Source organism: Streptomyces sp. bgisy159, assembly GCF_057707805.1.
The window spans coordinates 1-57,671 of the sequence record NZ_JBYIQX010000003.1 but is presented as its reverse complement, the minus strand read 5'-3'; the positions used below and the strand labels follow the sequence as shown (position 1 = coordinate 57,671).

The window sequence follows — 57,671 nt, the reverse complement described above, 5'->3', positions numbered from 1 at the left end:
GCCCACGCAGCCGCCCCAGCAGCGCCTGATGAGCAGGCCCCGGCAGCAGAGAGCAGCGTTTGGCGTTCATGAGTCCCACGTCCGAGAGTCCCACGCCCGAGCGTTCCACAGCCGAAAGTGCCACGGCCGAAAGTGCCAACCCCGAGCGTCCCACGCCCGAAAATCCCGCTCCCGGGCGTCTGACGTCCGAGCGTCTGACGTCCGAGAGTCCCATGCACGGGCGGTCCGCGACCGGCCGCCCCACCACCGCCGTCGTCCTCGGCGGTTCCCTCGCCGGCCTGCTCGTCGCCCGCGCCCTCGCGGACGTCGTCGGCCGGGTGACCGTGGTGGAGCGCGACACGCTGCCCGACGGGGCCGAGCCGCGCCGGGGACTGCCCCAGGCCCGCCACGCCCACCAGCTGTGGTCCGGCGGGGCACTGGCCCTCGCCGAGCTGGTGCCGGGGATCACCGACCGGCTGCGCGAGGCCGGGGTGCGGCGCCTGGCCGTCACCACCGACATGGTCGCGCTGTCGCCTTACGGCTGGTACCGGCGGTGGGCCGAGTCCCACCACGTGCTGCTGGCCGGCCGCGATCTGCTCGACGCGACGGTCCGGGCCGCCGTGCTCGCCGACGGCCGCGTCGAGGTCCTGGAGCGCACGGAGGCACGCGCGCTCACGGGTACGGCCGCTGCGGTGACCGGCGTGCGGATCGGGCCGGCGGGCGGGGACGGCGCCGGCGGCCGGGAGCGGGTGCTGGACGCCGACCTCGTCGTCGACGCCACCGGACGCGGCTCACGCGCCGCGCGGTGGCTGACCGGGCTGGGGCTGCCCGAACCGCGCCGCCGCGAGGTGGACTCCGGCATCGCCTACGCGAGCCGGCTGTTCCGGGCGCCGGAGGCGGCGCGCGAGGCGTTCCCCGTGGTCAACGTCCAGCCCGACCCGAGGACCGGTGAGCCGGGGCGCGGCGGGGTGCTGCTGCCGGTGGAGGACGGGCGGTGGCTGGTCACGCTGTTCGGGACCCGGGGCGGCGAACCCAGCGCCGACACCGGGGACTTCGCGCGGTTCGCCCGTGCGGAGCTGCGCCATCCCGTGATCGCCGACCTGATCGGGCGGGCCGAGCCGCTGACCGAGGTGGCGTTCACCCGGACGACCGCCAACCGGCGGCTGTTCTACGAGCGGATGCGGACCTGGCCGGAGAACTTCGCCGTGGTCGGGGACGCGGCGTGCGCCCTCAACCCGGTCTACGGGCACGGGATGTCGGTCGCCGCGCAGGGCGCGCTGGCACTGCGCGAGGTGGTGCGGCGCCACGGGCTGGGGTCACCCGGCCTGGCCCGGCGCGTCCAGAAGGCGGTGGCCCGGCCGGCCTCCGCCGCCTGGGACCTCGCCATCGGCATGGACGTGTTCTACCCCGGCGCCACGGAGAACGGCCCCACCCTCCGGGAACGGGCACTCGCCGCCTACGTGGGGCGCCTGCTGTACACGGCGACCGGCAACGGCCGTATCGCCCGCCGGGTGACGGACGTGACGTCCCTGGAACGGCCGGCACCGACCCTGGCGGCCCCGGGCATGCTGCTGGCCGCGGCCGTCGGCCCCCTGAAGCCCCCACTCACCGAACCGCCGCTGACGGCGGAGGAGCTGAAGCGGGCGGGACTCCAATAGCGTGACCCGCCCGCGGCCCGACCGCCCCCGGCCCGACCGCCCGCGGGCCGGCGGAACCCGCCCGGGGTGCGGGAGTCCCGCGACCGGTCACCCTCGACCGCTCACCCACACCGGCGGCCGCATCCGTACGCCCGGTCAGCCGAAGGCCGGCTGGGCGACGCCCCGCCCCGCACCCGGGACCACCAGCAGCGACCCGGCCACGGGGTGCGGGGCGTCCAGGCCCACCCGGGCCGTGGTCACGTACAGGTCCGTGAGGCCGGGACCGCCGAAGGCGCAGGCGGTCACGCGCGGGGTGGGCAGCTCGATCACCCGGTCCAGCGCGCCGCCCGGCGTGTAGCGGCGTACCGCCCCGCCGTCCCACAGCGCCACCCACACGCAGCCGTCCGCGTCGACCGTGAGTCCGTCGGGGAAGCCCTCGCCCGTCTCGACCTCCACGAAGGGCCGGCGGTTCGCCACGCGGCCCCCGTCGTGGTCGAAGACGTCCACCCGGCGGGTCGGGGAGTCGATGTAGTACATGAGGCGGCCGTCGGGGCTCCAGCCGATGCCGTTGCTGACGGCGACGTCGTCGAGGACCGTCTCGACGGTGCCGTCGGCGGTGAGCCGGGACAGCGTCCCCCCGCCCGGCGCCTCGTCGTACCGCATGGTGCCGGCCCACAGCGCACCGTCCGGGGCGACCGCCGCGTCGTTGGCGCGACGGCCGGGCACCGGCTCGTGGTGCAGCCAGCGCAGGGAGTCGTCGGGGCCGAGCAGCGCCACTCCGTCGCGCAGGTTGAGGACCAGGCCGCCGTCCGCGCCGGGCTTGACGGCGCCGACGTGCTGGTCCGTCGTGCGGACGGTGCGCCGCCCCGTCACGGGGTCGTACGTGTGGACGCGCGCGCCCAGGATGTCCAGCCACAGCAGGCGCCCGCGGACCGGGTCCCAGGTCGGCCCCTCCCCCAGCTCCGCCTCGGCGCGTACCGCGACCTCGTACACCGGCCCGCTCACACCGGGCTCCGGTGGCCGAGGTGCTCGGACAGCTCGGCGGCGCCCTTGGCGGCCAGCTGCTCCAGCTCGCCGCGCCGTTCCTCGCTCCAGCGGATCATCGGCACCGAGATGGACAGCGCGGCGACCACCTGACCGGTGCGGTCGCGCACCGGCGCGGCCACACAGCTGACGTCCGGGTTGGACTCGCGGTTCTCCACCGCGAGCCCGCGCCTGCGGATCTCGGCAAGGGTCTCGCGCAGCGCGCCGACGTCGGTGATGCTGTTGGGGGTCATGGCGACCAGCTCGGCGCCGTCCGGGATGCGTGCCGCGAGTTCCGCCTCGGGAAGGGAGGCCAGCAGCATCTTGCCGACGGACGTGCAGTGCGCGGGCAGGCGACGGCCCGCCGCCGACACCATGCGCACCGCGTGCGTGGAGTCGACCTTGGCGATGTAGATGACGTCGGTGCCTTCGAGGATGGCCACGTGGACCGTCTCGTCGCAGGTCTCGGCGACGGACCGGGCGACCTGCTGGCCCTCGGCGGCGAGGTCCAGCTGTTCGGCGTAGCGACTGCCCAGCTGGTAGGGACGGACACCGAGCCGGTAGCGCCCCGGCTGGCCGGGGACGGGCACCAGGTAGGACCGGGCGGCGAGCGTGGTGACCAGTTCGTGCACGGTGGTGCGGGGCAGCTGGAGCCGACGCACTATGTCGGGGGCGGAGAGCGTCCCGTCCCCGTCGAGGAACAGCTCCAGGATGTCCAGAGCCCGGGTAACGGCAGGTACGAGGCGTCCCACGGCCGGCCCCCTCCCTTGAAGATCGCGTATCGGTCGCAGATCGCGTGCAGGTCAGAGATCGTTCGAAATCTCAACTGGCGATCGGAATGACGAACACAGGCTAGTCATAGAGCGTCGGAGCGGGCAATGGCCGGGGAACCGTAGGCTCGGCGGTGTGTTCACCGAGGCCGACTTCCAGCTCGTCCTGCTGCGCCGCATGGCCGACCACAACCCGGAGCTGGTGGCGGACGCCCGCCGCCGCCTGGGGGTGTCGATCGCCGAGATGCGGGACGCCAACAAGCGGTGGCAGGCCATGGTCCGCTCCCCGCGCGCCCGCGCCGCCGCCTCCCGCTACCGCTCCGTGCTCGGCGCCCCCGAGTCCACGGCGCCCCGCCGGATCGGCGACCTCGACTGCGAGGCCTGGCAGTGGCCCGTGCCGCTCTGGCCGGACCTGCGGTTCGAGGTGCTCCGCGGGCCCGGCGGAGCCGTCTGGAACGAGTGGCTGGTCCGCGCCCCGGGCGCACCCGGCCCCGTGCTGCGCACCCTCGCCGACCTGACCCCCTGGTCGTGCACGGTCGACGAGGCCGCCCGCGCCTTCGCACCGGCCCGCCCCCTGGAGGGCACCGCCCCCACCCGGTGGGGGCTGGCGTTCGCCGCGCCGGACGCGGACGGTGTGCCGCGGGAGGTGGTCGCCGAGTTCACCTGGGGGCTGCTGCAGCGCACGGCGGTCAGCGGCGCCGCGGGCCCGCCGTAGCCTCGGCCGCGGCGAGGATCGCCGCGACGACCGCCGGCACCGACCCCGGGTGCAGCCCGAGGAACAGGTTGGGCTCGATCAGTTCCAGTTCCATCAGCCGGGGCTGCCCGTCCGGGCCGTCGACCAGGTCGACGCGTGCGTACAGCAGCTCCGGGCCACCGGGCACGGCCGCCAGCGCCCTCTCGGCAACGGCGAGTTCGGCCGGGGTCGGCTGCCAGACCCGCAGATCGGGGTGCGGCACCTTGTCGGCGTCGTACGGCGTGTCCGGCGCGAGGACGGCGCCCTTGCGGCTGGCGTGCAGCAGGCTCCCGCCGAAGAACTGCAGCGCCCGCTCACCGCTGACGTCGATGTCCCGGACGTAGGGCTGCACCATCGCCGTGAACCCCTCGGCGTGCAGGCGCGCCAGGTGCCGGACGGCGCTGTCGTGCCGCTCGGGCGGGTACCGGGCGGCGAACCGGGCTCCGGCACCCGACGTCGGCTTGATCACGAACTCGTGGTCGGCGGGGAGGTCTGCGGGGTCGCCGGGCGCGAGGTAGCGGGTGGGCACGGTCGGCACGCCGGCGTCGGCCAGCTCCCCGAGGTAGCGCTTGTCGGCGTTCCAGCGCACCGCCCCGACCGGGTTGGCGAGCCGGGTGAGCTTCCCGGCCCGCTCCAGCCACCGCCCGAACTCGGCCGCCCGCCAGCTGTAGTCCCAGGTGGACCGGAGCACGGCGAGGTCGTAGGCGGCCCAGTCGGTACCGGCGTCGTCCCAGGCCACGGTGTCCACCGCGGCCCCGGCCGCCGTGAGTTCCCGCGTCAGCAGCGGCAGGTCGGTGTCGCGGTGGGGCCGCGGCCCGGGGTCATAGGTGACGAGCGCTATCCGGGGCACGACGGGGGCCTCCTCGAAGGTGTGGGCAGACTCCCGGCAGGTTAAGGCCCTTCCCGCGTAGACCGGTCGGAAGGGCCCCGGCCGCCGCACCGGCCCGGTGGCCGGGGTAGGAAGGGTGGTGTCCGTCGTCGTCCCGCCCCAAGGAGTGTCCGGCGTGTCCTCTCTCTTCCCGGCCCTGACCGACCGACCCGGCGACCGCGTCGCCCTGCGGTTCGGTGAGCGGTCCTTGACGTACGCGGAACTGGCGGCGGCGGCCGGAGCCGTCGGGCAGCAGGTGCGCGGGGCCGGACGGGTGGCCGTGTGGGCGACTCCGTCGCCGGAGACCGCCGTCGCGGTGGTGGGTGTGCTCCTCGCCGGGGCCGCCGCCGTGCCGCTCAATCCGCGGTCGGGCGAGCGGGAGCTGGGACACATCCTCGCCGACAGCGCCCCCGGGGCGGTCCTCGCGGCGCCCGGGGAACGGCTGCCGGACGCGCTCACCGGCGTACCGCGGATCGACGTGGCGGTGGACGGACGCGGCCCGGCACCCGGGCCCGGCACGGCGGGCGACGACGACCCCGCACTCGTCGTCTACACCTCGGGCACCACCGGGCCCCCCAAGGGCGCGGTCATCCCGCGCCGGGCGGTCGCCCACACCCTGGACGCGCTCGCCGACGCCTGGCGGTGGACGGACGCCGACGTGCTGGTGCACGGGCTGCCGCTGTTCCACGTGCACGGGCTGGTGCTCGGGATCCTGGGCCCGCTGCGGCGCGGCGGGTCGGTGCGGCACCTGGGGCGGTTCACCACCGGGGGCGTGGCGCGGGAGCTTACCGGCGGGGCGACCATGCTGTTCGGCGTGCCGACGATGTACCACCGGATCGCGCTGGCGCTGTCCGACGACCCCGAGCTGGTCGAGGGGCTCACCGGGGCCCGGCTGCTGGTGTCCGGTTCGGCGGCGCTGCCGGTGCCCGACCACGAGCGGATCGCCGCGGTGACGGGGCGGCGGGTCATCGAGCGGTACGGCATGACCGAGACGCTGATGAACACCAGCGTGCGGGCCGACGGCGAGGCCCGTCCGGGCACCGTGGGCCTGCCGCTGCCGGGGGTCGGGCTGCGGCTCGTCGACGACGACGGCAGGCCCCTGGCCGCCCACGACGGGGAGACGGTCGGGGAGATCCAGGTGCAGGGGCCGAACCTGTTCACCGGGTATCTGAACCGCCCGGACGCCACGGCCGCCGCGTTCACCGCGGACGGCTGGTTCCGCACCGGGGACATGGCGGTGCGCGATCCCGACGGGTACGTGCGGATCGTGGGCCGCCGGGCCACCGACCTGATCAAGAGCGGCGGTCACAAGATCGGCGCCGGGGAGATCGAGAACGCCCTGCTCGACCATCCGGGAGTGGCCGAGGCCGCCGTCACCGGCGAGCCGGACGACGACCTGGGCGAGCGGATCGTCGCCTGGATCGTGCCGGCCGACCCCCAGTCCCCGCCCGGCGCCGAGGAGCTGGCCGGGCACGTGGCCGCCCGGCTGGCCCCGCACAAGAGGCCCCGCGCGGTCCGCTACCTCGACGCGCTGCCCCGCAACGACATGGGCAAGATCATGAAGCGGGCGCTGACCCATGGCTGACCGGCTCTCCGCGCGCGCCGCCCTCGCCCTGGTCACCGGCGACTTCGCCGAACTCCCCCACCCGCGGCGGCGGTCCGCCCCGGACGGACCGCTCGGCTGGCACGGCTACGACGACGCCCGCGCCCGCGCCGCCGACCGCACCGGCGAGTCGGAGTCCGTGGTGTGCGGGACGGGGACCGTCGGCGGTACCCGGGCCGTGCTGATCGCGTTCGAGTTCGGCTTCCTCGGCGGCTCGCTCGGCGAGGGCACCGGCGACCGGCTGGAGTCGGCCCACCGGCACGCCCGCGCCCACCGGCTGCCGGTGGTGTCGCTGGTCGCGACGGGCGGCAGCCGGATGCAGGAGGGCATGCTCGCGCTGAGCCAGCTCCAGCGGGTGGCGCGGGAGTCGGCGCTCACCCGGGAGGCGGGGCTGGCGCAGCTCGCCGTGGTGCGCGACCCGACGACCGGCGGCGGCTGGGCCACCCTGGGCGCGGGCGCCGACGTCACGCTGGCCCTGCCCGGCGCCCAGGTCGGCTTCGCGGGCTCGCGGGTGCGCCCGGCGGACGCCGATCCGGCCGCCTACACCGCCGAGGCGCAGGTCGCGGCGGGGTCGGCGGACGCGGTCGTACGGCCCGCCGAGCTGCCGGAGACGCTGGGGCTGTGGCTGCGGCTGCTGACAGGTGGGTCAGGGGAGCCGGCCGAGGTGCCGGAGCCGCTCGGCGGGAGCGGGGACCCGCCCGCCACGGGCTGGGAGGCGGTACGGCGCGCCCGCTCGCCCGAGCGGCCGCGCGCACGGGCCTACCTGGACGCGTACTTCAGCCGGCGCACCGCTGTCGTGGGCGACCGCTGCGGGGGCGCCGACCCGGACGGGGTGCTGTGCGGCTTCGGCACCGCCCGCCGCGACGGCCGTACGGTCGCCTTCGCCGCGCAGACCGGGACCGCCACCCGCCCGGCCGGCTACCGCACGGCGACCCGGCTGATCCGGCTCGCGGACCGGCTCGGTATCCCGGTGCTGACGCTGGTGGACACCCCGGGCGCGGCCAACGACGCCGAGGCGGAGCGGCAGGGTGTGGGGCCGGCGATCGCGGAGCTTTTCGGTACGGTCGCCACGGCCCGGATCCCGGTGACCACGCTGGTCGTCGGGGAGGGCGGTTCCGGGGGCGCGCTCGCGCTGGCCGCGCCCGGCCGGACCTGGGCGACGCCGGACAGCTACTTCTCCGTCATCGCGCCGGAGTCGGCCGCCGCGATCCTCAAGCGGCCGGCTGCGCAGGTGCCGGCGACCGCCGATGAACTCCTTTTGCGGCCACAGGACTTGGCCGAGCTGGGGGTGATCCGAACAGGGGATCAGATGTTCCCCGGAACAGGTGATCGTCGCTCTTGAGAGCGAACAACTCCCGTGTGACAAGTGATACTTACGGTGTGCGAGCGACGGGCTGCAGACCGTGGCCGACGCACAGGTCCCACACCGCAGTCAACGCGAGGAGCAGCAAGATCATGAACGTTCTCACCGACGCCCTGGCCTGCCTCGTCCACTTCATCGGCTGGCTGGTCTGACGTCGACGAACGCGCGGCGCCGTCTCCCCGTCCCCGGGAGGCGGCGCCGTCCGCGTTCCCCCGCACCTCCAACCGCCCTGCCGCCGACAGTGGTTGACGAGGCCGACGAGACAGCATCCGGCACCGTCCGTAACAATGGGCGGACACAGAGACGCGGGAGAACGGGGGCGGCGTGGAAGGGCTGACGGAGTTCGAGACGGAGGACGGTGCGGTGGTCGCCGTGGAGACCCGCGACGACCGCCCCGGTTCCCGGCTCGCCTCCCGGGGCGACGGCGTGGTCCGGGCCGCCCGCACCTTCGAGCAGGCCCTGGACGGGGTGCGCGCGGCGGCCGAGTCGGCGCTGCGGGTGTTCCGCGACGGCTCGCTGCGGCCGGACGGCGTGGAGATCGAGTTCGGGGTGAAGCTGTCGGCGGAGACCGGCGCGGTCATCGCCAAGGGCTCCGCTGAGGGCCATCTGGTGGTCAAGCTGACCTGGTCGCCGGGCAGCGATCAGGGCGAGGACGAGGAGGCCCTGTGGGCGGGCGCCGCTCAGGCCGCCGGGAGCGGTCGGGCAGGTCAGGAGCCGTCCGCGTCCTCATGAAGAGCACCGAATGAAGAGCACCGTATGAAGAGCGCCGAGTGGCACGCCCGGATCGAGTGCGTCGGCACGGTGGCCGGCGCCGGCTTCCTGGTCACCCCGCGCACGGTGCTGACCTGCGCGCACGTGGTGGCCGACGGCCCGGCGGAACTGACCGTGACCTTCACCGAGCGCCCCGACGTCCCCCCGCCGCAGGCCCGCGTGGTCGCGCACGGCGGCTGGACGGCACATGCCTCCAGCGACCTGGGCGACCTCGCCGTCCTGGAACTGGAGGACGAGGTTCCGATCGAACCGGCCGCGCTGGCCCCGGTGGACGCCGCGGACGCCGCGCACGGGATGCCGCCGCGCAAGTTGCTGGTGTACGGCTTCCCGGTCGGCTTCGACGAGGGCACCCTCGCCGAGTGCCGGATCACCGGGCCGCAGCTGATCAGCCGGGAGTGGATCCAGCTGGAGGCGTGGCAGCCCGACGGGCACCAGCTCGCCAAGGGGTTCAGCGGCGCCGCGGTCACCCTGGCGGACACCGGAGAGGTGGTCGGCATGGTCACCGCGGCCACCGGGGCCGCGCGCACCGGACGGATGATGCCCACCGAGGTGATGGCCCGCCACTGGCCCGGCCTCGAGGGCCTGGTGCCCGCCCCCGGCCACCGCACCGCCGACCGCGCCCGGCTGCGGGAACTGGTGGAACGGGCGGTGCGGGTGGGCCTGGCCTGCGAGCCGCTACGGCTGTACCGGGCCGCGATGGGGCCCTGGGACCCGGAGCCGCCGCCGGAGGGGTTCGACTCGCTGCGCTCGGCCGCGCTGTTCGTGCTGTCCGAACTGGACGGGCCGGACGCGGCCGGGACCGTGGCTCGGTTCACCGAACGGCTGGCCGGCCTGCTGGACGACATGGTGCGGGCCCCGGCGGAGCCGCCCGCCGTGCCCGACTGGTCGCCGATCCTCGTCGACCTGCAGCACAGCGGCGGGGGCGAGGACCTGGTGCGGGTGGAGGTGTCCGCGTACAGCGGGGGCCGCCGGCACCCGGTCGACTCGGGCACCGTGCCCCGGGCCCGGCTGGAGGAGTACGTCCAGGACCGCGTCGAGGCCGCTTTCCCGTATCTGACGCCCGGCTCCGACGAGTTGCTCGCCTTCGCGCTGCCCGGCGACTGGCTCGACCTGCCGGTGGACCGCTGGGCGCTCGGCTCCGACGACCCGACGCCGCTCGGCTGCCGCTACCCGCTGGTGGTCACCGCGCAGTCCCGGCGCAAGGCCAGCACCCGGCATCTGCTGACCCGCGTCTGGAACAGCCTGGACGCGCTCCCGGGCACCCGGATGCACCGGGTGGAGTGCGGCTCCACCGAGGCGGCCGGCCGGCTGCGGGTACGGCTGCTGCGGTCCGACGCCTGTCTGGTGGGGTTCGCCGCCTCGCCCGCCGCCGCGCACACCCGGGACCGCTTCACCACCTCGCTCACCACGCCGGCCCCGCTGGTCGCCTGGTCCCGGGACGGCTGCGCCGACGGGGAGCGGCAGACGCCGTGCGCGGGCGGCGACGGCTGCGCGGGCCAACGGTTCCTGGACGAGCTGGACACCTGTGTCTCGGGCCGCCTGCCCGCCGAACTACCCCGAAGAATCTGGGAGTTACGGCTGGAGGCGGAGGCGGAGGACGGGCACTGGGCGCGCGGCGTCCAGCTCCTGTGGGACGACCCGCGCGTCTTCGCCGACCCGCACGGCGGGGCCGCGGCGCCCGCCCGGTCACCGGTGGCGTGAGCGGGTACGACATGCGAGACCTGACGGGAACGGAGACCGGAGAAACCCCCATGCAGCACTGGTCCGTCTACACCGGCGACAGCGAGCCCCACGACGGCATCGACCGGCTGCCCGCGCCGCCGCCCTGGCGGGCGTTCGACGGGGAGCCCGTCCTGCCGCCGCCCCGGGACGCCGACGACGGGGCCGCGGTCTCCCCCGACCGGGTCCACCGCGCCCGCACCTACGTCGCCACCCCGGACAGCGTGCAGCTCGTCAACGCCGCGCTGGTCCTGCGCCGGCCCCTGCTGGTCACCGGCCCGCCCGGCACCGGCAAGTCGTCCCTGGCCTACGCGGTGGCGCGCGAGCTGCGGCTCGGCCCGGTGCTGCGCTGGAACATCACCAGCCGCACCACCCTCGCCGACGGGCTCTACCAGTACGACCCGCTGTCCCGGCTGTACGCGGCCCGGCAGGAGGCGCTGCGGGCGGCGACCGGGCCGGCACCGGGCAGCGAGGTCGAGGACCACCTGCGCCTCGGCCCCCTCGGCACCGCGCTGCTGCCCTACCGGCGGCCCCGGGTGCTGCTGGTCGACGAGATCGACAAGAGCGACCTCGATCTGCCGAACGACCTGCTGAACGTCCTGGAGGAGGGCCAGTACGAGATCCCCGAGCTGCTGCGCGCCGCCCGCCGCTCCCCGGCCGGCGCCACCGCCGAGGTCCTCGCCGACGGCAGCGACACCCCGGTGACCGTGACCCGGGGCCGGGTACGCTGCCGCGCCTTCCCGTTCGTAGTGCTGACCAGCAACGGCGAGCGCGAGTTCCCGCCGGCGTTCCTGCGCCGCTGCGTCCGGCTCCAGCTGCTGCGGCCCGACCGCGACCGGCTCACCGAGATCGTCCGCGCCCACCTGGGCACCCCGGCCGCCGAGGCCGAGCCCCTCATCGACCGCTTCCTGGACCGCGCCAAGGACGGCGAACTCGCCACCGACCAGCTCCTCAACGCCATCTACCTCACCGGCGTCGCCGGCCTGGACGCGGACTCCCGCGACGCCATGGCCCGACAGCTCATGCCCTACCTGAGCGCCACGGCCGACCACGATGGCCTCTGACGACAGCGAGAGCTCCGAGCGGCTCTCCGGGCCCGAGGGGGCCGAGTCCGGGGAGACCTGGGGCGCGGTGGGGACCGGGAGGGCCGACCGCACCGCACCCCGGCACCCCCCGGACACAGGGGAAGCCGAGACGCCCGACAAGGCCGAACCCCGGCACACCCCGGAAGCAGAGGGAACCGAGAAGCCCCACGGGGGCGAGTCCCAGGCGTGGGCTTCGGGGGCGGTGGGGGGCGCAGGCACCGGGACGGCCGGGCCGTCCGGAGGCCCCGGTGGGGTGTCCCCCGTGGCGCGGCTGGCCGCCGTACTGGGGGCGGCCGCGCGGGACCGCGCGGGCGAGGGGGGCGGCCCGGCCGACGGGCCCACCCCGCGGGAGCTGGCCGAAGTGCTGTGGCTGGGGATGCGCCTGGCGGAAGGGGATCAGCCGGCCGGCCTGGACGATGAGCCGTCCGGGGCGGCGCCCGGGCCCCCGCCCGGGCACGGCCGTGAACAGGCGCCGTCGCCGGTGCGGCAGGCACCCGAGCCCGATCCGCTGCCGCGGCCCGCTCCCCCGCCCCGGGTTCCGCTGCGGCTGCCGGCCGCGGAGCGCGCGGCGGCCCCGCCCGGCACCGCGCGCGGGCCCGTGCTCGCGCCCGCACCGCCGATGCTGGCCCGCCCCCTGGCCCTGCAGCGCGCCCTGCGCCCACTGAAGCGCAGGGTGCCCGCGCCGCGCGCCCGGGTACTGGACGAGCGGGCCACCGCCGACCGCATCGCCCGCCTCGGCGCCCACCCGGACATCTGGCTGCCCGTGCTGCGCCCGGCGCACGACCGCTGGCTGCGCCTGGCCCTGGTGCACGACACCGGCCCGACGATGCCGGTCTGGCGGCCCCTCGTGCGGGAACTGCACACCGTGCTGTCCCAGTCCGGCGTCTTCCGCACGGTCACCCTGCACCCGGCCGGCCCCGACGGCCGCGCCGGGCAGGTGCCCGTCCCGGCCGACGGACGCACGGCCGCGCTGGTCGTCAGCGACTGCATGGGCCCGCAGTGGCGGCCGGGCGCGGCGGGCAGCCGCTGGTACGCGACCCTGCGGCACTGGGCGGCGCGGATGCCGCTGGCGGTCGTACAGCCGCTCCCGGAGCATCTGTGGGAGACGACGGCACTCCCCGCCCGGCCCGGGCTGCTGTCGCCGCCGGCCGCCGCGGCCCCCGCCGCCGCGCTCGCCTTCACCCCCTACGACCGGGACGGCACGCCCCCGCCCCCGGCCGCCGTCCCCCTGCCGGTGCTGGAGCCCGGCGCGCCGTGGCTGGCCAACTGGGCGGCGCTGCTGGCCGATCCGGGCGGCGGCCGGCTGCCGGGAGCGGCGGCCTGGCTGCCGCCGCTCCCTCAGGCCCCGCAGGAGTGGTCGCCCGACCTCACGGCCGCCTCCGCCGAGGAACTGGTGCTGCGGTTCCGCGCGACCGCGTCCCCGGAGGCGTTCCGGCTGGCCGGTCATCTGGCGCTGGCGGTGCCGTCGGTGCCGGTGATGCGGCTGGTGCAGCGGGCGGTGGACCGTGATCCGCGCCCGCAGCACCTGGCCGAGGTCATCCTCAGCGGCATGCTCACCGCCGTCGGCGGGCCGCCGGGGTCGTACGCGTTCCGGCCGGGCGTACGGGAGTTGCTGCTGCGCACCCTGCCGCGCACGGCCCGCGGCCGCACCCGGGAGTTCCTGGCCCGGGTGGGCGGGCTCATCGACGAACGGGCCGGAGCCGCGGCGGGTGAGTTCCGCGCCCGCCCCGGCGAGGCGGACGCGTTCGCGACGGTGCGGGAGGAGACGGTACGGCGGCTGGGCGGGGAGCCGGAGGCCCGGGTACCGGGGCCGGACGGCCCCACGGCGCGCCAACTGGTCGGTGGGCGCTACCGGTTGGTGACCCGGCGCGGGGCGAGCCGCCGGGTGTGGCAGGCGGTCGACACCCGCACCCGCGAGCCGGTCGTCGTCCATCTGTACCCGCGGCAGGAGGAGTCACCGCGGCGGTTCCTGCGGGAGGCCGAGGCCCTGCGGCGGGTCGACAGCCCGCACGTTCCCCGGGTGCTCGACCACGGCCTGCACGGCGAGACCCCCTATCTCGTCGTCGGTTTCACCGAGGGCGTGACCGTGAACGAGCTGATGAGCGGCAGCGGACCGGACGTGTCCACGGCCGTCTTCGTCCGGTTGCTGCGCGACGGCACGGCGGGACTGACGGCGCTGCACGCCCACGGCCTGGTGCGGGGGCAGCGCGGTGCCGGGTGCCTGCTGCTGCGCCCCGACGGCACGGTGACGCTCAGCCGGGTGGCGCTGGGCGAGGAGTCGCTGAACAGGACCGCCACGACGGATCTGCGCGGCTTCCACCGGACGCTGCGCGAGCTGGCACGGCACATCTCCGCCTCGCCGGAGTTCCGGGACGCGCTGGAGGCGATCCGCGAGGGGCGCCCACCGGACTTCCTGCTGGCGGAGCTGGAGGAACGGGCAGAACTGGAGGCATTGGCTCGCGACTTCGAACCGTTGGCCCTGCGCATGCTCGGCCCGCTGGCCCTCAGCCGGAACAACGAACCCCTGACGGTGCCGTCCCCCGAGGCCCAGGCCCTGTTGTGCATGCTCGTACGCCGGCGCGGCCACCGGGTGCCGTACGGCGATCTGGCCGGAGGCCTGTGGGAACGGCCGCCCGGGGAGCGGGAGTCGGCCCGTCGCATCGACGTCCTGGCGCGGGAGCTGGCCCGGATCCTGGGCCCCGGCACGCTGGCCGCGCTGCCGGACGGCTGGGCCCTGCACGCACCGGGGATCCAGGTCGACGCCTTCTTCCTCCAGGAGTTCGTCGGCCGGCTGCCCGAGCAGGCGCCCGAGAGCCGCCGTGATCTGGCGTATGCCACCCTCAACCTCTTCTGCGGCACGCCCCTCGACGGCGTCCCGGGCCCTGCCGCCGAGGCCGCCCGGGCCCACTTCGCCGCCCTCCGCGAGAGCCTGCGGACGACCGTCGCGGACACCGCGCCGCCGACCGCGCTCAGCGTCGAGACCGACACCGACCTCGCCGGCCGCCCCGAGACCCGGATCACCCTCGAACACGCACTCCACGAGATCCTTGCGCGGGGCTCCCTCACCGGTCAGCAGCACGAGATCCAGGTCCGCCCCAACGGCTATCTCGTCCGCATCGCCGCCGGCACCGACCTGCTCCCGGTCCTCGTCGCGGCCCTGCGCTGGCTCCCGGGGCACTGGGCCGCGCTGTCGGCGGCACCGCGCCTGCGGGTGGCGTTCGCGTCCGAACGGCACGCCGGGGAGGCCACCGCCCCGGTGACGGTCGTCGTCGCACCGGCCCTCTACGACGCCTTCTCCCGCAGCTCGGCGGCCACCGGCCCGCACCGCTTCCACCCACTGCACGGGGACGACCCGGACTCCCCCGCGGCCTGGTACTGGCCGGGCCCCGAGAACGACGGGCTGCTCAACGGACCCACCGTCGTCCAGGACCTCCGTCGACTCGGCATCCCGGCCCCGGGGCGGACGGCGATCGTGCACACCCGCGCCGAGGGCCCGCTCACGCTGTTCAACCCGACCGAGCCGCCCGTCGGCCCGGTGACGTACTGGGAGGTCGACCTCACCCTCCACCGGACCACCCGCCGCATCCTGCTGCCCAGCTCCGGGAAGGAGAACTTCACGGCGACCGTGGAGCTGCAGTGGCGTGTCACCGACCCGGTCGCGTTCGTGCGCGGGGGGCCGGCCGACGTCGCACGCCGGCTGGTCGAACACCTCACCCGCGGCGCCTCCAGGATCACCCGCCGGCACTCCCGGCGCCGCGCGACCGGCGCCGAGCGCGCGATCGCCGCGGGACTGGGCCGGTGGCCGGTGCCGGGGCTGGCCGTGACCTGCTCGGTCGCGCTCGCCCCGGAGAGCGCCGCGCCGCCGGAGACCCGCCCGTCGGGAACGGCGCCGCCCGGGCCCGGCGAGCTGCTGGGGCGGGCCGAGACCGTGCTGTTCGGCTTCGACGGCCCGCTGGTCCGGCTGTTCACGGCGGCGGCCGCGCGGGAGGCCGCGCTGGAGCTGCTGGCGCTGGCGGCCGAGGACCGGGACCCGCGGGACGCGCTGACGGGCCGCCCCCTGGTGGCCGGGGCGGCGCGGGAGTCACTGGTGCACCCCCTCGACGTGCTGCGGGTCTTCGCCCGCGAGCCGGTCGGACCGGTGCTGCGGCGCCGCCTCGACCAGCTGGAGCTGCGGGCCGTCCCGGACGCTCCCGCCACGCACAACGCCGTCGCGCTGATCCGCGCCCTGCACGGATCGGGGCGCCGGGTGAGCGTGGCCGCGGACGTGTGCGAACAGGCCGTCCACCGCTATCTGGAGTCCGCCCGGCTGCCGCTGTCCGGGGTGCAGGGCCGGGCCGACGACCTCGACCTGCTGATGCCGAACCCCGACTGCCTGCGGCGAGCCCTGCGGCCTGGTGGCACCCCGGCGAGCGGCGGCCTGCTGATCGGTACGACGGTCGCGGAGCTGGGCGCGGCCCAGCGGCTCGGGCTGGGCTTCGTGGGACTGGCCCGGAACCCGACCGTGGAGCAGGGGCTGCGGGCGGCGGGCTGCGAGGTGACGGTCCGTTCGCTGGCGCCGCTGCTGGAGGCGGCTCGGAGCCACTGACCGGGCGCAACGACCCTTATCTACGACTCATATGGGAAATAAGGGACAAAACCCCCATTCAGCGGCCCCCCGCCCGGCCCATCCGGAGAGGCGCCCGCCTCCCGCCCCTCGCACGATGCGAAGGAGGCCGACCGCCCGGCGGCCCCACGGTCTGCTTCTCGGGAGGACCCGCCCATGACCGCCAGCCTGGAGCAGCTGCGCCGCTGCCACTTCGCCGTCGACCTGGGCGCGGCGAGGACGCGGGTGTACGTGAAGGGCGCCGGGCTGGTCGTCGACCAGCCGTCCGCCGCCGCCGTCAACACCCGCACCGGCGCGCTGATCGCGGTCGGTGAGTTCGCCGAGAAGATGACGGGGCGCACCCCGCACTACATCCGCGTCGTGCGCCCGGTCTCCGGCGGCACCGTCGTCGACATCGAGATGGCCCAGCGCATGCTGCGCCACCTCCTCGGCGACAAGATGCGCCGCCAGCTGCGCCGCAAGCCACGGCTGCGGGCGGCGGCCTGCACCCCGCACGACGCCGACCCGCTGGCGCAGCGCGCCGCGATCGAGACCCTGGTCGGGCTCGGCGCCCGGCGCGTCGAGCTCGTCGACACGCTGATCGCCGCCGCCGTCGGCTGCGGACTGCCCGTGGAGCGCCCCGAGGCGACGATGATCATGGTGTGCGGGGCGGCCGCCACCCAGGTCGCCGTGCTCTCCCTCGGCTCGATCGTCACCGCCGAGCGCATCCCGGTGGGCGGCGAGGCGGTGGACCACGCGATCGTGCAGCACCTGCGCCACGAGCACGAGCTGATGCTGCCGAGCCAGTCCGTGCGGCCGCTGCAGCTCGCCCTGTCCGGCAACGGCCTCACCCCGCACGGCCCGGCCTCCACCGAGATCCACGGCCGGGACGTCGCCACCGGTCTGGCCCGCTCGGTGCGGATCGACACCGCCGCCGTGCGGGACGCCATCCAGACCCCGCTGACGGCCGTGCTCGACGGCATCGGCAAGGTCCTGCGAGACTGCCCGCCGGACCTGGTCGCCGACCTCGCCGACCGGGGGATCATGATGGTCGGCGGTTCGGCCCTGCTCCCCGGGTTCGACCAGATGCTGCGCCAGGCCACCGGCATGCCCGTGCACATCGCCGAACGCCCCGACATCTGCGCCGCCCAGGGCCTCGGCGCCATGCTGGAGGGCCGCATCCAACCGCTGGAACTGGACCCGCTGGGCGCCTGAGCCGACCGTACGACAGCTACCCACGTACCCGCGCGCCGGGCGCCCGGATCACCGGGCGCCCGGATCACCGGGCGCCCGGATCACCGGGCGCCCGGATCACCGGGCGCCCGGTCACCGCATGCCCGGACAACCGCTCCTCGGCCCCGCCACGCCAAGCCCGCGCCCCCGCTCATGCCACTGTCATGCCCCGGGCATACGCATCCTCCGTCCGGGTGTATCCCGGCGTGCCCGGGGCAGGGGCATCGAGAGGAGCGATGTCGGCAGCAGTGTCGTCCACGGCAGAGGCGGTGACATGACCCGGGTGATGGAAGGACAGCTCACGAGAGACGAGGACCCCCTGGTCATCGACGGGCGGGTGAAAGCCGGTCGAGCGGTTCTCACGGCGCGGGGCGAGCTGGTGCACGGCTGTACGAGAGTGCTCACCCAGCGGCTGGCCGCCCTGCCGGCGAGCACGAGCCACGTCGAACTGGACATGGCGGGCGTGGTGTTCATGGACACCGCGGGGCTCCAGTTCCTGGAGGCGCTGGTCGCCTACGGGCTCCGCTGCGAGGTGCCGGTCGCGGCCACCCACTGGACCGGCCAGCCGCGCCGCATCCTGGAACTCGCCGGCCTGGACACCGACGACCCGCTGCACAGCGCCCACACCCGCGCCGATTCCCGGGGGCCGGGCCCGGTCCCGTCGGCGGTGTCGCTGGAACGCGCGGAGCAACTGCTCGGCCTGCGCGAGGAGGTCGAACAACTGCGCCACGCGCTCGACTCCCGCCCGGTGATCGACCAGGCGCGCGGCGTCCTGATGGCCGTCCACTCCTGCACGCCCGAGCAGGCCTGGCACATCCTGCGCGAGGCCTCCCAGCTGTCCAACACCAAGCTGCGGACCGTCGCCGCCGCCGTCACCGACAGCGCGACCGGCCCCGCACCGCCCCACGAGGTGCGCTCCGCCCTGCGCGCGGCCATCGACCGGCACCGCTGAACGCCGCCCGGCCCCGCCGGTGCACGGCCGAGGGCAGCGGCGCCCGGAACGCCGGGTACCGGGGCGGACCGGACGCCGTACGCCGCCCCGTGCTTCCGCATGTCGCCCGCGTGCGGTCACAGGCGGTCGGAATGCGGCCGGTTGACGTCTTCCGGTGTTCGGCGGCGGGTCCCGCCGGGCATCGTGACAACAAGGCGGTACGGCAACGGGGCCGACCGCACGACCGTTCGGGCCGGGTGGGGCCGATGAGACGTCAACTCTCGTAGAACCGGCCGGTGTCCGGCTTTCGGCACGGCGTGCGCGGCCCCTACGATTCACCTGCCCCGGGCGACGACCCGCGGCGCCCGCGCGGGCTCGCGTGCGCACGGGCGTCTCCGGCCGTGCCGGACACCGCGCGGACCGCAACGGAGGGGGACCAGGCCATGGCGACACCAGGACGCGCCCGCTTACGGCGGCCGCTGCGGGCGGTGCCCCCGCTGGTGCTGGCCGGCGCGGCCGCACTGGCCGCCGGCACGCTGTGCGGTCTGGCGCTGGGCGCCGCGGGACTCGCGGACACGTCGGCCCTGGTGGACTCCCGCACCTACGTGTTCGGCGCCGGGCTGCTGCTCGCCGTCGGCCTGTACGGCAGCACGTACGGGATCGACGTCAAGGCCCTGCGCAGCGACCTGACCGGCGTGGTGGCCGCCGTCACCGTCGGCGTGGTGCTGAAGGCCGCGCTGATCACCGGGGCGATGCTGCTGGTCGTCCGCGGGCCGCAGGCCCTGGTGCTGGGCATCGCCGTGGCGCAGATCGACCCCTTGTCCGTGGCCGCCCTCGGCCGCAACGGCCGGATGTCCGCCCGGGCCCAGTCGCTGCTGACGGCGTGGGCCTCCTTCGACGACCCGATGACCGTCCTGCTCACCCTGTATCTGGCGGGCGCCGCCTACAGCGCCTCCGGCGGCGAGGGCACACCCGAGGTCGCGGCCGGGGGCACGGGCGGCTACCTGACCGGGCTCGGCTTCAACGCGGCCCTGCTCGCCGGTGTGCTGCTGCTGTGGTTCGTGGGCCGGCGGATCACCTCCCGGCTGCCCGACACCCCGGCGGGACGGCGGACGACGGGCACGGCCGCGGTGCTGCTGACCGTGGGGATGCTGGTGCTGGCGGCGGCACAGCAGCTGATGCTCGCGGTGGCGCTGGCCGGGCTGGTGCTGCGCTCGGTGTTCCTCGGCAAGGCGCTCGAACGCGCGGTCGGCGTCGCCTACCTCGCCGCGTTCTCCGCGCTCGGCCTGCTGCTGGCGCACGGGGTGGCGTGGTGGCCGGGGTTCGTGCTGGGCGTCGCGGCGTTCGGCGCGCAGGCCGTGGTGGCCCTCGGGGTGATGCCGCTGTTCGTACGGGGCCTCGGGCGCACCGACCGGATCGAACTGAGCCTGGGTCAGCAGAACGGCATCACGGCCGTGCTGATCGCCCTCACCCTGGAGCGTGATTTTCCCGGTACCGCCGCCACGGTGGGCCCGGCCGTCATCACCGTGAACGTGCTGTACGGCGTCTCGCAGGCGCTGCGCGCCCGTCAGGCGCGCCGCCGGCGCCCCGCTGACGGCAGGGAACTCACCGCGGGCACCGGACGTCTCCCGGAGTGCGAGCCGGGGGCCGGCAGCGAGCAGGTCGTGGACCGGCAGTCGGTCGCGTAGCCGCGGCCGGGCGGCATGCGGCGGGGACGGGAGAAGGGGGCGGCACGGCCGGTGCGGTGAGTCCGGCGAGGCGCGTCCGGCGGCACCGGGCACACCGGCGAGGTGCCCCCGAGGCCCCGGCAGGCGAACGGCGTACGAGGCGAGACACCGGTTCACGGTGGCCGAACGGGGAGAGGCGTATGAGGCAGCGGAGGGGACACGGTCGGCAGCGACCCGGGCACGGCGCCCGTTCGCCGGGGACCCGGCGCGGAACACGCGCCGGGTCCCCGGCCGCGCGCGGGCCGCGCCGGTCCGCCGCCGCGCTGACGACGGCCTGCGGGGCGGCGCTGCTGCTGGCCGCGGCCGCCCCGGTGGCGGCCGCGCCGGGCGCCGCCGACGAGCGGGACGTCCAGCTGGTGTACTGCCTGGGCCCCGCCCACCGCGCGGACCTGGTGGCCGCGGGGGTCCGGCTGGGTCTGCTGCGGCCGGGCAGCGGCGCGGCCGGGCCCGGGGTGCGGCGCGCGGCCTCCGACGGGCGGCTGACGGTGGAGGACTGGGCGGATCGGCACGGCAAGGAGTTCGCCCGCGCCTGTTCCGCACTGATGGCCGCCGACTCCGAGGCCCCGGCGCCCGCGGCCGACAAGGGCGGCGACGGCTGGCTGGCGACGTTCGGCACCGCCCTGCTGCTGTCGGCCGCCGGTGCGCTGATCACCCTCGGCGGCCAGTTGTCGGAGCGGATCGCCTCCGAGCGGCGGGAGCTGCGGCGTCGGCTGGTCGCGGAAGAGGCCGCGTTCCGGTCGGCGGCGCGCGCCTACCTGACCGGGTACGAGAACAACCCGCGGACCGACCACACGGCGGTCCGCGAGGCCCGCGAGGCGCTGGCCGCCGGCCTGTTCCGGGTGCCCGGTCCGGCGGCCCGGCGGCGCGCCGCGCGACAGGTCGCCGAGGGGCTGCCGCTGGCCCGCCCGCTGCCCGCCGCCCGGGATGGCGCGGTGCTCGGCACGGACGCCCGCGCCGAGGAGGCGCGCACCGCCGGCCGGGCGGTCGACGTCGTGCCCGGTTCCGTGGCGGAGCTGGACCGCGCGCCGGGGTACTGGGCGCTGCGCACGGTACGAGAAGGGTCCGCCCCGGCCGCGACCCGGGAGGCGGCCGGATGACGCAGTCCGTGCAGACGAACCCCTACGGCGTGCACGTGCCGGGCATCACGTCCCAGCTGGCGTGGCTGGCCCCCGCGCCGTCGGCCCTGGACGACCATCCGCTGGTCCCCTGGGAGGAGCCGAGCCACGCCCGGCAGTGGGTGGGGGTGGACCACGCCGAGGAACAGGTCGCCAAGTTCGAACAGTGCCTGGACCGGCTGCTGCAGGAGGCGATCCTGCCCCAGGCCGACCGGGGGCACGTCGTGGTGGTGACCGGCCCGGTGGGCATGGGGAAGACCACCCTGATCCACCGGTGCGTCCATCTGGTGCGGGAGAGGCTGCGGGCAGCGCGGCAGGGGGAGCACGCGGCGGCGCCGGGCGCCATCCGGCCACCCGATCCGGTGGTGGTGATGACCGGCGGGTACCGCAATCACGCGGACTCCGTCAGCGTGGACGAGCGGGGCCGGTTCGCCACCACCGACGGCATCAACAGCGCCATACGGAGGAAGATCGTGACCGAGCTGGAGCGGCGGTTCGTCGATGCCGTCAAGGGCCGGGTGCCGACCGACGGGGACGTCTTCGAGTCGTTCGCGGAGATCAGCACGGTCCTCGCCGAACAGGACGCGGTGCTGCTGGCCCTCGTCCCGCACATGGGCTGGCGGGACGACATGGGATCGGTGCGCACCGAGTTTCTGCGGAGTTGTGTGAGACACGCGCGCAGCCGGATCGTACTGTTCGTCGAGGTGGGTCACCACGATCCGCAGTCGGCGCACGACGAGGTGATCGCGGTGCTGGGGGACCAGCCCGCGCTCACCCATCTCTCGCTCGGCAGCCTCACCCCGGAGGACACCGTGAAGTTCAGCCAGGCGGCCCGCGGCGGCCACCCCGACCCCGACGCCCCGGTGCCCGAGGCGGACGCGCCCCGCGATCCGGAGGCCTGGCGCCGGTCGGACGTACGGCAGTTACGCAAGATCTGCTTCAGCGTCGCCGAGGAACAGCGCAGCAGACACGGGCGGGTGCGGGTCACCGCCTCCGACCTGCCGGCGCCCACGCCCGACCTGGCGTCGATGGCGCGCGGGCCGTCCGCCCCGATCCCCGTGCCCGCGCAACCCACGCCCCCGCCGGGCTCCTGACCGGCCGCGCGTCACGGTCCCCGCATGCCCTGGACCCGCGTCCCCGCACCGCCCGCCGCTCGGAACGCCGAAACCGGACACACGAGGAGTGCCGTCGTGGCCCCAGACAGTGGAGAGATCTGGCACAGGAACCCGTTCCCGCGCAGCCCCGTCGTGCGTCTGGGGCCGTCGTCCGATCTCGGGGACGCGGCGGTCCGGGGGGCCGACTCGGGCAACGCGCACGTACCGACCCCGCTGGTCACCGAGTTGGAGGGGCTGGTCGACGACTACTTCGCGCCGCCCAGCACGGGTGGCCGGCGCGGCCTGGCCGTCGCCCTGGTGGGCGAGTTCGGCCTGGGCAAGAGCCACGCGCTGCGCAAGGCGTACCAGAGCGTGCGCGCGGGGCATCCGGAAGCGGCGATGTGGATCGTGGACGAGCCCGCGCAGAACATGGGGCGGCTCTACCGCCACCGGCTGCGCGGCCCGGCCGCCAGCCCGCAGGGCCGCCAGGCGTTCGAGGAACTGGTGCGGGACTACTACGCGTACGTCACGGCCGGCTGGGTGGGAGCCCAGGAGGACGATCCCCGCCAGGAGACGCTGCGGGAGATCGCGGCGGGACTGCGCGACCGCACGCTCGACCCGGACAAGGTGGTCTCGGCGCTGCGCTACGACCCCGAGGTGATCCACGCCGATCTGCGCGGCACCCTGAACGAGGTGACCGAGCACCGCGGCTTCGCGACCGCGCTGGCGCTGCTGCTGGAGCCGCCGTTCAAGCGGATGGTGTGGCAGTGGCTGGGTGGGGACGAGCCCGCGGAGCCGCTGCGCGAACGCGGCGTCACCGAGCCCATCGGGCCGTCCCCGGACCGGGGGGACACCGCCGCCGGCATCGACCGGGTGTTCGACGCGCTGGCCGTGCAGGGCTTTCTGCACGGCCGGGTCGACGCACCGTACGTACTGCTCCTGGACTCCCTGGAGAAGGTGCTGGGCTGGCCGGAGGAGACCCGGCGCACCTTCATGGACGCATTCGAACGGCTCGTCAACGTCTACACGAGCCACGGCGGGCTGCTGGTGTTCTGCACCTCGGCGGACGGGCTGCGGGCCCTGCGGTCGAGCGTGCACGAGCGGGTGCTGGAGCTGTGGGCGGGCGGGCTGGACGCGGAACGCACCCGCGAGCTGGTGGCCGGCTACCTCGGCGCCGACGCCGCGGCGGCCGACGGGGCGCGGCCCGCCACCGGGCCGTTCGACGAGGAGGCTCTGGGGCTGCTGCACGAGCTGGCCGAGGGGGTGCCCCGCCAGGTGCTCAAGACCTGCCGGGAAGCCTGGCGGCTCAGCGAGGACGGGCACGGCGCGGTGCGCGAGGTGTCCGGGGCCACGGTGCTGTCGGCGGTGCGGCAGTTGCACGAGCGGGTGACGTACCGTCAGGTGGTCAACGAGGTCCACGAGGCGCTGGACCTCGGGCAGTGGCGGATCGCCTCCCGCGATCCGGTGCCGTCCCGGCTGTCGCGCTCGCCCGGCAACCGCGAGGAGGTCGTGTACTGGCTGTCGCCCGCGCCCAACACCTATCTGGCGGTGGTCTACGCCCGGTCGGTGCTGCTGGCCGACGACGCCGAGCGGATCACCGCCCTGCTGCACGGACTGCGCAGCGCGGTGCGCCCGGGGCGGTTCGAGGCGCTGCTGGTGGTCAACGGCCTGGTCTCGCACACCATGCAGGACCGGCTCGGCCGGTCCATCGGCTCCCGGCCGCTGGTCTACCGCAAGAGCGGCTTCCCGCAGGCGGTGCACGAGGCGCTGCTGCAGCTGGAGCGGCGGCTGGTGGAGGACCGGCGCGAGAGCGACCTGGTCGAGCTGGGCGAGCGGATGCGCCGTGATCTGGAGCAGCAGACGGCCCACCTCGACGAGGTGCGCCGCACCCTGGCCGGGCTGGTCCTGGACACCCGGTCGGGGGCGACCCCGCCCGTCCCGGCGCCGAGATCGTCCTCGCCCACCGCGTGGGAGCCGCCCGAGGAGGAGCTGCCGGGCCCGGTGGGGCGCCGGTTCCACGACGCGCTGGCCATGCTGGAGGCGGTGACCCGGCGGGTGGCCGGCCGGAGCGTGGCCCGCAGCTCGGCCACGTCCGCGGCGGAGCTGAGCGTCCTCGGCTGCGCCACGCTGGTGCGGGTGCTGACGGAGCAGTTCCGGGGGGCCGTCGCGACGTGGACGGCCGCGACGGCGGACGGCGGGCCGACCGAGGGCCAGCTCGGCGAACTGCGCCGGATCTGCCGGGAGTACGAGTGCGCCGTCGAGGTGCTGCCGGTGCATCTGCTGGGCGGTGCCGGACAGGCCCGTCCGCTGACGCCAGCCGGCACCGTCGAGGGGCTGGCCGAGGAGGTGTGGGGGACGCTCAGCGCGGCGGCGGCGGTGTGATGCCCCGCACCACCTCGGCGAGGGCGGTCAGGCGCCGCTCGGCGTGGTCGACCTGCCGCTGGTCGAGGGTGACGCCGAGGACGAAGGAGCGGGGCGAGGTCCACAGCACGTACACGGCGCCCTCCTGGACGTCGAGGACCAGCCGGTCGAGGGAGGCGCGGCCAGTGACGGGCGGGGCGACGAGACCGATCGCGTCGGTGAGGCGCGCCAGGTGTCCGCGCAGCCCGCGGGACAGGTCTCGGTAGGCGGTGCGCCGGGTGCGCACGCTGACGTCGATGAAGCGCGGGCCGAGGAGGTCGTCCTCGAAGACGTCGCCGACGCAGACCAGGGACCAGTCGTGGTAGTAGGCCGCGTAGTGCAGGTCGGTGGTGTTCAGGCACTGCCGCCACAGGTCGCGCAGCCGCTGTTCGTAGGCGGTGTCGGTGGCGGCGGCGATGCCCAGGTCGATGCGCGGGCCGGTGGGGCGGGCCTCCCGTGCCGGGGGGCCGGACGGGTGGGGCCGGGCCCCGACGTCACCGCCGAGGAGTTCGTCCGGCAGCGAGTGCACCTCGGTGCGGATGCGGCCGACGAGGCGGTTCATCGCGGCGTCCATCTCGGGCACGCCGTCGGGGCCGTCGACCGCCGCCGCGAGGAACTCGTTGGGCCGGGCCCGGCCGCCCCACAGTCCGCCGCGCGGGTTGGCCAGCACGGTGCGCATCAGCTCACCGGTGCCCAGCGGGCGCAGCACGCCGCCCAGGTCCGTGGCGCACAGCAGCAGCCGGCTGCCGGGCAGCGCCTCGTTGAGGGTGTCGTCGCCGGCCTCGGTGAGCAGGGCGCTGAGCGGGGCCCGGGGCCGGCGCAGGACGGCGAAGTCGAGGATGCCGTTGCTGTAGTGGCACAGGGAGCGTACGGACGGTGCCGAGGCCACCGTCTCCTCGCACAGCGCGGTGATCCGGCCGTGCCGTTTGACGGTCCAGTGGGACTCCTTCAGCGTCTCGGTGCGCTGGTCCGCGGGTGCTGCCACAGGTGCTCGCCTCTCGGTGGGGTCGCTGCGGCGCCGGCCGGGCGGGCCGGCCGGCGCCGCGGTGGTCACGACGGCAGTTCCAGGTCGATGTCGTAGCCCGAGGGCGGCAGCCCTCGGCCGGCGGCGGTGTCGGCGGCGCCCGCGAGCCGGTCGAGGTGGGCGCGCACCCGGCGTCCGTCGGGCCGGTCGGCGATCCCGAGGTCGCGCAGCCGGGCCAGCGCGGCCCGCCCGAACGCCGCGGCCTCCTCGGTGTGGCCGGCCTCGGCGAGGGTGACGGACAGGGAGTGCTCCGCCGCCGCGACCCAGGGGTGGGCCCGGCCCACCTTGTGGGTGAGGAGGTTGACGGCGCTGCGGCCGACCTCCTCGGCCAGCCGCAGCCGGCCCGTGGCGCGCAGGTAGACCCCGTGCCGCACCTGGCACACCCCGGTGTACGGATGGCCCGCGCCGAACAGCCGGGCGAGGGTGTCCCCGCACCGGCGGGCGTGCTGCTCGGCCTCCTCGGACTTGCCGAGGGCGTGCAGGTCGGCGGCGTAGCTGAACTGGCAGCGGAGGGTGTCGTAGCGGTCGGCGCCGAACCGGCCGACGTAGGTGTTCAGCGCCCGCAGGTCCCGTTCGTGGGCGAGTTCGAAGCCGTAGCGGGGGTCTCTGACGGCGGGGAAGCCGTCGGCGAGGCGGCGTTCGCTGACCGCGAGGCCCACCTCGGTCCACAGGCGCACGCCGGTGAAGGCGTCGCCCAGCCTGCGCAGCCGCCGGCGCAGCAGGTCGCGGGCTTCGCCGTCGCGCCCGACGCAGCGGTAGAGGTAGGCGAGCAGGTCCGCGGAGCTCCAGGCGACCGGGTCGTCGGGGCCGCCGACGGACTGCCGGTAGCGGAAGCGCCGCTGCAGCCGGGTCAGGGCCGAGGAGACGCGGCCGGTGAGCGCCTCGGTGAAGGCGAGGTTGTGCTCCACCTGGAGAGTGGCCGGGTGTTTCGGGCCCAGCAGCAGCGTCAGTCCCTCCAGGGCGGGGCGCAGTTCGAGCAGCGCGTCCTCGAACCGGCCCAGGGCGAGGAGGGTCGCGGCGTAGGAGTCGGCGGACAGCAGGGTGCGCGGGTGGGTGATGCCGAGGAGCCGGCGGTGGCCGCGCAGGGCCTCCTGGGCGAGTTCGCGGGAGAGGTCGTAGGCGCCGCGCAGCCGGTGGGCGCGGGCGGTGAAGTTGAGCAGGCGCAGGTACTCGGGCGACTGCTCGTCGTCGTCGGCCCGCCACCGCTCGCGGGCCCGGGCGGCGATGTCCAGGAGGCGGTCGAGGTCGGCGGGCTCGGCGCGGGCGCCGAGGGCGCTCAGGTGCCGCAGCAGCGAGCGGCGCACCCGGGGCCGGGGGTCCTCCCACAGGCGCAGCGAGTACACCTCGCGAGCCCAGTCGGCGGGCAGGTCCGCCTTCTCCTGCGGGGTGTACTCGGCGAGGACGCCCCGCAGGACGGTCTCGACGTAGGTCCGGTCGTCCGGGTCCATGCGGGCGCGGATCACGTCGCGCAGTCCGTGGTGCTGGGCGAGCGGCTGCTGCACGCGGTCGAAGTCGACGTCGAGCAGGCCGACCTGGCCGAGGCTCCACAGGGCGACGCTGACCATGTGCTCGTCGGGCAGCTGGACGTCGTCGGGCGGACGGACGGTGGCCGGGCGCCGGTCGGCGTCGTCGTCGCGGGCCAGCTCGGACAGGATGCGCCGGGAGCGCAGCAGTTCCAGGCCCATGCCGCGGCCGGTGAGCAGGGAGGCGGCGTCCAGCAGCCAGCCGAGGGCGTCGCCGTCGGGGCTCTCGGCGCGCCAGGCGGCGGCGCCCGCGGTTCCCTGGGCGAACCGCCGGGCGACCTGGACCATCACCTCGACCGCGGACGCCGACTCGCTGGTGCGCAGCAGTTCGGTCTTGCCGGCGCGGTGTTCGGCGAGCACGTCCCGCACGGCGGCGCGGACGGCGGCCTCCGGGGTGAGGTGGTCCTCGCGGCGGTGTGAGGCGGTGCGCTCGGCGAGGCAGCAGGCGGCGAGGTGCAGCGCGTGGGGGACGAAGTCGACGACGGCTGCGATCTGGCCGGCCTGCCGGGCGGTGATCTCCGGGACCCGGTCGGCGAGCAGCGCACGGCTCTCGTCGGCGGTCATGGGGGGCATCGCGAGCGGTGCCAGATACGGCGGTCTTCCGTCGGCCGCGACGTGTGCGCCGGGTGCGCCGCTCTGAGACGGCGGTCTGCCGTCGGCCGCGGCGACCGCGCCGGGTGCGTTCTCCGGCTCCGGCGCCGCCCGGCTGGTGATCAGGACGTGGCCGTGCTCGTGCGGGACGGGCAGCAGGCCGCGCAGGTCGGCGGGGTCGCCGGCGCCGTCGTAGACGAGGAGCCAGCGGGCGGGTTCGCCGTCGGGGCGGGACAGGCGGGTCAGCAGCCGGGAGACGGTCTGAGCGGGCGGGGTGTCGAGCCGGCCCTCGGTGGAGCCGAGCTGCCCGGCCAGCCGGACCAGGCCGCGTTCGACCCGCTCGCGGTCCCAGGACCGCACCCACCACACCACGTCGTAGCCGGGGCCGGACCGGTGGCACAGCTCGTGGGCGGTCTCGCTCTTGCCCCAGCCGCTGGGGCCGTGCAGGACCAGGCAGGCACCGTCCCGGCCGGCCGCGGCCAGCCGCTCGTCGAGGGTGGCGAGGAGGTCGTCGCGGCCGGTGAAGGAGCTGCTCCGCGCGCCGATGTTGGAGGTCTCCGGGAGGCGCGGGAAGGGGGCGCCCTCGGGTTCGCCGCCGAACGTGGCGGTGGTCAGGCCGAGGCCGGTGAGGAGCAGCCGCAGCGCCTCCTCCTCGCCGGTGTCGCGCAGGTCGATGCGCTCGTGGTGGGCGGCCTCGGTGTTCGGGAAGTCCTCGTCGACGAGGACGATGCGCACGTCGGTGTGGGAGAGGGCGCCGATCTGGGCCAGCAGGGCGTCGTCGGCGTCGTCCGGCGAGAGGAAGAGCAGGGCCGCACCCCGGTCGGGACGTTCCCCGGCATAGGTGTCGGCTCTGCGCAGCTCGGTGCGCACGCCCGCGGCGGCGAGCCGGTCGCGCAGCCAGGCGGCCCAGTGGGCGTGGCGCACGGAGTGGACGACTGTGACGTCGGTGAGCTGCGCGCCGCGGCGGGCGCGCAGCCAGTCCGCGAGCCGCTCGTAGTAGGGGCGCAGGCCGGCCACCGTGCCCGCCTCCTCGGCCTCGACGGCGAGGCTGCGGCTGTCCTGGTACATCGGGTTGTACGGGATCTCCAGCAGCGGGACCTCGCGTGTCCCGGCGGGCCGGCGGAACCGGCGGCGGGCCCGCTCGCGCGCCTCGCGCAGCCGGTCGTGGACGCCGACGTCGCTCTTCAGGCCCAGGGTGAGCAGCCGTGCGGGCGGCTCGGCGCGGTGGGCGGCCAGGTCCTCGGCGAGGGCGGCGGCGCCGTCGATGGACCAGGCGGTCATCGCGAAGCAGAAGACCAGCGAGTCGGCGAGGGCGGCCACCCGCACCGGTTCGGCGGGGTCGGTGGTGTCCGGCACCGGGGCCTCGATCAGGACGTGGTCGTACGCCCGGACGGCCGGGTCGCCGGCGAGCGCGGCGAGGGCGGGGCCGCCGGCGGCGGCGGTACGCACCCGCCCGGGCTCCGGCGGGGGCAGCGGCCGCGGGTCGGCAGCGCGGTCGCGGGTGCGGCCGTCGACGAGGAGAACGCTGCGGCCGGCCTCGGCGAGGATGTCGGCCGTGTTGCGCAGGGTGGTGCTCAGGCCGAGGTTCCCGGAGGTCGCGAGGAAGACCGCGAACGGGCCGGGGCGGTCGGGTGAGTTGGCGTCTGACATAGCCTCTCCGCTCAGCGCGGCGCGACGGGGGACGGTGACACGAGGGGTGCCGGCCGGACGCGAGGAGCCCGCACAACACCCCCACCAAGCCGGACAATCCGGGCGCTCGGCGCCGTCAGTATAGAGAGAGCGCCGGGCCGCGTCCCGCGCTTCCCCGCGATGCGCCCTCTCCCGCGCCGCACGGCGGCGCGCTCAGCCGTACGCCCGCTTTCGCGCCGCACGACGGCACGCTCCGCGAGGCACTGCGCCCCGCGGCTCACGGCGGGGTGCTCTCCTTGTGCCCCGCGACGAACGGATCGCCCTCGGCGCAGCTGTCGTACACCCGGCGCAGGGTCTCCCCCAGCACCGTGCCCGGCAGGGCGGCGATGTCCTCGGGCGTCAGGGCGGAGATGTCGAGGACCGCCGACTCCACGTCGGGCGCCACGTGCCGGCCCGTTCCCGTGCGCGTGCCGTCCAGGACCGCGCCCTCGTCAACTGTCATCGTGCTCCGCTCCACGGGTCCGGGGACGACATGACAGGTCTGCGGTTTCAGCGTAACGCCGCGGGGCAGCCGTACGGCAGCCGTGGGAGTCCGCCAATGGCCGCCAACTGCGCTTCGGGGCACTCCCGTTGGCTCATTAGCGATGTTGACGCTGAACGGACGGCGACCGAATACTGGTCGAACAGAGTGCGCCACCGACCGCGCCCGCCGAGGTCCGCGGCGTACGCCCTCGGGGGGAAGCGGATGAGTCGACCGCCACTGCGTCACGCCGAGCCGCCCTGGCCGCGGACCCTCGACCTGACGGAACGCCAGGCGGCGGGCTGGGCCCCCGCCCCCTTCCACTCCTTCGTACTGAAGGTGCACAGCCGCTGCGACCTGGCCTGCGACTACTGTTACATGTACCGCTCACACGACCGAGGTTGGCGCGACCAGCCGCGCACGATGGCCCCCGGCACCGTCCGGCGGGTCGCCGAACGCGTCGCCGAGCACCTGTCGGCCCACCGGGTGACCGAGGCCGGGGTGGTTCTGCACGGGGGCGAGCCCCTGCTCATGGGCGACGAGGCGCTCACGCACACGGTCCGGACGCTGCGCGAGGCGATGGGCGACCGGGTGCGGCTACGGCTGACGCTGCAGACGAACGGCATGCGCCTCACGGAGGAACGGCTGGCGCTGTGCGCCGAGTTGGGCCTGCGCGTCGGGGTGAGCACCGACGGCGGCCGCGCCGCCCACGACCGGCACCGGCGGCGCGCCGACGGGCGCGGCAGCCACGCCCGGGTGAACGCGGCCCTGGAACTGCTGGCGAGCGACCGCCACCGCCACCTGTACGGCGGCCTGCTGTGCACGGTCGACCTGCGCAACGACCCGGTGCGCACCTACGAGGACCTGCTCGCCCACCGCCCCCCGGTCGTCGACTTCCTGCTGCCGCTGGGCACCTGGCACACCCCGCCGCCCGGCCTGGACCCCACCGGCCGGCGGACCCCGTACGCGGACTGGCTGTGGGCGGTCTTCGAGCGCTGGTACACGGCACCGGTCAAGGAGACCGGGATACGGCTCCTGGACGACCTGATGGCCCTGCTGCTCGGCGCCGCGCCGGTCACGGAGTCGCTGGGCCTGTCCCCCGTGCGCTACGCGGTGGTGGACACGGACGGCTCCCTCACCCAGGACGACGCGCTGCGCACGGCCTACGACGGTGCCGCCACCACCGGCCTCGACGTGTGGCGCCACTCCTTCGACGCGCTGCTGCTGCACCCCGGCGTCGCCGCCCGCCAGTGGGGGGCCGACGCACTGTGCGACCGCTGCCGGGCGTGCCCCGAGCACCGGGTGTGCGGTGCCGGACACTACGCCACCCGCTACCGCCCCGCCACCGGCTTCGCCAACCCCAGCGTGTACTGCGCCGACCTGGCGGAACTGATCCGCCGGGTCCGGGGACGGCTGCGCTCGGACCTGACGCGGGCGACGGGACGCGACGGCGAGCCGAGCACGGCGTCTGCGGCTGGAGCCGGGTCCGGGGCCTGGTCCGAGCCGGGGTCTGGGGCTGGGCCTGGGTCTGGGTCTGAATCTGTCTGCGGGTCTGGGTGCGGGTCGGTGCTGCCTGTGCCCGGGTCGGGCGCTCCGTCCGGGTCTGCGTCTGGGTCTGCGTCTGCGTCTGTGTCCGGCTGCGGGTCTGCGTCCGGCTCCGGGTCTGCGGGCTCCGGGTCTGCGTCTGTGGAGGTGGGATGACGCCTGTGCCGCACCGTATGCCGGGCGAGATGTTCGACGCGGTCGCCGCGGGCGGTGGCGGGGCCGGAGCCCTTCGGCTCCTGGCCCGAGCGGAGCACAGCAGGCGCCTGGCCTGCGCCTACGCGGTGACACTCACCGCCCGCGCCGCCGGTGGCGTGGTGGCCGAGCGCACCGCCCGCGCGTGGGAGCTGCTGACCGCCGCCAACCGTGAGGCCCCCTCCGCGACGGCGGCCACGCTGACCCATCCGTCCACGGGCCCCGCCCTGTTCGGCCTGCTGGCCCGGCTGATGCGCGAGGACGGACCGGACGAGCCGCCGGTGCGCTGGTTCACCGCGCTGGCCGCCTCGGCGGCGGTCCGCGCGGGACTGCCGGGAGAGGTCGAGTGGCCGGTGGACGGCCCCTGGGTCGCGCTGCCGTCACTGGGCCGGGCCCACTTCCCCGGCGCCGCCCCCGATGACCTGGCACGGGTACGGATCGACACCGACGGCCGCGCCCTGATCACCCTGACCGACCGCCCCGACGGCATCCGCGGCTTCCGTGCGGACGGCCCGGTGCGGATACCGCCGCCCGGGGAGGCGTACGGCACCACCGGCCCCTGGCAGGGCGCCCACCTGCTGACCGACCTGGGCGAAGGCACACCGCTCCTCCTCGACGTCATGGACCGGCCGTACTTCCCGAACGCCGCCCCCCACCCGGAGAGCCTCGGCCCCGATGAGGTGCGGTACTGGACGGCGGTGGCCCGCGAAGCGTGCGCGCTGCTGCGCACCGACCATCCGGAGGTGTACGAGGAGCTGGCGGCCGGCCCCCGGCTGCTGGTGCCGCTGGTGAACCGCGGCAGGGGGCAGGCCAGCGGCAGCAGCGCGGAGGCGTTCGGCTGTGTCGCCCTGTCCCGCCCGGAGAACGCGACCCAGTTCGCGGCGACCCTGGCCCACGAGATGCAGCACAACAAACTGGCGGCGCTGCTGCACCTGTTCGACCTGCTCGAACCCGACGGCTCCGAGCGCTTCTACGCCCCCTGGCGCCCGGACCCCCGGCCCCTGCTCGGACTCTTGCACGGCGCCTACGCGCACCTCGGCGTGGCCAGGTTCTGGAACCGCCGCCGGGAGACCGAGCCGGCCCCGGGGCCGCGCGCCGCCGCGCACGTCCAGTTCGCTCGCTGGAGTCTGGCCGCGCACGAGGCGACCCTCGTCATCCTGGCCTCGGACCGCCTGACCGGCCTCGGCCGCCGCTTCGCCGAGCAGATGCTCACCACGCTGGACGGCCTGTGCCGCCTGCCGGTTCCGGCCCCGGCCCTGCACCGCGCCCGCTCGGCGGCCCTCGCCCACCGCACGGCCTGGCACGACCGGAACGGCGGCGTCGGGCGAGTGCTGCCGGTGTGAGACACCGGGGCACACCCGCCCTCGCGGAGCACGCTCTCACGATCAACGCAGGGCTCGCCGCCCCGCGCCGGATCACCCGTGGAGCCTCACCGTCCGGCCCCACCCGGCGAGTGCGCTCAGGGCGAAGCAGAGGTGAGGGCGTCCCGACCCGCCGGCCTGTGCGCGTGCCAACTCGCCCACCAGGGCGGGGTCCAGCAGCGGGGCCAGCGCCGAGGCGTCGGCGGCGGCCAGACCCTCCAGCAGCGCGCTCGGGGTGCGCAGCGGCGTCTGGTCGGCGTAGAACGGCGTGTCCGGCAGGGCGGGCCCCCGCAGCCAGTAGCGGAGCGGCGGGCGGGGGGAGGTCACGGCGCCGTAGCGCTCCTCCGGATAGCGCAGCAGCGCCGGGAACAGCCGGCCGATGGCCCAGCGGTGCCAGCGGTCGCCCAGCTTCCAGCTCCGGGGCAGGCTCTGCACGGCGTCGCTCCAGCCGGGGGCGAGCAGGGGCGCCCGCCAGCTGACGAAGGTGGTGACGGCCGCCAGGTTGGCGGCGATCTTGCGGTGTCCGTACTGGGTGCGGAAGAACGTGTCCGACGCCGCGAGCAGGGTGCCGCGCCCGGTTTCCCGCGGCAGCGCCGCCCGGATCCGCCCGGCCATCGCCTCCGGCCGCAGGGCTTCCCGGAGTTCGGCCGAGAGCCGGTGCCGCTCGTCCGGCGAGAACGGATCTCCGCCCGCGCGTTCGAGCAGGTAGGTGGCGGCCTCGGCGGCGGGACGCGCGGCCCGGGGCCAGGCGTGGCTCCCCGGGGTGGGCAGGTGGTGGGCCCTGGCCAGCTCACCGTGGTAGCCGAAGAGCACCGGCTCGGTGCGGGCGGCTTCGGCGACGTGGGCCATGCCCGCCCAGTTGCTGATCGGCAGGAGTCCGTCCGTCGCCGCCGTGATCCGGTCGGCGCCGGTCACGAGCGCGGACTCGGACACCGTGCAGGCGTCGTGGCGCAGCCCGAAGTCCCTGGCGATCGCCAGGGCGACCGTACGGTCGAACGAGCCGGCGACGCCCGAGATCAGCAGACACGGCCTGATCCCGTCGGCGAGCAGGGCGGCGAGCAGCAGCCGGGCGTCGAGGCCACCGGACATCGACAGGGTGCAGGGCGTCCGTGCCGCGTCCCGTACCGCCGTGCGCAGTGCGGTGAGGGCGGTACGTGCAGCCGCTCTCGGGGGCTCCGGCTCGCGGGGCCGCGGCGGCACGACCAGCAGGCAGGGGCGCGGCGGGGCCAGGGTCAGTACGGCCCCCGCCGGAACCCGGCGGACGTCGCGGTCCAGCGTGGCGTCGCCCAGCGGATGACCGTGCACCAGGTGGTCGGCCAGGGCCGCGGCGTTCCAGCGTGGTGCGCGGCGCGCGAGGCCGAGCACGTCCGTCACGCTCGCCCCGTGGGCCGCGCTCCCGGCGGCGGTGTCGTAATAGTGGGCCACGGCCCCCGACCGGGAGGTCACGACCACCTCCCGGTCCGGGAACGCGGCGGTGGCGGCGAAGTGTCCCGGCAGGTCCACGAGGGAGGCGGCGGCGCGGGAGGCGTCGGCCGGTCCGGCGGCGAAGGCGCGGCGGACGGCGGCCTCGGTGCCCGGCGGGCAGTCGCCGCGGACGGTGATCCGAGGAACCGGCTCGCTCACCGGCTCGCCGTTTCGAGGCCGTCCAGTTCGAGGCCGTCCAGCACGACGTCGGCGACGGCCATGACACCGAGTGAGCAGAACGCCGTGCTGGTGGCGGCCATGTCCGCCCGCTCCGCCCACTTGTTCGCCGGAGCGCCCCCGCCGCACACCGCGTAGTAGGCGCAGGTGCGTTCACAGGCGGCCCGGCCCCGCTCGATGTCCGAGGCGAGCAGCCGGAAGGTGTCCGGCCAGCGGTCGAAGCGGAACCCCGGGTCGGTCACCCGGCCCGCCGTGAAGTCCCCGTACCGTGCGCTCGTCCAGCCGTACAGCTCCGGGGAGAACGACGACACACGGCCGTCGGCTCCCACCGTGACGATCGACAGCGGTTCGTTCTGCGTGTTGCGCACGGGCAGGGCGTGGTGCAGGACGTGCCGCCGCATCGCCGCGAACTCGCGCACCTCGACGCCCGTCCGCTCCGACCAGCGCGCGACGCGGCGCAGGAAGGCCCGGTACTCCCGCTCGAAGCCGTCGGCCCGGTGCAGGGCGGAGTCGTTGCCCCCTTCGGTCTCCTCGGGGTTCAGTCCCAGCGATCGGGGGGCGAGCTCCGCCATGAAGTCCAGGTAGGCCCCGGTGTGGGCGAGCGTGACCGGGGTGATGACGGAGATGACGTCGTAGGGCAGCCCCGCCTGCACCAGGTGGCGGGTGCCCTTGAGGGCGCGTGCCAGGGTGCCCGCCCCGCCGCGGGTGCGCCGGTAGGCGTCGTGCACCTGCGCGGGGCCGTCCAGGCTGACGCCCACCCGCACCTCCTCCCGCCGCAGGAAGTCCGCCCACCCGCCGTCGAGCAGCAAGCCGTTGGTCTGGAGCGAGAACGACAGGCGGGTCCGGTCCCCGAGGGCTCGCCGCAGCAGGGCGTGGGCCTGCGCGTAGAACGGCCTGGCCACGGTGAGCGGTTCGCCCGCGTGCCAGCGAACCTCCAGCTCCGGTGCGAGCAGACCGCTGTCGGAGAGCGCCTGGGCCGTCGCGCGCACGGTGTCCAGGGGCATCACGGTCCTCGTACGCCGGTCGGGCAGGTAGCAGTACGCGCAGTCGATGTTGCAGAAGCCGGTGGACTGCAGCACCACCTGCCGTATCGGTCCGAGGGCGGGTGGGGTCGCGTGCCGCGGCGGGGTCATCGCGCCTCCCGTACCAGTGGGGCGGCGGTCAGCCGGTTGGCCGTCAGGAACGACACGTCCGGCAGGCCGACGGTGTTGGTGGCGCCGTCGTGCAGGACGTCCTGGGTGTTGACGAGATACGCCTGGCCGGGACGGAGCCGCAGCCGCAGCACCGGGTGGGCGGGGAACGCCGTGAAGAAGGCGTTCTTCAGGGCGTGGCCGGTCTCCGGAACCGCATGGCCTCCCGCGGCGAGCATCAGCATCAGATCCGTCGTGCGGAGATTGACGAAGTGGACGTAGCGGTCGGTGAAGCCCAGGTTGGCCACCGTGAGGAGGAGGGAGCGGTGCCGCTCGGTCAGCGGGAAGTCCTCGTGGTTGTCGAGGTGCAGCCCCATGAACGTGCGCCGCTCGTAGTTGTACGCGGTCGAGACGAGGCCGGGACGGTGGACCACGCTGTCGGCGGCCCCCTGACGCGTACTGCGTGCGCCGACACGACGTCCGACGGCGTCCAGCACGCGTTCCCGCACCCGTTCGAGGACCGAGCCGCGCCGCGCCGCATGCTCGTCGACGTCGCCTTCGCCGGCGTCGCCTTCGCCGGCGGCTGCGAGCACGGGCAGCAGTGCGTCGCGGCACGCCTCCAGCGCGTCGGCGTCCAGGCCGAGCACGGTCAGCATCCGGTTCAGCGGGGTGGCCGGGGCGGGGGCGAGCAACTCCCGCTCGGCCGGGGTGAGGTGACGCCAGTCGTCCCGGGGGACGACGGCCGTCGGGTCCGCCGCGGCCCCGATGACGTCGGTCAGCCGCCGGATACCCGAACAGATCATGACGTCCGACGGATCGAAGGCATCACTGCGAACGGAGAGGGTGACACCGGTTTTCAGCATGCGGACTCCGGCTCTGCGAGGCCCGGGGCCGCGCCGGGCGCGGCCCCGGGAGACGGATCGATGGGAGGTCAGTCGCCCCAGGTCGAGTACCCGGAGAGACAGGAGCCGCGGCTCGCGGCCGGGTGCGTGGCACGGAGACTCTCGACGCGGTCCGTCACACTCCTGACCTCGCCGGTGGACACGGAGACCGACAGGGGGACTTCCGCCGTGTCGGCGACGGCCGCCATCCGCGCGGCCAGGTCGGTGTTGCGTTCGGTCGTGGTCATCTTCAACTCCTCGTGTCGACTTGCCGGTTCGAGGCGAAGTCAACGCGTGCGGCGGCTTCCGCCGAAAGCACCGGACCGGTTCCCATCGGCTTCCGTTCCGCTTCCGTACGGCCGTGTGACTCAGCGGGCCGTGAGGCGTTCCCAGTTGCGGTGCGCGATGTCGGCCTTCTGGTCGTCGGTGAAGGGGGCGTCCTCCAGGAACGACCGGGCGACACCGGCACTGGTGTCGACGAAGGGGAAGCCGGCCGGGCGGAACCCGTAGGTGAAGGGGTAGTCGGTGGAGTACAGCATCCGTTCGGTCCCCACGACCTCCGCCGTCCAGCGGAGGTAGCGGGGGCTGACGGTGCCGCTGCCGGCGACCCAGAAGTTCTGCGTGAAGTAGTCGGCGAGCGGGCGGGCCAGACCGCCGGCGTCGGCGAAGAACCCGGTGTGGTCCAGATAGAAGAGCACGACCTCGCCCCAGTGGCCGGCGATCACCTGGAGCTCGGGGAACCGGTCGAAGACCCCGGAGAAGATCATGCGCAGGTACTGCACGCCCAGGTCGTAGTACCAGCCGATCGCGGGCCCCGCCAGTGCGGTCCCGATGGGACCGATGTCCGAGTAGTAGGCGTCCACCACGGCCTGCACGGGCATCTGCGGGTGGAAGTGCAGCGGGACCCGCAGCCGCTCCGCAGCGGCGTACAACTCGTCGTACCCGGGGTCGTCGGCGAGCTTGGACCCGGTGCGCCCGTAGAGCATGGCGCCGGGGAAGCCCAGTTCGGTCACGGCCCGCTCCAGCTCCGCGGCCGCGGCCGACGGCGACTGCGTGGGGATCGCCGCGAACGCCCGGAACCGGTCGGGCCTGCCGGCGACGATCTCCGCGAGCTGGTCGTTGGTGTCCCGGGCCACGGCGACCGCGTCCGGGCCGGGCAGGTTCTGCACACCCGGTGACGAGACCGACAGCACCGCCACGTCGATCCCCTGGTCGTCCATGTGCGCGAGCCTCGTCTCCGCGGTGTCGCGAAGCCGCCGGGCGACGGGGCTGTCGCCGAACCCCAGGTTCGGCAGCTCCGGCACCCCGGCCCTGGACCACGCTTCCGTGATCGCGGGCACGACGACGTGCTCTTCCAGTGCGGTGATCCGCAGTCGATCGGACATGCCACGCTCCCAAGCTTCTGGTATCAATGGAACCAGATAGAGCGTATCAGTGATATTAACAACGGAAACATTGAAGTACTATCGTCGATATCGCAGATCCGAGCAGAGGCAGGCGCGTCGACAGGGAGGGACGTCGGCAAGAGGAGTGCTGACAAGAGGAGGGGCGAGGGCAGCCGCCGCTACCCGGAGTCCGTCGAGCGTGCGGCTCGCTGCCGCGATCAGCGCCTGCCGGTCGGCCGGGTCGGCCCAGCACTCGAAGGAGTCGCAGAAGGCGCGGATGCCGAGGTGGGCGGCGAGAGTCGCGCGGCCGGGCGGCTCATGCCGCCGGCCGGCGCGGCGGCCCAGGGCGGTCCTTCACAGCCCGTACCGGTCGAGCATGCCCAGCAGCTTCCGCCGGCGTTTCAACTCCGTCCGCAGGTCGGCGAGATACCTGGCGAACACCGGTTCGCTCCCCAAGGCGCGATGGCAATCACGTGCGCCCAGCAGCAGTCGCGTCAGGCGCTCGTAGGCGCGGTCCCCGGTCGGCCCCTTCGACCGCTCGACCAGCCGCAGGTACACGCCGAGCGCCTCGCCCGGACGCGCCTCACGCGACAGGTCGGCGAGCCGCTCCCACTGCCGGTCGTCGGCCCGGTCGGCCGCCTCCCGCCAGGCGGCATCCACATCGCCGTCGTCGAGCAACACGTCGATCAGCACCGGCCCGCCGTACCGGCCACCGCGCTCCTGCCGGGCCTCCTCCCTCAGGACGGTCAGCGCCGCCACCCGCTCGGCGTCCCAACTGCCCGCCGCCCGGGCGGCGGAGCGCACCTGCCGGTAGGCGGCCAGAGACCGCTCGGCACGGAACCGGTCGCGGCGCACCGTGACCGCGTCGGCCGCCCGCCCCGCCGTCGCATACCGGGCGCATACGTAGTCGACCAGACGGCCGTCGATGTACGTCTCGGCGGCGCAGTCCCGCAGCCCCCGCTCCGCCCAGGCGAGTGCCTCGTCCGAGCGGCCCGCCGCTTCCAGTTCCTCTGCGATGTGCAGATGGGTGGCACCGGACGGGTCGAGGTCCCGCGCGTGCAGGGCGACCAGCGCGTCGACGTCGCCCTCAGCCTTGACCAGCCGTTCCATCAGATACCGCGCCGCCCAGCCGGACGGCCTGTGCTGCAGTGCCTCTGTCGCCAGCTGCCGCATACGGGCCAGCCCGCTCTGCCCCAGCACGTCGGCGTAGTCGAGCGGATCCAGGTCGGCCACGTCGTTGCTTCCGTCGAGTACCGTGCCGGCCAGCCACTCGGCCAGCCGCTCCGGATCAGGGTGGGCGACTCGGCAGGCCTCCAGATGGGCCCCGGCCACCGCGGCGGCGGCCTGCCCGACCACACCGTCGGAGTCGTCGATCTCCCCGTACGCCTCCCCCAGCACCCGGATCGCCTCCTCGGCCAGACCGACCGCCTGCGCCGCCTGCCCGTCGGCGGTCACGGCACGCAGCGCGGCAGCCGCCTCGGCCACTTGTCGCGCGTACCCCGCGGCATCGCCGTACTCGACGTACCCGTACCGGGCGAACGGCCGCGGATCGATCAGCGCGATGATCCGGTCCCGGACCACACCGATGTCGGAGCGAGCGGCGGCGGCCCGCAGCTCCCAGCGCCGACGCAGTCCCCGGTCCTCGGCGATCTGCTCCCGCACCAGCGCCAGGAGTTGCTCGCGTGACAGCCCTGAAAGCCACGATTCCAAGCCGGAAGACCGTGCCCGCGCCACGGCCCGCTGCCGCGGAATCGTCTTCGCCCGCCGCAGCACGGTCAACCCGACCGCCACACAGTGCTTGCAGAAGTTGCCCTCCTGCCCGTACGGGCAGTCGCACCATCCTGAGATGCCGTCATCCCCGCCGAGGGTGAGTTCCACCTCGTAGACATCCGTACCGTGCACCACGGCGCTGACCGAGCCCTCCCCCACCTCCAGCCCGCTCACCGCGTCCAGATACCCCAGCCCCCGCTCGAAGGACCGAGCCCCGGCCACCGCCCTCAGATCGTCCTCGCCGAATCCGACCACTTTCCGTGCCACACCGGCATTCAACCGCGGATCGGCAGCTCTTGGAGCGGGTAGGGACTCGATCTCTTGAGGGGGCCGAGTGATGGCCGGTCCGTCTTCCCGGCCATGCGCGGCTGTGGGCGTGATGTCCTCAGGCGCGGACGTCCCGCTGCTGCACTTCCTTGAGGACCGCCGCCACTGTGGCGAAGTCGTGGTCCACGTGGAGCACCGTGTGACCGTGGTGAACCGCTGTCGCGCACACCAGGAGGTCGATGACTCCCGCGGCCCGGTGCTGCCCGCGTTGCGTGAGCTTGTACTGAGCGGTCTCGACCCAGCGCCAGGCGTTCTTCGGGACCGGCGAGAGCTGACACAGAGCATCCAGCTCCCCTGCCAACTCGTCGCGATGAGACGGGCTGGTGGCCGAGTACAGAAACTCGGTGCGCGTGGGCTCGCAGATGCGCAACACCCCGGCGGCGATATGCCCCTCCCACGGATTCAGCGCCCCAGGGGTACGGAACAGGTGCCACAACGCAGAGGTGTCGACGAGATACGTGATCACTCAAACGCCGCCCGCCGCGCGCGCCTGGCAGCCTCGTACGCCGCTGCGGCCTCCTCGAACTCGCCGCGCTCGCCCCGCTGGACCAGCTTCTCCGCGGCCTCAAGCCTCCTGATGCGGGCCACATAATCCCGCAGAGCCGTGTTGACGGTCTCCTTTTTCGTCGTCACGCCCATCAGGCGCATCGCCTCGGCCAGCGCCTCGTCATCAAGGTCGATCTGGGTAACGGACATCCTCACCACCCCACCGAGAGTCCACAATGTACATATGCAATATACGTCACCAACATTCCTGGCGCTGTCCCCGCCGACCGGCCCTAAGCCGCTGCCGCGGAACAGGCGGGTCGCCCCCCAACGCGTGCTCAACGAGCCCCCACGGGGACGGCTGACCGCCAAGGGTGAGCACCGCAGCGCAGGCCCCGTCGACCTCCTGGTGGCTGCCGCCGCCAAGGAAGCGGGGCTCACGCTGCTCCACTGCGACCACGACTTCGACACCATCGCCCGCACCACGGGACAGCCGGTCCGCACGATGGACCTCAGGCAGTAGAGCCTCCACAGCCGCACAGTCGGCGATGAGGCACGAGGTGGCCCTCTGACAACGGCGTGTCGAGAACTCAGCCAGAGCCCGGGCGCCCGAGCCGCAGGATTGACTCGCCGACCGGCAACTCACCCGCGGCCCGTACCGTTCGTCAACCTTGCTCGTGGCCTCTTGCTCTCGGTAGCAGCGGGATCAGCGCGATGAGCCCGAGTTGACCTTCCAACACCTCAGAAGAGACGTTTCCGCAGGTTACGACCCTGCACTGGTGGGGCGGGTGGGACTCGAACCCACGGCCGACGGATTATGAGTCCTTTTCGGATCTTCCGCTTGCGGCCGGATCCTGCCCTGATCTTCCTATTTCAGCACGTCAGCGGCGTGCAGCCCTGCGGACACGCGCGTGACCTTCCTAGTCCTTCAGGATCCTTCCGTCCACTGCGTGTCCACTACGGGTGCACGACAAGCCACCCACGACGGCCACTGGGACCTCACCGAGAGCAGGTGCGCAGGCAGAAGCCTCGTGACTCGTGACTCGAAGAGCCGAGCAGCAGGGATGCCTTACCGGCGAAGCAAGGGCTCGCCCTCTTGACCCGAGGGCGGGGCTCCGCGCGTCTTGGCAGTCAGTGCGCCCGCACCGGATCACACGCCGGATGCGGGGACATCATGGTCGGCAGCGGGCAGGTGGCCCCAGAGGCACCGGGCGCGAGGCAGGTCGCCGCCCTCGCTGTGCGCGAGCACCTGCTCTCGGACCTCGTCCGGTCTCGCCTTCCGGCTGTGAAGCCCGCCGATCAGGCCAGGCTGGAGCCGGCCCCTCGATATACAGTGGAGTAGGTATACTGATATACATCGCCGTATACACAGGGAGTCGCAGTGAGCCGAACCGTCATCGATCTCGACGACGAGGCACTGGAGGCAGCCGCCAGGGAACTCGGCACCACCACCAAGCGCGACACGATCAACACCGCCCTGCGCGAGGTCACCGCTCGCTACCGGCGCCTGCGCGCGCTCGAGGATTCCCGGCAACTGGTGGCCGACGGAGCCCTGGACATCAACATCCTCCTGGACAAGAGCCAGTACCGGCCGTGACCGTCGCCGACTACCTCATCGACACCTCCGCCCTCGCCCGCGTCCTTCTCGCCCAGAACACGGCCGAGTGGGACGACAGGATCGCCGTCGGCCTCGTCGCGATCTGCGACCTCACGGAACTTGAGGTCCTCTACTCTGCCCACTCTTCCGCGGGCCGCGCTCGGCTGAAGGCGGCACTCGACGCCCACTACGTCTGGTGTCCGATGCCGGACGGCATCTACCGCCGCTCCCGCGTGGTCCAGGAGCAGCTCACCGCGAAAGGGGAACACCGCAGCGCGGGCCCGGTCGACCTCCTCATCGCAGCCGCCGCCGAAGAAGCGGGCCTCACCCTGCTCCACTACGACCGCGACTTCGAAACCATCGCCCGGACCACGGGACAGCAAGTACGCACGATCGACCTCAGACATTGATCCTTTTCCAACCTGACATGGAAACGTGGTGAAGGAGGAGGACCGGTCCCGACAGTGGCTGTGGCGCGGTTGGTACTGCGGCAGACCTTCAGCAGGCGCCGGCCCTCGAGGGTGACGCCTGCGCCCGGCTCAGTGGATCCTGGCGCGAGCCCCGACACACAGGCCGTCGCCCGCGGAAGGGGGCGCGGTCGGACAGCCCGCTCCTTGGGGCGCCTTGCCCCCCGGCTCGGTCGCGCGCGCTGTCCCGCCTCCCGCTGCCCGCCCTGCAGCAGCCGAAGCACTGGCCGCGCTGAGTGCGCTGGTCTCTCGGGACGTCCTGGCGGATTCGCTGGACGCGACGGCGGACGAGGCCGCGCGCGACCTGGACCCTCCGCATCTGTACGCCTGGTGTCATCTGCGCGATGCGAAGCGGGTGTTCACCCTGTCGCGGATCCACGGGTCGATGCCCCCGGCATAACGCCCGGGCGATGAGCCCGGGCGTGCCGAGCGGCCGTACCCATCCCGGAGGGACATCGGCACTCGCGTTCCGGCCGTTCCGCTGGGATACCGAATGAGCGGCACCGTCCGTCGCCGACAGCCTAGGGTAGTAACATGTACTACATGGAGACCACTGCCCGCGAGTTCAACCAGAAGTCCTCGCAGATCCTTGCCGCCGCGGCCCGTGGCGAGACCGTCACAGTCACCAAGAACGGAACCCCGGTGGCTCGGGTCGTACCGATAAGCGACACCGACATCCCCCCGTACCCGACCGACCCCATGGGGGACCTCGACCTGCCCGACCTCGGTCTGCCCGATCTCACCGACGACGAGATCGAGGACACGCTCAAGGGGATGGGCGCGTGACGATGATCGCCATCGCCGACACCAACGGCCTGTACCGCCTGCTCGATCCGAACCTCACCGGACACCAGGAGCACAGGAAGGCACTGGCAGCGACCAGCCACCTGGTCATCTCCCCCCTGGTACTGGCCGAGCTGGACTACCTGATCGCGACACGCGCCGGAGCCCGCAAAGCTCTGGCGGCGGCCCGGTTCATCGAACGCAACGTGGCGACGCGCCGATTCGAGGTACCGCCCGTCAACACGCACCTGAGCGCGGCGATCGCGGTCGCAGAAGGGTACGCCGACGCGGACGGCGGCAAAGGCATCGGACTGACCGACGCCATGAACGTCGCTCTGGCCGCCGCCTACCGCACCGACGCCCTGCTCACCACCGACCATCACTTCCGCATGGTCCGCCCCCTGACCGGCCATCCCGCCTTCAGGCTCCTACCCGACGACCTGTAGCCCGCACCGCCTGGCGCGACACCCAGCACCAGCCGATCACGTCGGTGCGGCGTGCTCCTGGCACGGTCGCTTCTGCAAGAGCGCAGCGAAGATCGCGCCCGCGCCGCATGCGCGCCACCCTCCACGTCGCCCGCCGCTGTGCCGCCCCGCGACAACAATCCATCGCCGCCTCCCGGTTGAGGTCGGGTACGCAGGGCGGCAGGCAACAGACGGTCAGCCACCTACGGGCTGCCACCCACCACCGCACATCGACTGCGTCCAGCGTCGGCACGAGGCACCGGCGTTACGGTTTCAGCTGCTGCGTTCGGTTCCGCGACCCTGGCCAAGTGACGGGCCACTTGCCCGGATCGTAGGGACGGACGCCTTGAGCTCTGACGACTTTCCCGACGACCTCTTCCTCCTCGAACCGGCGGCACCACACTGCGGCCGGCTCCAGGCCCTCCCGTCCACTGTGCGTCCACTGGATCTTGGACACAGAGCTCGCCAGGTGACCCCCAGCGTATCCGGACATCCGTGTCACTGCAGGTCAGAGCCCTGCCAGGAGCAGCCGGGCGAGCCGGGCGATCCTCTGCGACTTCCGACGGTGCCCCTGAGCAGCGGATTCTCTCCGTTGGGCCGGAGTTCATGATCTCCCTGCCGAGAAAAGACGTTTCCGCAGGTCACAGCCCTGCAAGGGTGGGGCGGGTGGGACTCGAACCCACGGCCGACGGATTATGAGTCCGCTGCTCTAACCGGCTGAGCTACCGCCCCATAGCGGCGTGTCGCGTACACGTGTGCGCGCCGTGTGCCGCAGCATAGCCGCTCATACGATCTCCTGCTTCGTACGGTCGACTACGCATGTCCTGAAGGACTCCGCCGTGACCTGCGCGGTTCCCCCGGACAAGGGGTGAGACATGAAAAAGGACCCCGGAGGGTCCTCGTTCATCACCTGCTCCCCCGACTGGACTCGAACCAGTAACCTGCCGGTTAACAGCCGGCTGCTCTGCCAATTGAGCTACGGAGGACCGAGCTCCCCCGACTGGACTCGAACCAGTAACCTGCCGGTTAACAGCCGGCTGCTCTGCCAATTGAGCTACGGAGGAATGCCTCGTTGCATCGAACGTACCTACCTGGGTAGCCCCCAGAGGGCGTGCGCTCGCTGCGACACATACATTAGCGCAAGCAGGGGGGTGCTTTGCCAATCGGTATCCCCGTACCGCAACGCCGCACCGCAGACCGACGCAAGGGAAGGGTGGCCGCCATGCGCTACCGGCTCACGTTCGTGGTTGGACTCGGCCTGGGGTACGTCCTGGGCACGAGGGCCGGGCGCGAGCGCTACGAGCAGCTGAAGAAGTCCGCCCAGCGGATCGCGCAGAACCCCGCTGTGCGCAACACCGCCGAGACGGCCGCCCACCAGGGCCGCCACTTCGCGGGCAGGGCGTACCACGTGGTCAGCGACAGGGTCGGTGACCGCATGCCGGAGTCGGTGGCCCACCGGGTCCGCTCCCTGCGGGAGCGTTCCTCGCACAACGGCGCCGAGGACGATTGGGGCACCAGCAACACGTAGGGGTCATCCGCTGAGCTCTCCCGGCCCGAGCAGAGCGACACGTGCGGCAGAATTTTCCGTATGGGGATAGTCGCCGGGTTGGACAGTTCGCCCGATTTCACTCGCATCGTCGTCTGCGACACGGACACGGGGGCCGTGCTCAGGCAGGGGTATGCCCCCCATCCGGTCGAGAGCCCGGAAGGGGCCGGCGGCCGGCCCTCCGACGTCGACCCGCAGACCTGGCTGCTCTCTCTCGGTGAGGCCGCCGGTGGCGGCCTGCTGGAGGGAGTGCAGGCCATCGGCGTGTCCGCGCAGGCGAACGCCGTCGTGCCGCTCGACGCGCAGGGCGCCACCGTGCGCCCCGCCATGGTCGGCGGCGACAAGCGCGCGCAGGTCGCCGCCGCCGATCTCGTCGACGCGCTCGGCGGCCGGGAGGCGTGGGCGCAAGCCGTGGGGAGTGTGCCGCAGGCCGCCCAGCCGGTGACCAAGCTGCGTTGGCTGGCCCGGAGCGAGCCGGAGGCCGCCGCCCGTACGGCGGTGCTGCTGCAGGCCCACGACTGGCTGGTCTGGCAGCTGCTCGGGCGGCCGGTGCGGCGCACCACCGACCGCGGCGGGGCCTCGGGGACCGGCTACTGGTCCGCGGCGACCGGCGCCTACCGGCCGGACCTGGTCGAACTGGCGCTGGGCCACCAGGCGATGCTGCCCGACGTGATCGGGCCCGCCGAGGCGGCCGGTACGACGCCCGAGGGGCTGCTGATCTCGGCCGGCACCGGCGAGACCATGGCTGCAGCGCTGGGCCTGGGCATCGGGCTCGGCGACGCGGTGGTGTCGCTGGGCGCCTCCGGGTCGGTGATGGCCGTTCACCCCGAGGCGCTGGTCGACAGCACCGGGATGATCACCTCGCTGGCGGACGCGACCGGCATGCACCTGCCCGTCGTCACCACCCTCAACGCCGTACGGGCCCTGCGGGGCACCGCCGAGCTGCTCGGGCTGTCCGACCTGGAGAGCCTGTCGGAGCTGGCGATGAAGTCCACGCCGGGCTCGCACGGGCTGGTGCTGCTGCCGTACCTGGAGGGCGAGCGCACTCCCCATCTGCCGCACACCGCGGGGACGCTGGCGGGACTGCGGCGCGAGTCGATGAAGCCGGAGCATCTCGCCCGGGCCGCCTTCGAGGGCATGCTGTGCGGGCTCGCGGACGCGCTGGACGTGCTGCGCGGGCGGGGTGTGGCGGTGCGGCGGGTCTTCCTGCTGGGTGCCGCCGCCGAGCTGCCCGCGGTTCAGGCGGCGGCGCCGTCGCTGTTCGGGGCACAGGTCGTCGTACCGCAGCCCGCGGACTACGCGGCGATCGGCGCCGCCCGGCAGGCCGCCTGGGCGCTCGGGGTGTCGCAGGGCACGCTCGATCCGCGCACCCCGCCGGCCTGGCAGGGCGCTGCCGCGCAGGTCCTGGAGCCGGGCGAGGAGCTGGCCGTGGGGCAGGCGGTGCGCCAGCAGTTCGTGTCGGTGCGTGAGCAGACCCACCCGGGGGCGTTCCGCTGACCGGTCACGGGGCTGAACTGATCATCACGGGGCTCCGCCGGCCATCACGGGGCCCGTCGGCCATCGAGGGGCTCCGCTGAGCGCCCCGGGGGCGCATTGCGTTCACCGTCCCCGGGCACCTCACGGGCCGGCCTCCCAGGGGTGCATTGCGCTCGCCGTCCCGAGGCGGTCGGCTGATCGTTCCGGAGTCACCGGGCGTCCGGGCGGTCCGCTGACCGCTCCGGGCTTCGCCGGCCGCCCGGCAGGTTCCGCCCACGGCTCAAGCGGGCAGCCTGTTGGGTTAATCGGTTGAGGTAACACGGGGGAAGTGTCCGACGATAGGGGCCAAGGGCAACCAACCGCCCCTACCGCCGACTCCGAGAGACCCAGTGTGCTCATACGACTGCTTAGGGCTTACCTCAGTCCTTACAAGAAACCCATCGCCCTGGTCCTGGCGCTGCAGTTCCTGCAGACCTGCGCCACCCTCTACCTGCCCACGCTGAACGCGGACATCATCGACCGCGGCGTCGTACGCGGGGACACCGGCTACATCCTGAGCCACGGCGGCCTGATGATCGGCATCTCGCTGGCGCAGGTCGTGTGCAACATCGGCGCCGTGTACTACGGCGCACGCACCGCCTCGGCGCTCGGCCGGGACGTCCGGGCGGCCGTCTTCGACCGGGTGCAGTCCTTCTCCGCGCGTGAGGTCGGTCACTTCGGCGCGCCGTCGTTGATCACCCGGACGACCAACGACGTCCAGCAGGTCCAGATGCTGGCCCTGATGTCGTTCACGCTGATGGCGTCGGCGCCCATCATGTGCGTGGGCGGCATCGTCATGGCGCTGGGCCTGGACGTGCCGCTGTCCGGGGTGCTGGTCGCCGTGGTGCCCGTGCTCGGTGTCTGCGTGACGCTGATCGTGCGGCGGCTGCGGCCGCTGTTCCGGGCCATGCAGAAGCGGCTGGACACGGTGAACCGGGTGCTGCGCGAGCAGATCACCGGCAACCGGGTGATCCGCGCGTTCGTCCGCGACGGCTACGAGCAGGACCGCTTCCGGAAGGCGAACGCCGACCTGACCGAGATGTCGCTCGGCACCGGCAACCTGCTGGCGCTGATGTTCCCGGTGGTCATGACGACGGTGAACCTGTCGTCGATCGCGGTGGTCTGGTTCGGCGCCCACCGCATCAACAGCGGCGAAATGCAGATCGGCGACCTGACCGCGTTCCTCGCCTACCTGATGCAGATCGTCATGGCCGTGATGATGGCCACCTTCATGTTCATGATGGTGCCGCGCGCCGAGGTGTGCGCCGAGCGCATCCAGGAGGTCCTGGACACGTCGTCGAGCGTGGTGCCGCCGACGGCGCCGGTCACCGAGCTGCGCCGGCACGGCCACCTGGAGCTCCGGGGCGCGGGCTTCCGCTACCCGGGTGCCGAGGAACCGGTGCTCAAGGCCGTCGACCTGGTCGCCCGGCCCGGCGAGACCACCGCGGTGATCGGCTCCACCGGCAGCGGCAAGTCGACGCTGCTGGGCCTGGTCCCCCGGCTGTTCGACGCCACCGACGGGCAGGTCCTGGTCGACGGCGTCCCGGTCGGCGAGCTCGACCCGGGGCTGCTCGCCCGGACCGTCGGGCTGGTCCCGCAGAAGCCGTACCTGTTCGCGGGGACGGTCGCGACCAACCTGCGCTACGGCAACCCGGACGCCACCGACGAGGAGCTGTGGCAGGCGCTGGAGGTGGCGCAGGCCGCGGACTTCGTGCGCAAGCTGGAGGGCGGGCTGAACGCGCCCGTCGCACAGGGCGGCACCAACGTCTCCGGCGGTCAGCGGCAGCGCCTGTCCATCGCCCGCACGCTGGTGCAGCGCCCGGAGATCTACCTGTTCGACGACTCCTTCTCCGCCCTCGACTACGCCACCGACGCGGCCCTGCGCGCGGCCCTGGGCCGGGAGACCGCGGAGGCGACCGTGGTGATCGTCGCGCAGCGGGTGGCGACCATCCGGGACGCCGACCGGATCGTCGTCCTCGACGAGGGCACGGTCGTCGGCACCGGCACCCACCACGAGCTGATGGCGGACAACGAGACCTACCGGGAGATCGTGCTCTCCCAGCTGACGGAAGCGGAGGCTGCCTGATGACCGGGCCGATGGCACGGATGATGGGCCAGGGCGGCGGTCCCGACAGCCGTTCGCTGGACTTCAAGGTGTCGGGCCGGCGGCTGCTGGGCCGGTTCCGCCCGGAGCGGGCCACGCTGTACGCGCTGCTGCTGTGCGTGGTGATCAGCGTCGGCCTGAACGTGGTCGGGCCGAAGATCCTCGGCCGGGCGACCGACCTGGTGTTCGGGGGCATCGTCGGACGGCAGATGGAGGCCGGCCCCAGCAAGGAGCAGGCCCTGGAGGCGATGCGGCAACGCGGTGACGGCGATGTCGCCGACATGCTGCGCGGCACCGACTTCACCCCCGGCGAGGGCATCGACTTCGGTGCGGTCGGCGAGGTGCTGCTGCTGGCTCTCGGCGTGTTCCTGGTGGCGGGGCTGCTGATGGCGGTGGCGACCCGGCTGGTGAACCGGGCCGTGAACCGCACGATGTTCCGGATGCGCGAGGACGTGCAGAGGAAGCTGTCGCGGCTGCCGCTGTCGTACTTCGACAAGCGTCAGCGCGGCGAGGTGCTGTCCCGGGCGACCAACGACATCGACAACATCGGGCAGACGCTGCAGCAGTCGATGGGCCAGCTCATCAACTCGGTGCTGACCGTCATCGGCGTGCTGGCGATGATGTTCTACGTCTCCTGGATCCTGGCGCTGGTGGCGCTGGTGACCGTTCCGCTGTCGTTCGTCGTCGCCACCCGCGTCGGCAAGCGGTCGCAGCCGCACTTCGTGCAGCAGTGGCGGTCGACGGGCACCCTGAACGCCCACATCGAGGAGATGTACACCGGGCACACCCTGGTGAAGGTGTTCGGGCGGCAGGAGGAGTCGGCGCGGCAGTTCGCCGAGCAGAACGCGGCGCTGTACGAGGCCGGGTTCAAGGCGCAGTTCAACAGCGGTGTCATGCAGCCGCTGATGATGTTCGTCTCGAACCTCAACTATGTGCTGGTGGCGGTCGTCGGCGGGCTGCGGGTCGCGTCGGGCTCGCTGTCGATCGGCGACGTGCAGGCGTTCATCCAGTACTCGCGCCAGTTCTCGATGCCGCTGACGCAGATCGCGTCGATGGCGAACCTGGTGCAGTCGGGCGTGGCGTCGGCCGAGCGGGTCTTCGAGCTCCTCGACGCCGAGGAGCAGGAGGCGGACCCGGTGCCGGGCACCCGGCCCGAGCGGCTGAGCGGGCGGGTGGCGCTGGAGCACGTGTCGTTCCGCTACGAGCCGGACAAGCCGCTGATCGAGGACCTGTCGCTGACCGTCGAACCGGGGCACACGGTCGCCATCGTGGGGCCGACCGGCGCCGGCAAGACGACGCTCGTGAACCTCCTGATGCGGTTCTACGAGGTCTCGTCCGGGCGGATCACCCTGGACGGGGTGGACATCGCGACGATGTCCCGGGACGAACTGCGCTCCGGGATCGGCATGGTGCTGCAGGACACCTGGCTGTTCGGCGGCACCATCGCGGAGAACATCGCGTACGGCGCCTCGCGGGACGTCACCCGGGGTGAGATCGAGGAGGCGGCGCGGGCGGCCCACGCGGACCGGTTCGTCCGGACGCTGCCCGACGGCTACGACACGGTGATCGACGACGAGGGCACCGGGGTGAGCGCCGGTGAGAAGCAGCTCATCACCATCGCCCGGGCGTTCCTGTCCGACCCGGTGATCCTGGTGCTCGACGAGGCGACGTCGTCGGTCGACACCCGGACCGAGGTGCTGATCCAGAAGGCGATGGCGAAGCTGGCGCACGGGCGGACGTCGTTCGTCATCGCGCACCGGCTCTCCACGATCCGGGACGCCGACACCATCCTGGTGATGGAGAACGGCTCGATCGTCGAGCAGGGCACGCATCTGGCGCTGCTGGCGGCCGACGGGGCCTACGCGCGGCTGTACAAGGCGCAGTTCGCGGAGGCGGTGGCCCAGGTCGACTGAGTGCGCGGGGCCGCTCACGGCGGTGGGCGGCCCCCGTTCAGTCGAGGTAGCCGCGCAGTTGGTCGGCGAAGGCGTGGTCGCGGAGCTTGTTGAGGGTCTTCGACTCGATCTGCCGTATCCGTTCGCGGGTCACGCCGAAGAGGCGGCCGATCTCCTCCAGGGTGCGGGGGCGGCCGTCGGCCAGGCCGTAGCGGAGCTGGACGACCTTGCGTTCCCGTTCACCGAGGGTGGACAGGACGGCCTCCAGGTGTTCGCGCAGCAGCAGGAACGCGGCCGACTCCACGGGGCTCGCCGCGTCGCCGTCCTCGATCAGGTCGCCGAGGGCGACGTCGTCCTCCTCGCCGACCGGCGCGTGCAGGGAGACCGGCTCCTGGGCGAGGCGGAGCACCTCGCTGACCCGCTCGGGCGGCAGGTCGAGCTGGGCGGCGACTTCCTCGGGGGTCGGTTCGTAGCCGCGTTCCTGCAGCATGCGGCGCTGGACCCGGACCACGCGGTTGATGAGTTCGACGACGTGGACGGGGACGCGGATGGTGCGCGCCTGGTCGGCGAGCGCGCGGGACATGGCCTGGCGGATCCACCAGGTGGCGTAGGTGGAGAACTTGTAGCCGCGGGCGTAGTCGAACTTCTCGACGGCGCGGATCAGGCCGAGGTTGCCCTCCTGGACGAGGTCCAGCATGGTCAGGCCGCGTCCGACGTACCGTTTGGCGACCGAGACGACCAGGCGCAGGTTGGCCTCGATGAGCCGTCGTTTGGCCATCCGGCCGAGCACGACCAGCCGGTCCAGGTCGACGGCGAGCCGGCTGTCCAGGTCGGGGGTGCTGCTCAGCTTCTCCTCGGCGAACAGCCCGGCCTCGACCCGGCGGGCGAGTTCGACCTCCTCGGCGGCGGTGAGCAGCGGGATGCGGCCGATCTCGCGCAGGTACTGGCGGAACAGGTCGGCGGAGGGGCCGCCGCTCTCGGTGCGGGTGCGGACCGGTTCGATCGCGGCCACCGCTTCGACCACGTCGACCGCTTCCGGCGCTTCGGCCGGTCCGGCGGGCGGGGCCGGTTCGGCGGGCTCGGTGGTCCCGGGGGTTTCGGCCAGGGCCGCCGGCGGCGGGCCGTCCGGTTCGCCGTCCGGGTGGTGCGGGGCACGGCTCTGCGCGGGCACCGCGACCAGGACGCCGCTCTCGGCGTCGGCCTCGCTGTGCTCCGTGTGCTCCGCGCCGCCGGTGGTGCTGTCGGTGTGGGTGAGGGTCCGGGTCTGCACGGGGGCGACCTCCAGGATGATCGCTGCCGAGGGGGGCGGCAGCGGTACTTGGGGAGCGGAGTCGACGGCCTCGCCGCTGTCCGTCCCGTACGCGTTGAGCGCGCCCGCGGCGATCGGGAACCCGTGGGGGACGGTTCGGCCGCGCTCCGAGGACTCAGGCACCGGAACCAGTGTGGGGTACGACACATCACCGCCACGAGGGGCGTGCGGTGACTTTTTGAGTCCGGTCCGTCACCGCGAGGTGACCGCCCGCCCGAAATCCGGGTGCCCTCGGCACGCCCCGTCTGCGAGGATCCCGCAGTGTCCGGATCCCTGTACGAAACCCATGTGACCGTCGACTGCGCGAGCCCGGCGGAAGCGGAACGGCTGTGTAGCTGGGCGGACACGGCCGGCCTCAAGCTCACCCACATCGTGCTGGCGCGCGGCCGGATGCGAGTGCAGCCCATGCTGACGCTCGCCGGTTCCCGCACGTACGCCGAGGAGTCGGCGCGGGCCGAGCGGGTGGTGGCGGCGCTCGGCGCGGACGGTTTCACGCCGGTCCGGGTGAAGACGGAGTCGTCGCCCTGGGCGCCGGAGGTGCCGGACGGGCCGTGCGGGGGCGGACGGTCCGGCGGGGAGTATTACGAGCACCATGTGAAGCTGCTGCTCGACGCCGGCGCCGGCCTCGGCGCGCTGACCACGCGGGTCGTACCGCACGGCGCCCACCTGTCGTGGAACGCGCGGCGGGTGCTCGGCGGCGGGCGGCACGAGCGGTTCGTGACGCAACGGTGCCACCAGGTGACGGCGGCGGGGGCGGGGCGGGCGCTGGACCGGCTGCTCGAAGAGCTGACCGAGTATCAGGTGCTGTCCGTGGAGCGGGAGTTCGTGCTGTACGACAGCGATCTTTCGGTGGACGACGGATGGATCGAGGACATGACGACCGAGGGGGCGCGGGGATGAGCTGGAGCTGGCGGAACTGGCGCTGGTCGAGCAAGGAGACGCCCCGGGACGAGCTGGACGACCGGATCCGGCTCGACCACCAGCTGCCCCGGACGGTGCGGACCGTCGCGGGCGAGGGCATCACCCAGCGGCTGGTCTTCGACCCGTCGACGAAGCAGTACCCGAACGCCTACCGTGCCTCCGACCCCGCCTTCGCCGACCCGGCACGCGGCGAGGCGTGGCGGGCCGCCCGGCGCCGGGCACTGGATCTCGTCCTGGCCGCGATCGCCGGCTCTCAGTGGTGCGACTCGCTGGTGCTGCGCGGCAGTGTGCTGATGTCGGCATGGTTCGGGGACGCCGCCCGCGAGCCCGGTGACCTGGACTTCGTCGTCGTACCGGACACCTGGGGCCTGCGCGACGAACGGACCGGCCGCATGCTCGACGGGATCGCACGGGCCGCGCGGGCCGCCTCCGCGGACGGCATCGGCTTCCCCGCCGAGGGCGTCGGCGTGGAGGACATCTGGACCTACGAGCGCGTACCAGGCCGGCGCATGGTCCTGCCCTGGTCCGCGCCCGGACTCCCCGGCGGCCACGTCCAGCTGGACTTCGTGTTCAACGAGCGGCTGCCCGAGCCGCCGGAGCCGGTCGAGCTGCCCGGCGGGGCGGTCCTGCTCGGGGCGACGCCCGCGCTGTCCCTCGCCTGGAAACTGATGTGGATCATCAACGACGCGTACGCGCAGGGCAAGGACCTCTACGACGCGGTGCTGCTCGCCGAGCGGCATCCGCTCCCCCACGAGCTGTTGCAGGAGGTGTTCCGGCTGTCGGGCGAATGGCCCCGCCCCTCCCGCGACGCCGTACTGTTCGAGGACCTCGTCGAGGGCGTCGGCTGTGTGGAGTGGCACCACTTCGTCGCCGAGTACCCGCGGTTCGCCGAGCGGGAGCGGGAGTTCGCGGACCGGTTGCTGCGGGCCGTGGCGCCGGCCTTCGAAGGGCGCTCAGAGGGCTCCGGCGCCGTGCTCCCGTAGTGCCTGGTCGTACTGCTGGAGGACCCACAGCTCGTTCTGCACGGTGGCGAGTTGGGCCGGGTCGCCGCCCGCGGAGAGGCGGGTGAGCTGGGACTGGACGTCGCGGACCCGGCGTTCGACGGCGCGGCGGCGGACCTGGACCAGGACGGTGCCGGCGTAGATCTCGTCGACGGCGCGGCGCATGATCGGCTCGACGGCGAGTTCCGTGACCATCGCGCGGACCGTGTCGTCGGGGGCCGCCTCCCGGACCCGCACCAGGTACTCCTGGGGGTCCTGCACGCCCCACTCGGCGCCGCCCGCGTCGAGGACGGCCTGGCGTACGGCGGCGTAGGGCGGGGCGGTGAACTCGTCGACGCCGTACGCGTCGAAGGCCGGGGAGACCAGTTCGGGGCGTTGCAGGGCGAGCTTGAGCAGTTCGCGTTCCGTCGCGTAGACCGGGTTGCGCAGGGTGAGCGCGGGGCCGGAGACGGCGGGGCGGGGCGGGGCGTCGTACTGCTGCGGACCGCGGGGGGCGGGTGCCGGGCCCTTGCCGCCGCGGTCGCGGGCCCAGCGGGCCAGCTGGGCGACCCGGCGGACGACGAACTGGGTGTCGAGGATGCCCAGCAGGCCGGCGAGCTGGACGGCGACCTCGTGCTGCGCCCCGCTGTTCTTGATGCGGGCGACGACGGGCGCGGCCTCGTCGAGGGCGGCGGCGCGGCCGGCCGGGGTGTCGAGGTCGTAGCGGCCGACGATCTGGCGGAGGGCGAACTCGAAGAGCGGGGTGCGCGGTTCGACCAGGTCGGCGACCGCGTCGTCGCCCTTGGCCAGGCGCAGGTCGCAGGGGTCCATGCCGTCGGGGGCGACGGCGATGTAGGTCTCGGCGGCGAACTTCTGGTCGTCCTCGAAGGCGCGCAGGGCGGCCTTCTGGCCGGCCGCGTCGCCGTCGAAGGTGAAGATCACCCGGGCCGAGCCGTTGTCCATCAGCAGCCGGCGCAGGATCTTGATGTGGTCGCCGCCGAAGGCGGTGCCGCAGGTGGCGATGGCGGTGGTGACGCCGGCGAGGTGGCAGGCCATGACGTCGGTGTAGCCCTCGACGACGACGGCGCGGGAGGACTTGGCGATCTCCTTCTTCGCCAGGTCGATGCCGTACAGCACCTGCGACTTCCGGTAGATCGCCGTGTCGGGGGTGTTGAGGTACTTGGGGCCGTTGTCCGCCTCGTAGAGCTTGCGCGCGCCGAAGCCGACGACGTCGCCGCCGATGTCGCGGATGGGCCACATCAGGCGGCCCCGGAAGCGGTCGATGGGGCCGCGGCGGCCCTCCTGGGACAGCCCGGAGAGGACCAGTTCCTTGTCGGTGAAGCCCTTGCCGCGCAGGTGGCGGGTGAGGTGGTCCCAGCCCTGGGGGCTGTAGCCGACGCCGAAGTGCTGGGCGGCGGCCTGGTCGAAGCCGCGCTCGGCGAGGAAGATCCGGCCGGCGTCGGCCTCGGGGCCGGTGGCGAGCTGTTCGGCGTAGAAATCCGCGGCGATCTTGTGGGCCTCGACCAGGCGGATGCGTTCGCCGCGCTGGTGGGCGGGGTTGTACCCGCCCTCCTCGTAGCGCAGGGTGAGGCCGGCCTGGGCGGCCAGCCGTTCGACCGCCTCGGAGAAGGTGAGGTGGTCGATCTTCATCACGAACGTGATGGTGTCGCCGCCCTCCTGGCAGCCGAAGCAGTGGAAGAGTCCCTTGCTCGGGCTGACCTGGAAGGACGGCGACTTCTCGTCGTGGAACGGGCACAGCCCCTTGAGGTTGCCGCCGCCCGCGCCTCGCAGCTGGAGGTACTCGGACACCACGGCGTCGATCGGGACCGCGTCCCGAACCGCCTTCACGTCCTCGTCATTGATCCGTCCTGCCACGCGTGAATTCTACGGGGGCGCAGTGACAGAACCGGTGGCCGTGGCGTCAGGAGGCGAGGCTGTCGAGGGGTACGTGGGGGTCGGCGAGGGCCTCGGTGTCGACCCGGGCCCGGGAGCGGATGAGGTTCTGGACGGGTTCTGTGACGTCCCACACGTTCACGTTCATCCCCGCGAGCACCCTGCCCTCCTTCACCCAGAAGGCGATGAACTCGCGCTTGCCCGCGTCCCCGCGGAGCACCACCTGGTCGTAGGAGCCGGGCGGTGCCCAGCCGCTGTACTCCATGCCGAGGTCGTACTGGTCGGAGAAGAAGTACGGCACGCGGTCGTACACGACGTCCTTGCCGAGCATGGCGCGGGCGGCGGCCGGCCCGCCGTTGAGCGCGTTGGCCCAGTGCTCGACACGCAGCCGGGTGTCGAACAGGGCGTGCGGGAAGGACGCCACGTCACCGGCCGCGTGGATGTCGGGGTCGGAGGTGCGCAGCCGTTCGTCCACCAGGACGCCGCCGCCGTGCGCCCGGTCGGCGATCTCCAGTCCGGCCGCCTCCGCGAGCGCCGTGCGGGGCGCCGCGCCGATCGCGGCGAGGACGTCGTGCGCCGGGTGCTCCTCGCCGTCGTCGGTGCGGGCGGCGAGGACCACGCCGTCCTGGCCGACGATCTCCGTCAGCCGTACCCCGAACCGGAAGCGGACCCCGTGTTCGCGGTGCAGTTCGGCGAAGATCTCGCCCAGCTCGGGGCCGAGGACGCCGTGCAGCGGGGTCGCCTCGGGTTCGACGACGGTGACCTCCGCGCCGTACTCGCGGGCCGCGGCCGCGACCTCCAGGCCGATCCAGCCCGCGCCGGCGATCACCAGGTGGCCGTTGTCGCGGCCGAGGGCGGTCAGGACGCCCTTGAGGCGGTCGGCGTGCGCGAGGCGGCGCAGGTGGTGCACGCCGGCCAGGTCGGTGCCGGGGACGGGGAGGCGGCGGGGCTCCGCGCCCGTGGCGAGCAGCAGCTTGTCGTAGTGGACGTAGGTGCCGTCGTCACCGAAGTGGACGGTGCGGGCGGCGCGGTCGATCGCGTCGACCGTCTGGCCGAGGTGCAGCTCGATGTCGTGCCGGGCGTACCAGGCGGGCTCGTGCACCGGGACGCTGTCGCGGGCCTCCTTGCCGAGCAGGTAGCCCTTAGACAGCGGCGGGCGCTCGTAGGGGTGGTCGCGTTCGTCGCCGATCAGTATCACGCGGCCGGTGAAGCCCTCCGCCCGGAGCGTCTCGGCCGCCTTGGCGCCGGCCAGGCCGCCCCCGACGATGACGAATGTCTGATCCGCGTCGACCACGTGATGCCTCCTCGTAAGCGTGCCGCCACATGCGAGCGTCCCGCACGGAGCGTGATGGGGGAAGAGGGAGTGGCCCGATCAGGCCACGCAGGGTCACCTACGGGTCACTCCTGTCCCGTCAGTCTCGCGTGCAACGAGCGCGCGGAGGCGTCGGTGAGGGAGGCGATCTGGTCGACGATCACCCGTTTGCGGGCGTGGTCGTCCCGCGCGCGGTCGAACATCGCCCGGAACTGCGGGTCGAGTCCGTCGGGGGCGTGGGGGGGGGGGG

At 73.9% G+C, this 57,671-nt stretch carries 45 protein-coding genes, 3 tRNA genes and 2 pseudogenes (1 of these 50 running past the window's edge); 29 read left to right on the top strand and 21 right to left on the bottom strand.

Going from position 1 to position 57,671, the window contains the following annotated elements:
* Both AC3ET3_RS04180 and AC3ET3_RS04175 read left to right on the top strand, forming a co-directional pair.
* Positions 1-72, top strand: partial view of a DUF6545 domain-containing protein gene (locus AC3ET3_RS04180; RefSeq protein WP_432139279.1) — the 3' end only. Its footprint begins 1,203 nt before the window's first position; only the last 72 of its 1,275 coding nucleotides appear in the window; the start codon falls outside the window, past its left edge; the stop codon is at positions 70-72.
* Between the two features lie 140 nt (positions 73-212).
* On the top strand, positions 213-1,637 hold the full coding sequence (locus tag AC3ET3_RS04175) for an NAD(P)/FAD-dependent oxidoreductase (protein ID WP_432139280.1): 1,425 nt from the start codon (positions 213-215) through the stop codon (positions 1,635-1,637).
* A 135-nt stretch (positions 1,638-1,772) separates the two neighbouring features.
* Here the strand turns inward: AC3ET3_RS04175 and AC3ET3_RS04170 are convergent, their stop codons facing one another.
* Both AC3ET3_RS04170 and AC3ET3_RS04165 read right to left on the bottom strand, forming a co-directional pair.
* A complete protein-coding gene (locus tag AC3ET3_RS04170) occupies positions 1,773-2,621 on the bottom strand; it encodes an SMP-30/gluconolactonase/LRE family protein (RefSeq protein ID WP_432139281.1) in 849 nt (282 codons plus the stop codon).
* Positions 2,618-3,391 (bottom strand): IclR family transcriptional regulator, encoded by a 774-nt coding sequence (locus tag AC3ET3_RS04165; protein ID WP_432139282.1) that lies wholly within the window; start codon positions 3,389-3,391, stop codon positions 2,618-2,620. The genes AC3ET3_RS04170 and AC3ET3_RS04165 overlap by 4 nt, the downstream gene beginning before the upstream one ends.
* Positions 3,392-3,587: 196 nt before the next feature.
* Between AC3ET3_RS04165 and AC3ET3_RS04160 the strand changes: the two genes are divergently transcribed.
* On the top strand, positions 3,588-4,124 hold the full coding sequence (locus AC3ET3_RS04160) for a hypothetical protein (protein WP_432157984.1): 537 nt from the start codon (positions 3,588-3,590) through the stop codon (positions 4,122-4,124).
* Here AC3ET3_RS04160 and AC3ET3_RS04155 read toward each other — a convergent pair.
* Positions 4,099-4,992, bottom strand: coding sequence for an ATP-grasp domain-containing protein (locus tag AC3ET3_RS04155; protein ID WP_432139283.1), 894 nt, complete (start codon positions 4,990-4,992; stop codon positions 4,099-4,101). The two genes, AC3ET3_RS04160 and AC3ET3_RS04155, sit on opposite strands and share 26 nt — an antisense overlap.
* Before the next feature lie 154 nt (positions 4,993-5,146).
* Between AC3ET3_RS04155 and AC3ET3_RS04150 the strand changes: the two genes are divergently transcribed.
* The 13 genes from AC3ET3_RS04150 to AC3ET3_RS04090 all read left to right on the top strand — a co-directional run bounded on the left by AC3ET3_RS04150 (position 5,147) and on the right by AC3ET3_RS04090 (position 24,615).
* Entirely contained in the window at positions 5,147-6,595 is a 1,449-nt protein-coding gene (locus AC3ET3_RS04150; protein ID WP_432139284.1) for an acyl-CoA synthetase, read from the top strand.
* On the top strand, positions 6,588-7,955 hold the full coding sequence (locus AC3ET3_RS04145) for a carboxyl transferase domain-containing protein (RefSeq protein WP_435611646.1): 1,368 nt from the start codon (positions 6,588-6,590) through the stop codon (positions 7,953-7,955). The genes AC3ET3_RS04150 and AC3ET3_RS04145 overlap by 8 nt, the downstream gene beginning before the upstream one ends.
* Before the next feature lie 38 nt (positions 7,956-7,993).
* On the top strand, positions 7,994-8,128 hold the full coding sequence (locus tag AC3ET3_RS04140; protein WP_432139286.1) for a hypothetical protein: 135 nt from the start codon (positions 7,994-7,996) through the stop codon (positions 8,126-8,128).
* A 172-nt stretch (positions 8,129-8,300) separates the two neighbouring features.
* Positions 8,301-8,708, top strand: coding sequence for a CU044_2847 family protein (locus AC3ET3_RS04135; RefSeq protein WP_435611645.1), 408 nt, complete (start codon positions 8,301-8,303; stop codon positions 8,706-8,708).
* Positions 8,709-8,732: 24 nt separating this feature from the next.
* A complete protein-coding gene (locus AC3ET3_RS04130; RefSeq protein ID WP_435611644.1) occupies positions 8,733-10,448 on the top strand; it encodes a VMAP-C domain-containing protein in 1,716 nt (571 codons plus the stop codon).
* Between the two features lie 50 nt (positions 10,449-10,498).
* A complete protein-coding gene (locus tag AC3ET3_RS04125) occupies positions 10,499-11,530 on the top strand; it encodes an AAA family ATPase (RefSeq protein ID WP_432157969.1) in 1,032 nt (343 codons plus the stop codon).
* Between the two features lie 283 nt (positions 11,531-11,813).
* Positions 11,814-16,136, top strand: a complete 4,323-nt coding sequence (locus AC3ET3_RS04120) for an SAV_2336 N-terminal domain-related protein (protein ID WP_435611643.1) — start codon at positions 11,814-11,816, stop codon at positions 16,134-16,136.
* A 174-nt stretch (positions 16,137-16,310) separates the two neighbouring features.
* Positions 16,311-17,348 carry a rod shape-determining protein gene (locus AC3ET3_RS04115; RefSeq protein ID WP_432139291.1) on the top strand — a complete coding sequence of 346 codons (1,038 nt, stop codon included), beginning with the start codon at positions 16,311-16,313 and terminating at the stop codon, positions 17,346-17,348.
* A gap of 292 nt (positions 17,349-17,640) precedes the next feature.
* Positions 17,641-18,318, top strand: a complete 678-nt coding sequence (locus tag AC3ET3_RS04110) for an ANTAR domain-containing protein (protein ID WP_432139292.1) — start codon at positions 17,641-17,643, stop codon at positions 18,316-18,318.
* 422 nt (positions 18,319-18,740) lie between these two features.
* The gene (locus tag AC3ET3_RS04105) at positions 18,741-19,985 is read left to right on the top strand and encodes a hypothetical protein (RefSeq protein ID WP_432139293.1); all 1,245 of its coding nucleotides are present in this window, start codon (positions 18,741-18,743) and stop codon (positions 19,983-19,985) included.
* A gap of 179 nt (positions 19,986-20,164) precedes the next feature.
* On the top strand, positions 20,165-21,121 hold the full coding sequence (locus tag AC3ET3_RS04100) for a hypothetical protein (protein WP_435611642.1): 957 nt from the start codon (positions 20,165-20,167) through the stop codon (positions 21,119-21,121).
* On the top strand, positions 21,118-22,233 hold the full coding sequence (locus tag AC3ET3_RS04095) for a P-loop NTPase family protein (RefSeq protein ID WP_435611641.1): 1,116 nt from the start codon (positions 21,118-21,120) through the stop codon (positions 22,231-22,233). The genes AC3ET3_RS04100 and AC3ET3_RS04095 overlap by 4 nt, the downstream gene beginning before the upstream one ends.
* Before the next feature lie 96 nt (positions 22,234-22,329).
* Entirely contained in the window at positions 22,330-24,615 is a 2,286-nt protein-coding gene (locus AC3ET3_RS04090; protein ID WP_432139296.1) for a hypothetical protein, read from the top strand.
* Here AC3ET3_RS04090 and AC3ET3_RS04085 read toward each other — a convergent pair.
* From AC3ET3_RS04085 to fxsA, 3 genes are all read right to left on the bottom strand, one after another.
* Positions 24,593-25,618, bottom strand: a complete 1,026-nt coding sequence (locus AC3ET3_RS04085; RefSeq protein WP_432139297.1) for a hypothetical protein — start codon at positions 25,616-25,618, stop codon at positions 24,593-24,595. The genes AC3ET3_RS04090 and AC3ET3_RS04085 overlap by 23 nt on opposite strands.
* Positions 25,619-25,683: 65 nt before the next feature.
* Positions 25,684-29,421 (bottom strand): FxSxx-COOH system tetratricopeptide repeat protein, encoded by a 3,738-nt coding sequence (gene fxsT, locus AC3ET3_RS04080; protein ID WP_435611640.1) that lies wholly within the window; start codon positions 29,419-29,421, stop codon positions 25,684-25,686.
* A gap of 256 nt (positions 29,422-29,677) precedes the next feature.
* The gene (gene fxsA, locus AC3ET3_RS04075) at positions 29,678-29,902 is read right to left on the bottom strand and encodes an FxSxx-COOH cyclophane-containing RiPP peptide (protein ID WP_432139203.1); all 225 of its coding nucleotides are present in this window, start codon (positions 29,900-29,902) and stop codon (positions 29,678-29,680) included.
* Positions 29,903-30,145: 243 nt separating this feature from the next.
* Here fxsA and AC3ET3_RS04070 point away from each other — a divergent pair, with 243 nt between their 5' ends.
* Positions 30,146-31,621, top strand: a complete 1,476-nt coding sequence (locus AC3ET3_RS04070) for an FxsB family cyclophane-forming radical SAM/SPASM peptide maturase (RefSeq protein ID WP_432157913.1) — start codon at positions 30,146-30,148, stop codon at positions 31,619-31,621.
* Entirely contained in the window at positions 31,618-33,000 is a 1,383-nt protein-coding gene (locus AC3ET3_RS04065; RefSeq protein WP_432139205.1) for an HEXXH motif domain-containing protein, read from the top strand. Before AC3ET3_RS04070 ends, AC3ET3_RS04065 begins: the two co-directional genes overlap by 4 nt.
* A 72-nt stretch (positions 33,001-33,072) precedes the next feature.
* Here AC3ET3_RS04065 and AC3ET3_RS04060 read toward each other — a convergent pair whose 3' ends face one another.
* The 8 genes from AC3ET3_RS04060 to AC3ET3_RS04025 form a co-directional block, all read right to left on the bottom strand.
* Positions 33,073-34,641 carry a hypothetical protein gene (locus AC3ET3_RS04060; RefSeq protein WP_435611638.1) on the bottom strand — a complete coding sequence of 523 codons (1,569 nt, stop codon included), beginning with the start codon at positions 34,639-34,641 and terminating at the stop codon, positions 33,073-33,075.
* Positions 34,638-35,792 carry a cyclophane-forming radical SAM/SPASM peptide maturase GrrM/OscB gene (gene grrM, locus AC3ET3_RS04055; RefSeq protein ID WP_435611637.1) on the bottom strand — a complete coding sequence of 385 codons (1,155 nt, stop codon included), beginning with the start codon at positions 35,790-35,792 and terminating at the stop codon, positions 34,638-34,640. Before grrM ends, AC3ET3_RS04060 begins: the two co-directional genes overlap by 4 nt.
* Positions 35,789-36,652: a hypothetical protein gene (locus AC3ET3_RS04050; RefSeq protein ID WP_435611636.1), complete on the bottom strand. Its 864-nt coding sequence runs from the start codon at positions 36,650-36,652 to the stop codon at positions 35,789-35,791. Before AC3ET3_RS04050 ends, grrM begins: the two co-directional genes overlap by 4 nt.
* A 68-nt stretch (positions 36,653-36,720) precedes the next feature.
* On the bottom strand, positions 36,721-36,918 hold the full coding sequence (locus AC3ET3_RS04045; protein ID WP_432139209.1) for a hypothetical protein: 198 nt from the start codon (positions 36,916-36,918) through the stop codon (positions 36,721-36,723).
* 120 nt (positions 36,919-37,038) lie between these two features.
* Entirely contained in the window at positions 37,039-38,055 is a 1,017-nt protein-coding gene (locus AC3ET3_RS04040) for an amidohydrolase family protein (protein ID WP_432139210.1), read from the bottom strand.
* A 354-nt stretch (positions 38,056-38,409) separates the two neighbouring features.
* Positions 38,410-40,092: an SWIM zinc finger family protein gene (locus tag AC3ET3_RS04035; RefSeq protein ID WP_435611634.1), complete on the bottom strand. Its 1,683-nt coding sequence runs from the start codon at positions 40,090-40,092 to the stop codon at positions 38,410-38,412.
* A gap of 118 nt (positions 40,093-40,210) precedes the next feature.
* Positions 40,211-40,618 (bottom strand): PIN domain nuclease, encoded by a 408-nt coding sequence (locus AC3ET3_RS04030; RefSeq protein WP_432139212.1) that lies wholly within the window; start codon positions 40,616-40,618, stop codon positions 40,211-40,213.
* Positions 40,615-40,848 carry a type II toxin-antitoxin system VapB family antitoxin gene (locus tag AC3ET3_RS04025; protein ID WP_432139213.1) on the bottom strand — a complete coding sequence of 78 codons (234 nt, stop codon included), beginning with the start codon at positions 40,846-40,848 and terminating at the stop codon, positions 40,615-40,617. Before AC3ET3_RS04025 ends, AC3ET3_RS04030 begins: the two co-directional genes overlap by 4 nt.
* Before the next feature lie 148 nt (positions 40,849-40,996).
* Here AC3ET3_RS04025 and AC3ET3_RS04020 point away from each other — a divergent pair.
* The 5 genes and pseudogenes from AC3ET3_RS04020 to AC3ET3_RS04000 form a co-directional block, all read left to right on the top strand.
* Positions 40,997-41,161 (top strand): annotated as a pseudogene (locus AC3ET3_RS04020) (PIN domain-containing protein); the annotation flags it as partial.
* Between the two features lie 858 nt (positions 41,162-42,019).
* Complete coding sequence (locus AC3ET3_RS04015; RefSeq protein ID WP_018889935.1) at positions 42,020-42,235, top strand: type II toxin-antitoxin system VapB family antitoxin; 216 nt, start codon at positions 42,020-42,022, stop codon at positions 42,233-42,235.
* On the top strand, positions 42,232-42,645 hold the full coding sequence (locus AC3ET3_RS04010) for a PIN domain nuclease (protein WP_435611633.1): 414 nt from the start codon (positions 42,232-42,234) through the stop codon (positions 42,643-42,645). The genes AC3ET3_RS04015 and AC3ET3_RS04010 overlap by 4 nt, the downstream gene beginning before the upstream one ends.
* A gap of 600 nt (positions 42,646-43,245) precedes the next feature.
* The gene (locus AC3ET3_RS04005; RefSeq protein ID WP_097222963.1) at positions 43,246-43,488 is read left to right on the top strand and encodes a type II toxin-antitoxin system Phd/YefM family antitoxin; all 243 of its coding nucleotides are present in this window, start codon (positions 43,246-43,248) and stop codon (positions 43,486-43,488) included.
* A complete protein-coding gene (locus AC3ET3_RS04000) occupies positions 43,485-43,931 on the top strand; it encodes a PIN domain-containing protein (protein WP_432139215.1) in 447 nt (148 codons plus the stop codon). The genes AC3ET3_RS04005 and AC3ET3_RS04000 overlap by 4 nt, the downstream gene beginning before the upstream one ends.
* A 676-nt stretch (positions 43,932-44,607) precedes the next feature.
* On the opposite strand, the gene AC3ET3_RS03995 is transcribed toward AC3ET3_RS04000, so the two are convergent.
* The 3 genes from AC3ET3_RS03995 to AC3ET3_RS03985 form a co-directional block, all read right to left on the bottom strand.
* A tRNA-Ile gene (locus AC3ET3_RS03995) sits at positions 44,608-44,681 on the bottom strand.
* A gap of 181 nt (positions 44,682-44,862) precedes the next feature.
* Positions 44,863-44,935 (bottom strand) — tRNA-Asn (locus tag AC3ET3_RS03990).
* Positions 44,936-44,940: 5 nt separating this feature from the next.
* A tRNA-Asn gene (locus AC3ET3_RS03985) sits at positions 44,941-45,013 on the bottom strand.
* A gap of 158 nt (positions 45,014-45,171) precedes the next feature.
* On the opposite strand from AC3ET3_RS03985, the gene AC3ET3_RS03980 reads away from it, so the two are divergent.
* The 4 genes from AC3ET3_RS03980 (at position 45,172) to AC3ET3_RS03965 (ending at position 51,027) form a co-directional block, all read left to right on the top strand.
* Entirely contained in the window at positions 45,172-45,477 is a 306-nt protein-coding gene (locus AC3ET3_RS03980) for a YtxH domain-containing protein (RefSeq protein ID WP_432139216.1), read from the top strand.
* Positions 45,478-45,537: 60 nt separating this feature from the next.
* Positions 45,538-46,992, top strand: a complete 1,455-nt coding sequence (locus AC3ET3_RS03975) for a xylulokinase (protein ID WP_432139217.1) — start codon at positions 45,538-45,540, stop codon at positions 46,990-46,992.
* Positions 46,993-47,362: 370 nt separating this feature from the next.
* Positions 47,363-49,096, top strand: a complete 1,734-nt coding sequence (locus AC3ET3_RS03970) for an ABC transporter ATP-binding protein (protein ID WP_432139218.1) — start codon at positions 47,363-47,365, stop codon at positions 49,094-49,096.
* Positions 49,096-51,027 carry an ABC transporter ATP-binding protein gene (locus tag AC3ET3_RS03965; protein WP_435611632.1) on the top strand — a complete coding sequence of 644 codons (1,932 nt, stop codon included), beginning with the start codon at positions 49,096-49,098 and terminating at the stop codon, positions 51,025-51,027. The genes AC3ET3_RS03970 and AC3ET3_RS03965 overlap by 1 nt, the downstream gene beginning before the upstream one ends.
* 37 nt (positions 51,028-51,064) lie before the next feature.
* Here AC3ET3_RS03965 and AC3ET3_RS03960 read toward each other — a convergent pair whose 3' ends face one another.
* Positions 51,065-52,438, bottom strand: coding sequence for an RNA polymerase sigma factor (locus AC3ET3_RS03960; RefSeq protein ID WP_432139220.1), 1,374 nt, complete (start codon positions 52,436-52,438; stop codon positions 51,065-51,067).
* Positions 52,439-52,576: 138 nt separating this feature from the next.
* Here AC3ET3_RS03960 and AC3ET3_RS03955 point away from each other — a divergent pair, with 138 nt between their 5' ends.
* Positions 52,577-53,215: a hypothetical protein gene (locus AC3ET3_RS03955; protein WP_432139221.1), complete on the top strand. Its 639-nt coding sequence runs from the start codon at positions 52,577-52,579 to the stop codon at positions 53,213-53,215.
* On the top strand, positions 53,212-54,219 hold the full coding sequence (locus AC3ET3_RS03950) for a nucleotidyl transferase AbiEii/AbiGii toxin family protein (protein WP_432139222.1): 1,008 nt from the start codon (positions 53,212-53,214) through the stop codon (positions 54,217-54,219). The genes AC3ET3_RS03955 and AC3ET3_RS03950 overlap by 4 nt, the downstream gene beginning before the upstream one ends.
* On the opposite strand, the gene dnaG is transcribed toward AC3ET3_RS03950, so the two are convergent.
* The 3 genes and pseudogenes from dnaG to AC3ET3_RS03935 form a co-directional block, all read right to left on the bottom strand.
* Positions 54,190-56,091 carry a DNA primase gene (gene dnaG, locus AC3ET3_RS03945; protein WP_432139223.1) on the bottom strand — a complete coding sequence of 634 codons (1,902 nt, stop codon included), beginning with the start codon at positions 56,089-56,091 and terminating at the stop codon, positions 54,190-54,192. The genes AC3ET3_RS03950 and dnaG overlap by 30 nt on opposite strands.
* Before the next feature lie 46 nt (positions 56,092-56,137).
* Positions 56,138-57,403, bottom strand: coding sequence for an NAD(P)/FAD-dependent oxidoreductase (locus AC3ET3_RS03940; RefSeq protein ID WP_432139224.1), 1,266 nt, complete (start codon positions 57,401-57,403; stop codon positions 56,138-56,140).
* A 104-nt stretch (positions 57,404-57,507) separates the two neighbouring features.
* Positions 57,508-57,671: pseudogene (locus tag AC3ET3_RS03935) on the bottom strand (deoxyguanosinetriphosphate triphosphohydrolase); the annotation flags it as partial.

Excerpts from the sequence above, each read along its gene's own strand:
- AC3ET3_RS04125 (WP_432157969.1), top strand. The coding sequence starts at position 10,499 with ATGCAGCACTGGTCCGTCTACACCGGCGACAGCGAGCCCCACGACGGC.
- AC3ET3_RS03965 (WP_435611632.1), top strand. The coding sequence starts at position 49,096 with ATGACCGGGCCGATGGCACGGATGATGGGCCAGGGCGGCGGTCCCGAC.
- AC3ET3_RS04115 (WP_432139291.1), top strand. The coding sequence starts at position 16,311 with ATGACCGCCAGCCTGGAGCAGCTGCGCCGCTGCCACTTCGCCGTCGAC.
- AC3ET3_RS03975 (WP_432139217.1), top strand. The coding sequence starts at position 45,538 with ATGGGGATAGTCGCCGGGTTGGACAGTTCGCCCGATTTCACTCGCATC.
- AC3ET3_RS04025 (WP_432139213.1), bottom strand. The coding sequence starts at position 40,848 with ATGTCCGTTACCCAGATCGACCTTGATGACGAGGCGCTGGCCGAGGCG.
- AC3ET3_RS04040 (WP_432139210.1), bottom strand. The coding sequence starts at position 38,055 with ATGTCCGATCGACTGCGGATCACCGCACTGGAAGAGCACGTCGTCGTG.
- AC3ET3_RS04070 (WP_432157913.1), top strand. The coding sequence starts at position 30,146 with ATGAGTCGACCGCCACTGCGTCACGCCGAGCCGCCCTGGCCGCGGACC.
- AC3ET3_RS03950 (WP_432139222.1), top strand. The coding sequence starts at position 53,212 with ATGAGCTGGAGCTGGCGGAACTGGCGCTGGTCGAGCAAGGAGACGCCC.
- grrM (WP_435611637.1), bottom strand. The coding sequence starts at position 35,792 with ATGACCCCGCCGCGGCACGCGACCCCACCCGCCCTCGGACCGATACGG.
- fxsT (WP_435611640.1), bottom strand. The coding sequence starts at position 29,421 with ATGTCAGACGCCAACTCACCCGACCGCCCCGGCCCGTTCGCGGTCTTC.
- AC3ET3_RS04160 (WP_432157984.1), top strand. The coding sequence starts at position 3,588 with ATGGCCGACCACAACCCGGAGCTGGTGGCGGACGCCCGCCGCCGCCTG.
- AC3ET3_RS04100 (WP_435611642.1), top strand. The coding sequence starts at position 20,165 with ATGAGGCAGCGGAGGGGACACGGTCGGCAGCGACCCGGGCACGGCGCC.
- AC3ET3_RS04095 (WP_435611641.1), top strand. The coding sequence starts at position 21,118 with ATGACGCAGTCCGTGCAGACGAACCCCTACGGCGTGCACGTGCCGGGC.
- AC3ET3_RS04065 (WP_432139205.1), top strand. The coding sequence starts at position 31,618 with ATGACGCCTGTGCCGCACCGTATGCCGGGCGAGATGTTCGACGCGGTC.
- AC3ET3_RS04175 (WP_432139280.1), top strand. The coding sequence starts at position 213 with ATGCACGGGCGGTCCGCGACCGGCCGCCCCACCACCGCCGTCGTCCTC.
- fxsA (WP_432139203.1), bottom strand. The coding sequence starts at position 29,902 with ATGACAGTTGACGAGGGCGCGGTCCTGGACGGCACGCGCACGGGAACG.
- AC3ET3_RS04105 (WP_432139293.1), top strand. The coding sequence starts at position 18,741 with ATGGCGACACCAGGACGCGCCCGCTTACGGCGGCCGCTGCGGGCGGTG.
- AC3ET3_RS04110 (WP_432139292.1), top strand. The coding sequence starts at position 17,641 with ATGACCCGGGTGATGGAAGGACAGCTCACGAGAGACGAGGACCCCCTG.
- AC3ET3_RS04130 (WP_435611644.1), top strand. The coding sequence starts at position 8,733 with ATGAAGAGCGCCGAGTGGCACGCCCGGATCGAGTGCGTCGGCACGGTG.
- AC3ET3_RS03980 (WP_432139216.1), top strand. The coding sequence starts at position 45,172 with ATGCGCTACCGGCTCACGTTCGTGGTTGGACTCGGCCTGGGGTACGTC.
- AC3ET3_RS04045 (WP_432139209.1), bottom strand. The coding sequence starts at position 36,918 with ATGACCACGACCGAACGCAACACCGACCTGGCCGCGCGGATGGCGGCC.
- AC3ET3_RS04050 (WP_435611636.1), bottom strand. The coding sequence starts at position 36,652 with ATGCTGAAAACCGGTGTCACCCTCTCCGTTCGCAGTGATGCCTTCGAT.
- AC3ET3_RS04145 (WP_435611646.1), top strand. The coding sequence starts at position 6,588 with ATGGCTGACCGGCTCTCCGCGCGCGCCGCCCTCGCCCTGGTCACCGGC.
- AC3ET3_RS04005 (WP_097222963.1), top strand. The coding sequence starts at position 43,246 with ATGGAGACCACTGCCCGCGAGTTCAACCAGAAGTCCTCGCAGATCCTT.